49 protein-coding genes (1 of these 49 cut by a window edge) are annotated in these 57,671 nt (G+C 37.9%); 20 read left to right on the top strand and 29 right to left on the bottom strand.

All coding sequences use genetic code 11. The features are described 5' to 3' along the window. The 8 genes from F938_RS05180 to hrpA all read right to left on the bottom strand — a co-directional run. A partial coding sequence (locus F938_RS05180; RefSeq protein WP_005030013.1) for a two-partner secretion domain-containing protein occupies nucleotides 1-4,247 on the bottom strand: 4,247 nt, incomplete at its 3' end. A gap of 214 nt (nucleotides 4,248-4,461) precedes the next feature. Further along, nucleotides 4,462-9,600 carry a DUF4011 domain-containing protein gene (locus tag F938_RS05185; protein WP_322783452.1) on the bottom strand — a complete coding sequence of 1,713 codons (5,139 nt, stop codon included), beginning with the start codon at nucleotides 9,598-9,600 and terminating at the stop codon, nucleotides 4,462-4,464. 141 nt (nucleotides 9,601-9,741) lie between these two features. Next, entirely contained in the window at nucleotides 9,742-12,105 is a 2,364-nt protein-coding gene (gene blp2, locus F938_RS05190; RefSeq protein WP_005030017.1) for an Ig-like repeat protein Blp2, read from the bottom strand. 224 nt (nucleotides 12,106-12,329) lie between these two features. Continuing rightward, complete coding sequence (locus tag F938_RS05195) at nucleotides 12,330-12,728, bottom strand: GFA family protein (RefSeq protein ID WP_005030019.1); 399 nt, start codon at nucleotides 12,726-12,728, stop codon at nucleotides 12,330-12,332. Between the two features lie 30 nt (nucleotides 12,729-12,758). Then, nucleotides 12,759-13,274, bottom strand: a complete 516-nt coding sequence (locus tag F938_RS05200) for a hypothetical protein (protein WP_005030021.1) — start codon at nucleotides 13,272-13,274, stop codon at nucleotides 12,759-12,761. 9 nt (nucleotides 13,275-13,283) lie between these two features. Further along, the gene (locus F938_RS05205; protein ID WP_005030024.1) at nucleotides 13,284-14,087 is read right to left on the bottom strand and encodes a lysophospholipid acyltransferase family protein; all 804 of its coding nucleotides are present in this window, start codon (nucleotides 14,085-14,087) and stop codon (nucleotides 13,284-13,286) included. Nucleotides 14,088-14,248: 161 nt separating this feature from the next. Continuing rightward, nucleotides 14,249-15,364 carry a beta-ketoacyl-ACP synthase III gene (locus F938_RS05210; RefSeq protein ID WP_004831494.1) on the bottom strand — a complete coding sequence of 372 codons (1,116 nt, stop codon included), beginning with the start codon at nucleotides 15,362-15,364 and terminating at the stop codon, nucleotides 14,249-14,251. A 47-nt stretch (nucleotides 15,365-15,411) separates the two neighbouring features. After that, nucleotides 15,412-19,308: an ATP-dependent RNA helicase HrpA gene (gene hrpA, locus F938_RS05215; RefSeq protein ID WP_005030025.1), complete on the bottom strand. Its 3,897-nt coding sequence runs from the start codon at nucleotides 19,306-19,308 to the stop codon at nucleotides 15,412-15,414. Nucleotides 19,309-19,777: 469 nt separating this feature from the next. Between hrpA and ahpC the strand changes: the two genes are divergently transcribed. Continuing rightward, nucleotides 19,778-20,341: an alkyl hydroperoxide reductase subunit C gene (gene ahpC / locus F938_RS05220; protein ID WP_004721823.1), complete on the top strand. Its 564-nt coding sequence runs from the start codon at nucleotides 19,778-19,780 to the stop codon at nucleotides 20,339-20,341. Nucleotides 20,342-20,401: 60 nt separating this feature from the next. Here the strand turns inward: ahpC and F938_RS05225 are convergent, their stop codons facing one another. Both F938_RS05225 and F938_RS05230 read right to left on the bottom strand, forming a co-directional pair. Further along, entirely contained in the window at nucleotides 20,402-20,758 is a 357-nt protein-coding gene (locus tag F938_RS05225) for a VOC family protein (RefSeq protein WP_005030028.1), read from the bottom strand. Between the two features lie 96 nt (nucleotides 20,759-20,854). Beyond that, nucleotides 20,855-21,352: an endonuclease V gene (locus F938_RS05230; RefSeq protein ID WP_005030030.1), complete on the bottom strand. Its 498-nt coding sequence runs from the start codon at nucleotides 21,350-21,352 to the stop codon at nucleotides 20,855-20,857. A gap of 227 nt (nucleotides 21,353-21,579) precedes the next feature. On the opposite strand from F938_RS05230, the gene F938_RS23670 reads away from it, so the two are divergent. Further along, on the top strand, nucleotides 21,580-21,786 hold the full coding sequence (locus F938_RS23670) for a KTSC domain-containing protein (RefSeq protein WP_004831498.1): 207 nt from the start codon (nucleotides 21,580-21,582) through the stop codon (nucleotides 21,784-21,786). A gap of 62 nt (nucleotides 21,787-21,848) precedes the next feature. Here the strand turns inward: F938_RS23670 and F938_RS05235 are convergent, their stop codons facing one another. The 4 genes from F938_RS05235 to F938_RS05250 all read right to left on the bottom strand — a co-directional run bounded on the left by F938_RS05235 (nucleotide 21,849) and on the right by F938_RS05250 (nucleotide 24,302). Continuing rightward, nucleotides 21,849-22,442 carry an O-methyltransferase gene (locus F938_RS05235; protein WP_004831499.1) on the bottom strand — a complete coding sequence of 198 codons (594 nt, stop codon included), beginning with the start codon at nucleotides 22,440-22,442 and terminating at the stop codon, nucleotides 21,849-21,851. A gap of 143 nt (nucleotides 22,443-22,585) precedes the next feature. Continuing rightward, entirely contained in the window at nucleotides 22,586-22,801 is a 216-nt protein-coding gene (locus tag F938_RS05240; RefSeq protein WP_005030032.1) for a DUF1653 domain-containing protein, read from the bottom strand. Between the two features lie 364 nt (nucleotides 22,802-23,165). After that, nucleotides 23,166-23,522, bottom strand: coding sequence for a hypothetical protein (locus F938_RS05245; protein WP_004721834.1), 357 nt, complete (start codon nucleotides 23,520-23,522; stop codon nucleotides 23,166-23,168). 369 nt (nucleotides 23,523-23,891) lie between these two features. Next, nucleotides 23,892-24,302, bottom strand: a complete 411-nt coding sequence (locus F938_RS05250) for a roadblock/LC7 domain-containing protein (protein WP_009585049.1) — start codon at nucleotides 24,300-24,302, stop codon at nucleotides 23,892-23,894. A 549-nt stretch (nucleotides 24,303-24,851) separates the two neighbouring features. Here F938_RS05250 and F938_RS05255 point away from each other — a divergent pair. The 3 genes from F938_RS05255 to F938_RS05265 all read left to right on the top strand — a co-directional run bounded on the left by F938_RS05255 (nucleotide 24,852) and on the right by F938_RS05265 (nucleotide 27,170). After that, nucleotides 24,852-25,196, top strand: a complete 345-nt coding sequence (locus F938_RS05255; RefSeq protein ID WP_004831503.1) for a hypothetical protein — start codon at nucleotides 24,852-24,854, stop codon at nucleotides 25,194-25,196. 100 nt (nucleotides 25,197-25,296) lie between these two features. Continuing rightward, the gene (locus F938_RS05260) at nucleotides 25,297-25,998 is read left to right on the top strand and encodes a VIT1/CCC1 transporter family protein (RefSeq protein ID WP_004831504.1); all 702 of its coding nucleotides are present in this window, start codon (nucleotides 25,297-25,299) and stop codon (nucleotides 25,996-25,998) included. A 128-nt stretch (nucleotides 25,999-26,126) separates the two neighbouring features. Further along, a complete protein-coding gene (locus F938_RS05265) occupies nucleotides 26,127-27,170 on the top strand; it encodes an NAD(P)H-dependent flavin oxidoreductase (protein WP_005030035.1) in 1,044 nt (347 codons plus the stop codon). Between the two features lie 52 nt (nucleotides 27,171-27,222). Here F938_RS05265 and F938_RS05270 read toward each other — a convergent pair whose 3' ends face one another. Continuing rightward, nucleotides 27,223-27,732: a DinB family protein gene (locus F938_RS05270; protein WP_005030037.1), complete on the bottom strand. Its 510-nt coding sequence runs from the start codon at nucleotides 27,730-27,732 to the stop codon at nucleotides 27,223-27,225. Nucleotides 27,733-27,938: 206 nt separating this feature from the next. Here F938_RS05270 and F938_RS24665 point away from each other — a divergent pair, with 206 nt between their 5' ends. Further along, on the top strand, nucleotides 27,939-28,073 hold the full coding sequence (locus tag F938_RS24665; RefSeq protein WP_005030038.1) for a DUF4291 family protein: 135 nt from the start codon (nucleotides 27,939-27,941) through the stop codon (nucleotides 28,071-28,073). A 459-nt stretch (nucleotides 28,074-28,532) separates the two neighbouring features. Here the strand turns inward: F938_RS24665 and F938_RS05275 are convergent, their stop codons facing one another. After that, complete coding sequence (locus tag F938_RS05275; protein ID WP_034708777.1) at nucleotides 28,533-29,954, bottom strand: aspartate ammonia-lyase; 1,422 nt, start codon at nucleotides 29,952-29,954, stop codon at nucleotides 28,533-28,535. A 142-nt stretch (nucleotides 29,955-30,096) separates the two neighbouring features. On the opposite strand from F938_RS05275, the gene F938_RS05280 reads away from it, so the two are divergent. Then, on the top strand, nucleotides 30,097-30,972 hold the full coding sequence (locus tag F938_RS05280) for a LysR substrate-binding domain-containing protein (protein ID WP_005030042.1): 876 nt from the start codon (nucleotides 30,097-30,099) through the stop codon (nucleotides 30,970-30,972). 24 nt (nucleotides 30,973-30,996) lie between these two features. Here the strand turns inward: F938_RS05280 and dusB are convergent, their stop codons facing one another. Beyond that, nucleotides 30,997-32,019 (bottom strand): tRNA dihydrouridine synthase DusB, encoded by a 1,023-nt coding sequence (dusB, locus tag F938_RS05285; protein ID WP_005030046.1) that lies wholly within the window; start codon nucleotides 32,017-32,019, stop codon nucleotides 30,997-30,999. An 83-nt stretch (nucleotides 32,020-32,102) separates the two neighbouring features. Here dusB and F938_RS05290 point away from each other — a divergent pair, with 83 nt between their 5' ends. The 3 genes from F938_RS05290 to F938_RS05300 are packed head-to-tail and all read left to right on the top strand — an operon-like array spanning nucleotide 32,103 to nucleotide 34,475. Continuing rightward, the gene (locus F938_RS05290; protein WP_004831511.1) at nucleotides 32,103-33,311 is read left to right on the top strand and encodes a DUF1615 domain-containing protein; all 1,209 of its coding nucleotides are present in this window, start codon (nucleotides 32,103-32,105) and stop codon (nucleotides 33,309-33,311) included. Next, nucleotides 33,278-33,925: an HAD-IB family hydrolase gene (locus tag F938_RS05295; protein WP_005030050.1), complete on the top strand. Its 648-nt coding sequence runs from the start codon at nucleotides 33,278-33,280 to the stop codon at nucleotides 33,923-33,925. The genes F938_RS05290 and F938_RS05295 overlap by 34 nt, the downstream gene beginning before the upstream one ends. A 55-nt stretch (nucleotides 33,926-33,980) precedes the next feature. Further along, nucleotides 33,981-34,475 (top strand): hypothetical protein, encoded by a 495-nt coding sequence (locus F938_RS05300; protein ID WP_227567110.1) that lies wholly within the window; start codon nucleotides 33,981-33,983, stop codon nucleotides 34,473-34,475. 42 nt (nucleotides 34,476-34,517) lie between these two features. Here the strand turns inward: F938_RS05300 and proB are convergent, their stop codons facing one another. Together proB and cgtA are read right to left on the bottom strand one after the other, a co-directional pair. Continuing rightward, a complete protein-coding gene (gene proB / locus F938_RS05305) occupies nucleotides 34,518-35,651 on the bottom strand; it encodes a glutamate 5-kinase (RefSeq protein ID WP_004831515.1) in 1,134 nt (377 codons plus the stop codon). A 58-nt stretch (nucleotides 35,652-35,709) separates the two neighbouring features. Continuing rightward, nucleotides 35,710-36,924, bottom strand: coding sequence for an Obg family GTPase CgtA (gene cgtA / locus F938_RS05310; RefSeq protein WP_004831516.1), 1,215 nt, complete (start codon nucleotides 36,922-36,924; stop codon nucleotides 35,710-35,712). A 298-nt stretch (nucleotides 36,925-37,222) separates the two neighbouring features. On the opposite strand from cgtA, the gene prfH reads away from it, so the two are divergent. Next, nucleotides 37,223-37,813 carry a peptide chain release factor H gene (gene prfH, locus F938_RS05315; protein ID WP_005030055.1) on the top strand — a complete coding sequence of 197 codons (591 nt, stop codon included), beginning with the start codon at nucleotides 37,223-37,225 and terminating at the stop codon, nucleotides 37,811-37,813. Nucleotides 37,814-37,970: 157 nt separating this feature from the next. Here prfH and F938_RS05320 read toward each other — a convergent pair whose 3' ends face one another. Further along, the gene (locus F938_RS05320) at nucleotides 37,971-39,317 is read right to left on the bottom strand and encodes a dicarboxylate/amino acid:cation symporter (protein WP_005030057.1); all 1,347 of its coding nucleotides are present in this window, start codon (nucleotides 39,315-39,317) and stop codon (nucleotides 37,971-37,973) included. 421 nt (nucleotides 39,318-39,738) lie between these two features. Between F938_RS05320 and F938_RS05325 the strand changes: the two genes are divergently transcribed. Further along, nucleotides 39,739-40,734 (top strand): glycosyl transferase family protein, encoded by a 996-nt coding sequence (locus F938_RS05325; protein WP_005030059.1) that lies wholly within the window; start codon nucleotides 39,739-39,741, stop codon nucleotides 40,732-40,734. A 27-nt stretch (nucleotides 40,735-40,761) separates the two neighbouring features. Here the strand turns inward: F938_RS05325 and F938_RS05330 are convergent, their stop codons facing one another. The 3 genes from F938_RS05330 to F938_RS05340 form a co-directional block, all read right to left on the bottom strand. Then, nucleotides 40,762-41,208 carry a hypothetical protein gene (locus tag F938_RS05330; RefSeq protein ID WP_005030061.1) on the bottom strand — a complete coding sequence of 149 codons (447 nt, stop codon included), beginning with the start codon at nucleotides 41,206-41,208 and terminating at the stop codon, nucleotides 40,762-40,764. Nucleotides 41,209-41,399: 191 nt separating this feature from the next. Then, entirely contained in the window at nucleotides 41,400-41,666 is a 267-nt protein-coding gene (locus F938_RS05335; RefSeq protein WP_004831521.1) for a YeaC family protein, read from the bottom strand. A gap of 2 nt (nucleotides 41,667-41,668) precedes the next feature. Continuing rightward, a complete protein-coding gene (locus F938_RS05340) occupies nucleotides 41,669-42,607 on the bottom strand; it encodes an NAD(+) kinase (RefSeq protein WP_004831522.1) in 939 nt (312 codons plus the stop codon). A 158-nt stretch (nucleotides 42,608-42,765) separates the two neighbouring features. Here F938_RS05340 and mrcB point away from each other — a divergent pair, with 158 nt between their 5' ends. Next, nucleotides 42,766-45,159, top strand: coding sequence for a penicillin-binding protein 1B (mrcB, locus tag F938_RS05345; RefSeq protein ID WP_004831524.1), 2,394 nt, complete (start codon nucleotides 42,766-42,768; stop codon nucleotides 45,157-45,159). Nucleotides 45,160-45,212: 53 nt separating this feature from the next. Next, entirely contained in the window at nucleotides 45,213-45,797 is a 585-nt protein-coding gene (locus tag F938_RS05350; protein WP_004831525.1) for a tetratricopeptide repeat protein, read from the top strand. A 445-nt stretch (nucleotides 45,798-46,242) separates the two neighbouring features. On the opposite strand, the gene F938_RS05355 is transcribed toward F938_RS05350, so the two are convergent. After that, nucleotides 46,243-47,196: an NUDIX domain-containing protein gene (locus tag F938_RS05355; RefSeq protein WP_005030064.1), complete on the bottom strand. Its 954-nt coding sequence runs from the start codon at nucleotides 47,194-47,196 to the stop codon at nucleotides 46,243-46,245. 140 nt (nucleotides 47,197-47,336) lie between these two features. On the opposite strand from F938_RS05355, the gene hemP reads away from it, so the two are divergent. Continuing rightward, complete coding sequence (gene hemP / locus F938_RS05360) at nucleotides 47,337-47,507, top strand: hemin uptake protein HemP (protein ID WP_004721884.1); 171 nt, start codon at nucleotides 47,337-47,339, stop codon at nucleotides 47,505-47,507. A gap of 235 nt (nucleotides 47,508-47,742) precedes the next feature. Here hemP and F938_RS05365 read toward each other — a convergent pair whose 3' ends face one another. The 4 genes from F938_RS05365 to F938_RS05380 all read right to left on the bottom strand — a co-directional run bounded on the left by F938_RS05365 (nucleotide 47,743) and on the right by F938_RS05380 (nucleotide 52,156). Further along, nucleotides 47,743-49,077: a sensor histidine kinase gene (locus tag F938_RS05365; RefSeq protein WP_005030066.1), complete on the bottom strand. Its 1,335-nt coding sequence runs from the start codon at nucleotides 49,075-49,077 to the stop codon at nucleotides 47,743-47,745. A gap of 42 nt (nucleotides 49,078-49,119) precedes the next feature. After that, nucleotides 49,120-49,785 (bottom strand): response regulator transcription factor, encoded by a 666-nt coding sequence (locus F938_RS05370; protein ID WP_005030067.1) that lies wholly within the window; start codon nucleotides 49,783-49,785, stop codon nucleotides 49,120-49,122. A 145-nt stretch (nucleotides 49,786-49,930) separates the two neighbouring features. After that, nucleotides 49,931-50,290 (bottom strand): NirD/YgiW/YdeI family stress tolerance protein, encoded by a 360-nt coding sequence (locus F938_RS05375; protein WP_005030069.1) that lies wholly within the window; start codon nucleotides 50,288-50,290, stop codon nucleotides 49,931-49,933. Nucleotides 50,291-50,398: 108 nt separating this feature from the next. Next, on the bottom strand, nucleotides 50,399-52,156 hold the full coding sequence (locus F938_RS05380) for a type IV pilus assembly ATPase TfpB (RefSeq protein WP_005030071.1): 1,758 nt from the start codon (nucleotides 52,154-52,156) through the stop codon (nucleotides 50,399-50,401). A gap of 170 nt (nucleotides 52,157-52,326) precedes the next feature. On the opposite strand from F938_RS05380, the gene F938_RS05385 reads away from it, so the two are divergent. Together F938_RS05385 and F938_RS05390 are read left to right on the top strand one after the other, a co-directional pair. Next, the gene (locus F938_RS05385; protein ID WP_005030073.1) at nucleotides 52,327-53,610 is read left to right on the top strand and encodes an MgtC/SapB family protein; all 1,284 of its coding nucleotides are present in this window, start codon (nucleotides 52,327-52,329) and stop codon (nucleotides 53,608-53,610) included. A 281-nt stretch (nucleotides 53,611-53,891) separates the two neighbouring features. Beyond that, entirely contained in the window at nucleotides 53,892-54,863 is a 972-nt protein-coding gene (locus tag F938_RS05390; RefSeq protein WP_005030076.1) for a hypothetical protein, read from the top strand. Nucleotides 54,864-54,957: 94 nt separating this feature from the next. Here F938_RS05390 and F938_RS05395 read toward each other — a convergent pair whose 3' ends face one another. Further along, nucleotides 54,958-55,590, bottom strand: a complete 633-nt coding sequence (locus F938_RS05395; protein WP_005030078.1) for a hypothetical protein — start codon at nucleotides 55,588-55,590, stop codon at nucleotides 54,958-54,960. A gap of 89 nt (nucleotides 55,591-55,679) precedes the next feature. Between F938_RS05395 and F938_RS05400 the strand changes: the two genes are divergently transcribed. The 3 genes from F938_RS05400 to F938_RS05410 form a co-directional block, all read left to right on the top strand. Continuing rightward, nucleotides 55,680-56,051, top strand: coding sequence for a DUF3144 domain-containing protein (locus F938_RS05400; RefSeq protein ID WP_004831535.1), 372 nt, complete (start codon nucleotides 55,680-55,682; stop codon nucleotides 56,049-56,051). Between the two features lie 53 nt (nucleotides 56,052-56,104). Beyond that, nucleotides 56,105-56,509 (top strand): DUF3144 domain-containing protein, encoded by a 405-nt coding sequence (locus F938_RS05405; RefSeq protein WP_005030080.1) that lies wholly within the window; start codon nucleotides 56,105-56,107, stop codon nucleotides 56,507-56,509. Nucleotides 56,510-56,712: 203 nt separating this feature from the next. Then, nucleotides 56,713-57,671 carry the 5' portion of an amidohydrolase family protein gene (locus F938_RS05410; protein WP_005030082.1) on the top strand. The gene runs 106 nt beyond the window's last position, so the window shows 959 of its 1,065 coding nt (coding positions 1-959); its start codon is at nucleotides 56,713-56,715; its stop codon lies off the right edge, out of view.

Here is a 57,671-nt window from a genome sequence, read left to right on the forward strand (position 1 = left end):
CCAGTAGCGCTAAAGCCTGATGCTGTTTGGTTTTGACCGTTATAGGTCGTATTTAAACTATTCGCCATTACAGTCGCTTTGGCTTTGGCAATATCCAATGCACCATCGACAAAGGTCAGATCATAGTTTTTATCAACGCCATTGGCTTTATTCGTGTAACTGCCTGCGTCTTTAGCCGTTACGGATGCTGTTACACCTGTCAATACCGAACTATCTTCGCCATTGACCAAACCTATTGCGCTAAAGCCAGTAGCTGTTTGGTTTTGTCCGTTATACACAGTGTTTAGACTATTTGCAGTGATTGTTGCTTTGGCTTTGGCAATATCTAAAGCCCCATCGACAAAGGTTAGATCGTAGTTTTTATCGACACCATTGGCTTTATTCGTATAACTGCCTGCGTCTTTAGCCGTTACAGATGCTGTCACACCTGTCAATACCGAACTATCTTCACCATTGACCAAACCTGTTGCACTAAAGCCTGATGCTGTTTGGTTTTTGCCGTTATAGGTCGTATTTAAACTATTCGCCGTTACAGTCGCTTTAGCTTTGGCGATATTCAATGATCCATCAATAAAAGTCAGATCATAGTTTTTATCAACACCATTGGCTTTGTTCGTATAACTGCCTGCGTCTTTAGCCGTTACGGATGCTGTCACACCTGACAATACCGAACTATCTTCACCATTCACCAAACCAGTAGCACTAAAGCCAGCAGCTGTTTGGTTTTTGCCATTATAAACAGTTGATACGCTATTCGCCGTTACAGTCGCTTTGGCTTTGGCGATATTCAATGATCCATCAATAAAAGTCAGATCATAGTTTTTATCGATGCCACTGACTTTATTCGAATAACTGCCTGCATCTTTAGCGGTTACGGATGCTGTGACACCTGTCAATACTGAGCTATCTTCACCATTGACCAAACCTGTTGCAGTAAAGCCTGATGCAGTTTGGTTTTGTCCATTATAGGTCGTATTTAAACTATTTGCCTTTACAATGGCTTGCGCTTTGTGAATTGTGGCACTTAAACCTATAGGCTGAATAAAAATATAATTTCCAGCATCCAGACCTGTTAAGTTATAGCCTGTTACGATCACAGACCTAATTCCTGCATTCTTATCTGTAAATGTTCCTATACCATTACCACTCAATCCAACAAAATCTCCTGCAATTGGATTGATTGAAGCAGTGCCATTTATGGTTGCATTAGACAAACCATCATAGGTTTTATCTGCAATACTTATTCCATTAATGGTTAAAACTGCAGGCGTTATATTAGCTTTAAGATTTGTCGGCTGTAGCAATGTGTAATTTAAAGCATCTGTTCCCGACAACGTAAAACCTGAAACAGTGACATTTTTATCATTACCGACATTTTTGTCAGAAAATAATCCAATTCCAGTTCCAGACAACGAAATAGAATCACCCGATATTCCACCTACAATACTTGCATTTCCTGTTAATGACGCAGATTTTGATGCGTTATAAACTTTGTTTACTGCACTTAAACCACCGACATTTAAACTCTTTGTTGTTATTGTCAGTGTTCCTGATCCACCATTGTCTTTATATATAACATCATTACCAAATTGTGTTGTATTTGCCCCTGTAGGAACGCCACTGATCAAGATTGAACCATCATTTAAACTATAAACACCTGCATTTTTACCGGTTGTTTTATAATTTAGTCCTGAAACTAGCGTTCCTGAAGCAATCACCCCATCATAAGTTTTGTTAGCAAAATTAGCGACGACTTCTGTGACCAAAGGTTTTAGGAAATGACGTAGTAAGGGAGCAGATCTACCTTCATAAATACGCCAAATTTTACCAGTGCCTCCGGCATCATCAATATCCCAATCTGCAAAAGTTGAAATTTGTTGAAGTTCTGCTGTGGTTTTTCCTACACCACCAGCACTGCTTGTTCTTCCAGAAGTACTGGTGTTCCAGAAACTATTTGTGGTTATACCATTACCGCCACCAACAAGACCACCAACATACTGATTTCCAATGACATTACCTGAAGAATAAGTCTTATCAACATTTCCTCCATTAAAACCAACTAATCCACCAACATATTGATTTCCAATCACTGTGCCTGTGGCATAAGAATTATTGACTGGTCCCGAAGTTCCTCCAACTAATCCACCAACATAATTATTTCCTGTCACTGGACCTGTTGCAAAAGAAGAACTGATTAGCCCATCGCTATAACCAACCAGACCGCCAATATAGTTATTATTTGAATATTTCCCTTTTACAGTCACATTGGCATATGAGTTTAAAATATTGCCATAATTAAAATTCCAGCCAACCAATCCACCATACTGTTCAGTATTTCCTGTGACCAGCCCTGTATTGACATAGGCATTATTAATTGTGCCCAGATTAAGCCCAACCAAACCACCAGTTTTTCCATAACCCGAAATACCAATATTAGTCAGCCCAACATTTTGTATCAGTGCATCCTGATGCGTAATCGCAAACAAGCCGATCCCCTGATACATAGATTCAATACTGAGCCCATCAATCGCATGACCTAATCCATCAAAACGTCCCCGAAAAGACTGTTGTGATAGATCCATTGGGCTTAAATTTGCATTATAAAAGCCAATTGGGTCGAAACCTGTATAACCATTCCATAGCTCCGAACTGCTGGCATCTATGTCTGCACCCAACACATAATTACCACTTAGGTTACCGTTAATGCCTTGTAAATCTTGACTTGTAGTTGAACCTTGTGCGCCCAAAGCCGTAATGACTTGATAGTTAATCGTGGCTGCCGTTCCTTTTTGGGTACTAAAGTTCTGCCCTGCCTTTAAGTTTATTTTTGCGCCATTATTAATATAATAATTTGCGCTGGTATTGGCTGTATTTTGCCCATAAATCAAATTAAGTTTGCCACTATTATTGGTCGCTGTAATGTTGGCATTAATATTAATGTTATTTTGTGCATTTAAAGTCAGGCTAGTCGCACTCCCCCAAGTCACATCAGCATTAACATTGATATCACCCTTTTGATTACCCGTAGTGCTGGTTAGTAATATGACATTACTGGTTGCAAGACTGCTTGCTAAAGTGGTTGCACCAATGCCACTACTACTTGCTGATGCATTACCCGAATTAATACTGAAATCTGTAGGGTCGATTAACCAATTTCCTGTTTTTCCACTGTCTGATCGAGTGGACACAGCCGTAGTTTGATCGATCTTAACATCAGCTGCCGAGGTTTCAATAAATCCACCATCCTGACCATTTTTTCCTTCAGCTTTCAGTACACCGCTCACAGTGGTTGTGCCAGTTTGCATATCACCCAGTAGAATAATTTCGCCTTTGGCATTTTGACTTAATCGGTTGGCTTCGATAATGCCTGAATGATTCACAACGGCTTTACTTAAACTGTCTTTGGCTTTTGCAGTTAAATAGACTGCGCCATTATCAGCAAAAATTGCTCCTCCATTGTCCACCAAACCTTTAAGTACTCCTTGATCCACTTGGTACTGGGTCAGTGAACCATCTTGTAAAGCAAGCGTGACTTGACTAGCGGATGATAAGTGCGTAGTCCCATTCGGTGTGGTAATAGAACCTGTATTTTTAACATTCGGCGCAATCAGTGCGACTGTTCCACCTTGTGAAGTTTGAATAGCGCCATAATTTTCTATACTTGCATGACTATTGGCATCACCTTTTAAAGTGAATTGACCATTTTGAATATCATGGTCCGTGAGTGCTAACGTTGAAGCAACCAATCCCCCAACATTCACTTGAGCGGTTTTAGAGAAAACCACACCATTAGGATTGAGTAGAAACACCTGACCATTGGCATTTAAACGCCCCATGATTTGCGAAGCATTACTGTCTAATACATGGTTAATTGCGACTGAAGATGCATTATTTTGGTTAAAATTGACTGTCGCATTTTGACCAATGTTAAAGCTGTTCCAATTGGTGCTCAGTGTTTGACTACTTTGATTAATATTCAGGGTATGCCCATTTTGAGAAATCGTTGCCGAACCAGAATTAATTTGAGCGCCTGTCGGTAACTCGATATTTGAAATCGCAGCCTGTACAGATAAAGGCAACAGTGCTAATCCAAATAAAATCAAAGCGGATACTTTTTCAACAATCCCCATTGTCTTATTTTGATCAGTGACTGTACTTTGTGAAGGACGATGATTCTTGGCAAGTTCTGAAACGGCTTGCCAACATCCAAGTTGTGCATTCCAGATGACTTTGTAAATTTTATTCATGATATGCCCAAATGTAATAGATTAAATATTAACCATCTAAACATAACTTTACATAACTAGATATACCTGAAATCAGTGATTTTTAAAGATTTTTTAATAAAAACTACATAGTTTATTTAAATAAATTTACACAAAATAAGACTTAATTTACTGTAAAATCACAATACATAAATTAAGTCTCGTTTTTATAAAAATCACAATAAAAATATTTATTCTATGAAGTTTGCTGAGTTAAATTGACACATTCAATTAATTGATTGTGTAATTTTTCTAGATTTGCTTTTGGATCAAGCCACCATTCCACTGTCCACAATTGAATCACAGTCCAACCGAGCCCGATTAATACAGAAGGACGTAATTGATCTCGATCTCGTGCAGTTGCAGCTTTGGCATAATCATCCCCGTCTACCAAAATACCTGTTAAATACTGACCAGCAACATAAGGGTTTTGGATAGCAATATCTATACGGCTATCTCCGCTGCCTACTGCCAAGTCAACTTTCCAACCTAAATGCTCTAATTGAGCTTTTAAATACAGCATGAGTTCATCTTTAGCCTTTTCTTTTTCAAGTGTTTGCGAGTAATACGCCATTTGCCCAGTTTGTGCAAAACTCAAGAAATCTTTTAAATCTCGCACCCCCTCACTATTGGTTCGAGACAAATCAATCTGGTCTGGACGCAGTGTTGAGAAAACATGTAGTCCTTGACGTGCACGTGTAATCGCAACATTTAAACGGCGTTGTCCGCCTTGACGATTCAATGCACCAAAATTCATCAGTAATTTACCCAGTTGATCGGGCGCATAAGTGATGGAGAAGATAATAATATCTCGTTCATCACCTTGAACATTTTCCAAATTTTTCACAAATAATGGCTCAAAGCCATCTCGGCTAAGTTGCTCTAATTCAGGACGTTGCGCCAATTCGTTATCAAGCAAATCTTCAATTAGTTTTTGTTGAGTAATATTGAATGTCACCACACCAAGCGTTTGTTTAATCTCTGCAGTCAGTTGCTTCGTTAAATGTTGTAGAATAAACTGTACGATTGCCTGAGCCTCAGCTTTGTTGGTTCGTGTATCACCCTTGTCATATACACCTTCAACAGCGTGCAATTGAATTGCCTTATCTTTTGCAACAGGTGCAGGAAATGTCAGCAACTCACCTTTATAATATTTTTGATTACTAAACTGAATTAGGCTTTCATATCGACTACGATAATGCCAATTCAATACCAGTTCTGGTAATTGTGCAGCTAAACACTCATCTAAAATACTTTCCAAATCTTCGGTAACGTCTTCATCGACTTCTTCGGTATCTCCTTTTCCAAAGAAACTGGTGGGCGGCATTTGTTTATTGTCACCAACAACAATCGATTGTTCTCCTCGTGCAAGTGCACCAATGGCATCCCAAACAGGGATTTGCGAAGCCTCATCAAAAATCACCACATCAAATTTAGACTCAGGATCAAGATATTGGGCAACCGACAATGGACTCATTAACATACATGGCTTGAGTCCAGTAATCACATCTGGAATCTGTTTGATGAGTTCTCGTACTGGAATATGTCGACGCTTTTTGCCCAACTCTTTGTTGAGTAATGCCCATTGCTTTTTAAACTCATCAGGGTTCTCAAAAATTTTATGCAAACGTCGGGTAATTTCCTCACTGGCAAATTGTTGATGTTCACGATCCTGTTGTGAAAATTTAAGAATTTTTTGTTGATGTAATTCACCATTAAATTGGTTGAGTTCAGGATGTTTACTAAACTGTTGAACAATCCATTGACGTGCAAGATTGATATCCACCAATAACGCCACATGATCTTGGACTAATTTTGCATCAAAAGACGAAGAGGTTTGAGCTAAGCAATGTTGTTCTAAGTATGCGCTAAAACGAGCCAAACCTTGTTGTTGAAGTTGTGTTTTTAAACCTTGCCAATTTAACCAATGACGCCATTCATTGATCATATGTTGCAAGTTTTGTTGACGTAACAGTAATTCTGTAAATAAAATTTGAGGATATGCGGTTAAATTTTCTGTCTGAATTTGCTGATCTGGCAATAACAGTGCATAGCATTGCTGTAATTCTTCAATATGTTGTTCAGCTTCAAAGTGCTTCTGTTGACTTGCGAAATCCAATGCTTGTAATAATACCACTGGGCTTGAAATACGATCTGCAAGTTGGTTTTTGAATTGTGTCCAAGCCTGTGCCATATTTTCAAACTGTGCCCAATCTGTTTTTTCACCTTGCCAATATGTCTGCAGTTTTGCGCCTAAACTATTTTCAAGCGCTTTAAACTGTTGCTGATGATTTTGAATATTGATCAACAGTGGCAAATCATTTTCTACCACCATAGCAGAAGGGCGCTGTTTATCAGTGTGATAACTACGCATCAAGTTTCTTAACTGATACTTACCAAACCAAGACCATGGCCAAAACTTAGCAGAAGCTTCTCGCCATTTAAAATCTATCTGTTTTAATTCAGCTTGGTAAATCGATAAATCATATTTAAAAATTAAACGTGTCTGGCTTTGTACGATTTCTGTTGTTACCGCTTTGGCTTCAGAAATTTGACGTATGTCTAAACCATCAATAATTTTCAGCAGTTTCAAATCATATTGTTGACTGAATGCAAATATTTTTTGGTAGATCTCTAGATCAGCTTGAAGCTGCTGTAAATTTTCTGCTTGTTTGAATTGGCAAGCATCTTGCCAAACATGTAACGAACGATGTATTTGAGGAATTAATTCTGCTATACGTTGTTGGTTGTGCTGATACTGATCTTGCCACAACAGATTCCAGAAATTCGGAGAACTCCCTTCAGCAAATCCATTCAGAGTATCTCGTGCGTTGCTCGAAATTTGCTGATACTGCAACCATGCTTTGACAGCCAAATCTTTTAAGTGTGAACGTGCTTGATGGGTCAATTGTTGAATATTGAGATCAAAACGCAATGTTTCGATCTCTCTATGTAACAACTCTTCACTCATGGCATCAAATAAACTCCATCCTATTGAATGTTGTTGATGCAAAATCTGCACATGCTGATTGAGCACATCACGGCTTTCGACCAAATGCTGTGAAAGTACTTGCCACTCTTGTTGGGTTTCTTTTTGGGTGATTGCGTAAGGATTATTGTTATTTTCTGCACGTTCACGAAGCTGATCAAGCACTTCTATTTTTTGTGCTTTGGCAGAATGAAGCTGTAAACACAGATGTCCTAATCCAATTTGATTCAGTCGTCGATACACCACATCCAATGCTGCCATCTTTTCAGAGACAAATAGTACGGATTTACCATCTGCCAAGCATTGCGCTACCATATTGGTAATGGTTTGTGACTTTCCTGTTCCTGGCGGCCCAGAAAGTACAAATGTTCGCCCTAAAGCCGCAGACATTACGGCTGCAAGCTGTGAAGAATCCGATGACAATGGTGTAAATAGCTGCTTGGGTTGATATTTTTGATCAAGTTCAGCGGGATGTGGAAAAGCATCTTGTTTTTTAAATGGCTCGCGTGGCGTTTCAATCAAATGATGAACCACAGCTTGTTCTTTTAACTGCTGTATACGTAAAGAAAGATCTCGCCACATTAAGTATTTTGAAAATGAAAACTGACCAATCGCGGCTTCAGTAGTCACCTCCCAGCCTCGCATATTGACCACAGCTCGGCGAACAATTTGCAAGACGGCATTAACATCTACCCCTGATCCATCTGTCGGTAGCGGGTCCAATCCACTGATTTCAATTTCAAAGTCCTGTCTTAACAATTGCAACAGGGTTGAATTAAAACGCGGCTCATCATCATACATCCATAAACGATAACCAGACTTTGCCGACTCTCGTGTCATCCGTACAGGAATTAACAAAAGTGGTGCTTTAAACGTTTTCTGAGCTTTCTCTGACTCTTTCCACTCTAGAAAACCAACTGCCAAGAATAAAGTATTTGCCCCACCTTCTTCCAAAGCTGTGCGTGAGGCGCGATATACTTCCACCAAACGCTTATTTAAGGTGTCGCTGTCTAAGCCACTAAATAGCAATTGGCGATGTAGGTTTTCATCAATATAGTTTTGGACGTGTTGGGCTTCATTTTCACGAGTGACTTCTTTAAGAGAAATATAATCCACACTTTGAAAGAAAAACCCTTTATTCTCAGCCAAAGCATCTTCTAAAGAAGCTAAAGTTTTCTCAGAACACTGTAAGGGAATACTTAAACGGTTATCTTTAAAATTTAATAACTTATTTCTTAAACTTAAATCCAGTAAACGTCTTAACCATCGCTGAACACGCGTTGCAACATTTTCATTTGCATCCATAACCGCATATTCAGGTAAAGAAGCTGCTGTCCATGTCATCTCATCCTGATCTAAATTTTGCACGACATCCAGCTGTGTTGAAATAGGACGTACACCACGTAAACGACTTTGCCGAATATCCACAGCAACATAAAACTGTTCGATTTTTTCAGCATCATGTAAATATTGTTGTGCTGAAGTTATGGCTTGTTTCAAACTTGCTTGTGATGTTAATAAGGTGGTTTCAATAAAAGTAATTGCACCAAGCTCCATATACTTACGCAAGTTTTGAAGATCATCAATTAAAACATCAACAACAGGGGTTTCATGTAACCATACCCCGATAAAACTGTGACCTTGGGCAATCATCACGATGGGATCAAGCCCAATTTGCTCAATCAAAGAGCTCATCAACATGGTGCTATCCAAACAACATGCCATTTTTTCATCTAAAATTTGTTTGGCAAAACGAATACGCTGCCCATGTTGGATATAACTTGCAGGATTCACAATATAATGTAAATTCTGTTCATTTAATGCCTGCCAAATTGCATTCAGCTGATTTAAAACTTGTTCAGGGCTTTTATCCGAGTAACCATTTAGACTGCCTAAATTCTTTTGCACTAAGTATTCGCTAGCACGTTTAAGAATAGGTGCTAAAGAAGCTGCATTTGGTTGTGAGAAACAGGCTAAAAGTTCAAGTGGCTGTTTTTCTCCACCCCATGTATCAACTGTAAGCACTTCAATATCTTGCTGTTTCACTGCTAACAGCTGATCATCTGAATCCAACCATTTTAAATTTAAATAACCTTTTATATTTTCATTCAGATGAAGTAAAAAATTGAGATCAAAATTAAGTTTAGGATTACTGAGATAGATGTTTTGATCTTTATCACTTTTACCGATTCGAATCTCAGTGGGTTGAAAAAATGCAGGATGAGATTCAATAATAAGCTTACTTTCAGAAAGCTGCTTACTTCCAGTTAAAGAAATATGACGAATTAAAGGAATTGCGTTTTGCTGAAAAGTAAAATTTAAGCTTGAAGTCGCATCGAGAGAAATTTGAAATTGATCTTATTCCACAACATCTGACATGAAAATTGTAATCCTAGAATTTTTTTGATTATGAACTTAGTGCCTTACTCTATACTAAATCTATCTCAATAAAAAAGCACCCGTAGGTGCTTGTTGTGTATATTTCAATTAAAACAAAACTTGCTGTGAATTTAATAACTCAGCAATCGCATCTGTAGAGAATATGGTCGTACTTGGTAAATTATTCATGTATTGATCAACAGTTTCCGAGGTTGAATTCATTATATTTTCACTTGTCGTAGCACTGTGCTTCATTGCACTTTCAATCACATCCTCAATCTGTTGCTCTTTAGGCTCTAAAACAGAAGCATCCAAAAATAAATCATTTACAGAGGTCTTATGATCAGTGTCTAAATGAGTTTGAATAGAACCATCAGTTTCAGCAGCTGTTTGCAAAAGCTTTGCAATATTTTCACTGGTTAAATCAACACGATTCGTTTCTGTATGTGGCGGCATGCTTTGGAGCAAAAAGTCACGATTTGCGTAAGAATCAGGATTCAGCTCAGCATTGACAATATTACTGGATAAAGAATTACTGGCTAAAGAAGCATGAGAATCTGCCGAGTTTTGATCCATTACTGAATATTCGTCAGCCAGCGCTACCTTCACGCCCACTTCAACCACCGTAAATGAGCGCGCATCACTCATCAAACTGGTATTTCCAGCCTTATCCGTTTGTACGCTGGTAATGCTATGTGCTCCCAGACTTAAATCATAATCGAAACTGAATGACCATTTACTGTCTGCGCCAACCGTAACTTTTCCAACAGCTTTGTTATTGTCATAAATAATCAATGTTGCACCTGCTTCACCCGTCCCCGAAATCACTGGGCGTTTATCATCGGTGTTGCCATTGGCTGCAATTGAACCTTTGCTTTCACCGACATCATCTACCACATCTGTAATTTTAGGGCTTGCTGGTGGCGTGACATCTTTAGTTCCTGTTACCGATGTAACTGCTGATTGATTTCCAGCTGCATCTGTTGCATATACACTCCCTAATTTTGCCTCAGTCAAAGCGCTTGAAAGCGTGACCGTATAATTTCCATTGGCATCTGTCGTTGCCGTACCCAGCAGTTTATTCGCACTGTCATAGACGGTAATTTTAGAATTCGCTTCTGCTGTTCCTGTAATGATAGTGCCTTCAGCATTTAAACTGGCTACAGGTTTTTCAGGGGCTAAGAGGTCTTGCCCAGGTTTAATTTCAATGGCTTTAGATTGATTTCCGGCTGCATCCTCAATGATAATTTTACCTGATTGGTTGGTTCCCAAAGCAGGCGAAATTGTTATATTGAATTTCCCCTGTGCATTGACTGTACCTGTTGCAATTACAACACCTGTTGAATCTTGAATGATGACTTTGGCATTGGCTTCTGCAGTACCGAGTATGCTCGTTCCCTCTTTATTGAGTTCATATTTCGGTTGATCTGGCGCAATCGTATCTTTGCCCAATTCTATTTTGTGCTGTTCGGATTTATTCCCTGCTGCATCAACCGCTTCAACAGATCCTATTTGACCTGCGGTCAAAGCAGGTGAAATTGCAACTGAAAACACGCCTTCGGTATTGGCTTTTGCTGTTCCAATGAGTTTACCTGATGCATCATAAACATTGATGATTGCATTGGCCTCAGACTTACCTGTGACAATGTTTCCTTGATCATTTAATTGCGCCTGAGGTTCTACAGGTGCAATGGTGTCCTTTGTTCCAGTGACTTGCGTATAGCCCGATGAATTTCCAGCATCATCTTTGGCTTTAACGTAATAACTATTATTATTGACCAATGCTTCAGGCAATGTTACTGAATACTGACCATCTTTATCCACTTTGACCGTGACAATGACTTTTTCATTTTTGTCTACCACATAAATTGTGGCGCCCGCTTCGGCTGTACCACTGATTTTCGTACCCTCTGCATTGATTGTTGCAGTTGGTGTTTTCGGCGCAGTGATGTCTGGTGGTGAACTCGATTTATTATCTCCATTGTCAATCAGTGCCAAGCCTAATCCGATTGCCGAAAGGACCCCTAAACCAGCTTTAGCAGCGCTTGAGGAAAAAAGCTCAGAGATTGAAAAATCTGAAGATGATGCTGAAGTTGACTCATAAGCACTCAGTTGTTGCGCAGGAACAGTATTTGCACCTTCGTATAATAGTGAATCTAATTTTTGCAGCCCCGTGTAATGAGTGAATTTGCCCGTATCATCAAATTGTGCAAGGCTAAAAGTTCCATCCGCCTTCGGAAATGCCAAAGAGTGCACTGTGGTTGTATGGGTCTGGAAAAAACCCTCTAAAACAATCTGTTCACCATTTTTCAATGTCACAATGAGCTTATCACCAGATTGTTCTAGCGTTTTAACATCTTGTTGTGTTACCCCAATTTGAATAATTGAGGGTCGATCTAAAATTACCGATTTGGATTGAGTATCTTGCAATAAAGTTTGATCTTGTTTCGCGGCAACGACTATTCTTGTCATTTATATCCTCAATTCATTTAAAGTTTATTTTTTTGAAATTATACAGAAACCCTATATAGACACCAATGCATTTTAATCACTACTCAACCATTTATAGTGCTCTGATAAATAAGCGATAAGTAGATAGAATTCATTTGCTTAAAAAATAAATTTTAACGTTCAATAGAATAAATTGATATTAAATCCAGTGGATCATTATTTTTTAATAAAATGTCAAACTGAACTTAACATACAGCTTGTGCAAATTGGGGTGCATCATCCAAAATTTCAAACCATGCTGCTTTATTCTCAGTAAATGCATGTGACATAATTTTTGCCTTAACAGCTTCATTAATGATTCCAACACGTAATCGAACCACATCGGGTAAATCTAAACGCGCACTGAATAAGGGCGAAGCACAGTGTTTACAGAAAACTCTTTTTTTATTAGTCGTTGCATAATACTCCCCCAATAATTCTTTGCCTTGAACAATGTCCAAGTCCTTACTGTAAATTGGAGTAATTGCAACAAATGCAGAGCCTTGTGCTTTCTGACATTGTTGACAATGACAAACAAATATTTCGGCAATTTCACTACGGATTTTAAATTGAATGCCGCCACATAAACATGAAGCTGTATACATATTTTTTTCCTTGATGAATGTTTGTATTATTTATTGGTAATTAAATGGATAGTTTGAAAAAAGTGCACTATCTATTTGCTTAACTGCTTGCTCAAATTGAGCAAATTCATTATCAGTGATTGATCTATCGATATATTCTTCACATTCTTGCAACAACAAAGCAAATTGTAAAAATTGAAAAAAATTAATCTGCATTGACTGAAGTGAATGGAAATTTAAAGCATCCGTAAAGCCTAAATCATGATCATAAAAGAGTATCTCAAAACTTTGCCGATCCATAAACCATTCATCACCTTGTCCAGTTCTTCCAATCATCCATACTTGTCTTGAAAGTATTGGAAAATTTTGTGCTAAGTATTGATTTTCCTTGAGTGCTTTTTCATATCCAAACAGATGAATATCCGCTGTGATTTCAGTATCAGCACATGTTTTTAGAAATTCGACATAGTTTAGATCTTGAGGAAAAGAACTGACCTCTGGAATTATTTGCCGACAAGGGTTCAAGTGTTTAAAAATATCATCTAAATTATTTTGAAGTTCAAACATAGGGCAAACTCAACCTGAATATTTAGAGTTTGTATCTTTCAAGCCGGCATCTTGTGCCCGATACGACTTTAATGCTTCGATTTCTGTATAAATAAGCTGTTGTAATTGATCTCTAAATAGAATCATATCATCCATGGTTTCAATCTGATCAATCGCTAAACGTGGCATAAATTTAAAATAAAAAGGAATGCGTTTCGGGATAATATGTTTTGGAATTGAAGGAATCACTTCACCATGTCGAAGAAAACGGTCAATTTTGGGATTGGACAATATTTTGTTAAACCATTTCTGTTGAAGTAAGACATTGACATCAAATGCTAAATCAAAAACCTCATCTCCGCCTAAAGCCACAAAAGGTGCAATTTCATAGCCAAACTCTTGTGCCAACTTTAAAAAACCGAAACGCTGTTTCCAAATCAATTGATAAGCTTCACCTTTGCGTTTAATGACCTCTCGCCCACCGCCTGGAAAAACCAGAATTGAATAGCCCTGACGCATTGCTGCTTTAGCATATTCTTGAACACCATCAATGCCCCCAACACGCTTTACCACCTCTTTCCAAACTGGGATATGAAAGTGCATATGATCAGCTAGACTCACCACAGCAATCTTATGTTCAGTAAATAAATAGTCGATCAAAATCGGAGAATCAAGTACGCCATAAATAGTGTGATTCCCAACATACATGGCTGGTTTATGGGGTACGAGGTTTTCTGTGCCTAAAAATGTTGGACGAAAATAAAAGCGTTGTAAACTACTGATCAATCGGATCAGTTTAGCATTGTGTCGTATTTTTAAAGTTTTATCGGTCATGTTGTATCTCTACAAACTGATTTTCAACATTTTTAATCTGCCCATTATTCAATTTAGAAGCTTTTTATGGAAACTTGATTAACAATAAATTGCTTTAGACTTCAGGCAATCACTCCCCCTTTATTAAAGACGGAGTGAACAGCTATTTTTACTAGGTTGATTTAAGCAACATGCTTTTGTACAAGGATTGAACCTACAGAATAGCCAGCCCCAAATGAACAAAGTACGCCATACTCACCATCATTGACCTGATCAGCAGTACGATGCAATGCGATAATCACACCCGCAGAAGAGGTATTGGCAAACTCGTCCAAAATAATGGGTACTAATTCTGGATCAGCTTCTGCAACCTCACGCCCAACAATCAGTTTTAGAATTAATTCATTCATATTGGCATTGGCTTGATGCAACCAGAAACGTTTAACGTTTTCAGGTTGAATACTGTTTTTTTCCAATTGCGTAGAAATGATTTTTGCAACCAATGGGCAAACTTCTTTGAAAACTTTACGACCATCCTGACGAAATTGTTTATCGTCGCGAGACGTTAATTCAGAGCCATTTAAAAATCCAAAGTTATTACGAATATTATTCGAGAACTGGGTAAATAAATGGGTATCTACGATTTCAAAACCTGTTTTGGTTTCAGTTTCTTCGATAATCGAAGCTGTAGCCACATCACCAAAAATAAAATGACAGTCACGTGAACGGTAATCCGTATGCCCAGAGGTAATTTCAACATTGACCAATAACACACGGCGAGCACCCGTTTTCACAGCATCATAAGCTTGTTTTAAACCGAAAGTCGCCGCTGAACATGCTACATTCATATCATAAGCATAGCCTTGGATACCAAGTGCAGTTTGAATTTCAATCGCAACAGCAGGGTAAGCACGCTGTAAATTTGAACAAGCAAGAATCACAACATCAATATCTTCTGCTGTAACACCAGCATTTTCCATCGCTTGTTTTGCTGCGATTACGCCCCACTCTGCCTGAATAGAAAGCTCTTCATCAGAACGCTCTTCAAGACGTGGTCTTAAACGGTTAATGTCCAATACACCTGATTTCTCAATCACATAGCGGCGCTTCACACCTGATGCTTTTTCAATAAAATCTGCACTTGAACCACGACGTGCAACAACTTCACCAGCTTCAATTTTTTCAGCATTTTCAGTGTTAAATTGTTCCACATAAGCATTTAAACAATCCACCAACTCTTCATTGGTAATCACTTCTTCAGGATGGTACAAACCTGTACCAGTAATACGGATGCCCATGTAAAACTCCTTTTCTCAATTCACAAATATTTCAAATTATTTCTATTCTAACCGATTCCTAGCTTTTCCCATACCTTTTGTATTCGAGTCGAAGATATCGGCATTTTGGTTTTCATCGGTTGTGAGAATAATGAGATCCGTAGTTCCTCAACCATGAAATACACTTCTTTTACACGAACATCGGATTTAAACTTAAACAGTTTATCCATCCAAGGATCAACTTCTTTTATTGCAGCATCATCTCGATTTAGATTATTCGGCAAACGATCTAAACGCAATAACAATGCTTTTAAATAACGTGGATATTCCTGCCAAACATCGGAAGATTTTGAATAAACAAAATTGGAAAGATTCATTAAATCCAGTTGATCTTCAATATCATCTATATTTTTTCCAAATACATCTTGATCCAACATCAGTAAATTTTGACGAATTTCCTGCCATTGAATATAGATTTCACTGATCAGTTTTAATGCTTCCTGACCATGCATTAAGAAGCTTTTCTTGATCTCGGCAGTTAATTGAGCAAACTCCTCAGCATTGATCGGTAAGTCTTGAATCGCGATTTGCAAAGTTGCATAAACCAACATTTGTTCCAGCTGAGCTTTATCTCCCAATGGTGAATAAGCCAACGCCAATGGTTTTGAAATTTGCTTTTTCAGTTGGCGGATTGAGTCACCTAACTGCATATGAATCAACCGAATTACACCTTCACGATGCTGCTTAATGGCTTCATTTTGGTCATTAAAGGTCTGGATCACAATTCCAGATTCATCTTTGGTGTCTAATTGGGCAAAGTCTTTCGTCGGCACCAAGGCTTGATATTGTTTAACAACAACACCTGTGACTTTTTGCGATGCCTCAAAAACAAAATTTTCAGGGAAAACCGTAAATTCACCTTTTAACTGCTTCACAGGACTATGTGTTTCGGTACGACAACGTGCTTTGAGTTCAGCAAGATCTCGCCCTTGCTCCAACACACGACCTTTTTCATCCATAACCTTAATAAATGGAATCAGATAAGCTTCAACACGTTCAAAAGAAAAATCTTTCGCGGTAATTTGTTCGCCTCTTAACTGAAATGCCAAGAAATCGAATATATGTCCATGCAAATGTTGGGCATCCACAGCTTTCATCAACTTTTGCGCTGTGTCAGGAATCGGTACCAAATTACGACGTTTATCTTTGGGTAGTGCTCTAAGTAATGCTTCAATCAACTCTAGGCGCCAGCCTGGGATTCCCCACGACCAAATATTTTCATCGACTTGTGCTAAAGCCTGTACAGGAATTTTAACAGTAGCGCCATCTTGGTCATGGCTTGGATCAAAGCGATAACTCGCCGCCAATCGCAATTGCCCATTGTGTAAATAATCCGGGAATTGCTGTGTCGTCGGACGATCTGTCATCCATAAATCATCGTCATCTACAAATAGATAACGTGGGTTTTTAGGCTCTACAGTTGCTCGCCAATCTTCGAAACTGCGGCGACTTGCAATTTCAGCAGGGACTTTGGCTGCATAAAACTGATAAATTGTTTCTTCGTCCACCACCAAATCACGACGACGCAACTTATCTTCAACTCGTTCAACTTCCTCAAGTTTTAATAAGTTGTGTTTTAAAAATGGTGGCGCAATCCCCAAGTTTCCTGTTGTCAGTGCATCTCTCAAAAAGATTTCATGTGCAGCAGGCTGATCCACCTTTTCGTAATTGGTTGCACGCTTCGGTTCGATAATCAAACCAAATAATGAAATCTGATCATAGGCATTGACCACACCAGGTTTTTTCGCCCAATGTGGCTCGAAATAATGATGTTTTAATAAATTTGGTGCAGCCAAAAGAATCCATTCAGGCTCAATTTTTGCCAAAGTTCGCAGATAAACTTGAGAGGTTTCCACCATTTCAAATGCCATCACCCAAGGTGTATTGGTTTTATGCAATGTCGATGCAGGAAAAATTCGAGCTTTTTGCTGACGTACTGCCATGAATGTATTGCGTTCATCCGTTTTATTGGCAATAAAAGACAATAATCCGGTTAAAAGCGCACGGTGCAAATTCTCATAACTGGCTTTTTTCTCATTAAAAGACAGCTTTAAGCCTTGCGCCAAATCGAGCAATTGTTCATGGGTTTTTTTCCACTCACGCAAACGCAACCAACTGAGAAAATGCTGCTTGGCAAAATTACGACGTTTGTTCTCGCTTAAAGTCTCACGATTTTCACTCAAGGTATTCCATAATTTCAGATAAAATAAAAAGTCTGAATCAGCTTCTTTAAACAATGCATGCTTTTGATCGGCTTGCATCTGTTTATCCGCAGGACGTTCACGAGGGTCTTGTACAGCAAGAGCTGCAACGATGATTAACACTTCACGAAGTACACCAAAGTGAGCCCCACCCAAAATCATTCTCGCCAAACGTGGATCAATCGGCATTTTCGCCATTTGCAGACCAATTTTGGTCAGCTCACTGCGAGCAGAATTAACAGCTTGCTTCGCGCTCATTGATGAATTTTGCTGTTCTTGAATAGCACCTAATTCAATCAATAGCTTTCGACCATCATTGACCAAACGATGATCGGGTGGCTCAATAAAATCAAAATCTTCAACAGCCCCCAAGCCCAAACTTTGCATCTGCAAAATAACCGAGGCTAAATTGGTTCGCTTAATCTCAGGTTCTGTAAATTCAGGGCGACTTTGAAAATCATCTTCACTATAAAGACGAATACACACACCGGGCGCGATACGACCACAACGCCCTTTTCGCTGATTTGCAGCTGCTTGTGAAATCGCTTCAATCGGTAAGCGTTGTACCCGAGAACGATAGTTATACCGTGAAATACGTGCAAAACCACTATCAATCACATAACGGATATTTGGAACCGTCAAAGCCGTTTCCGCCACATTGGTCGCAATAATAATTCTTCGTCCACCACCCGATGGATTAAAGATTTTCTGCTGTTCGGCTAAAGCGAGTCGAGCATATAACGGTAAAATTTGCGTATGTTTTGGACCAAACTTTTGCAAGGTTTCCTGTAGTTCACGAATCTCTTGTTCAGTACTGGAAAAAATCAGAATATCAGCATGTTCTGGATGCCCTTTAGCTTCAGCATCTTTTAAACACTCTTCAACAGCTTGTACCACCGCACGTGGTAAGTTTTCTTCGAAATCATCAAAATCATCGTCATCACTACCGCCAATCGTCATTTCTGAAATCGGACGATAACGTAATTCTACAGGGAAGCTACGCCCTTCTACTTCAAAAATAGGTGCGCCATTGAAGTAGTCACTAAATCGATTGACGTCTAAAGTTGCCGAAGTAATGATGATTTTTAAATCAGGGCGCTTTTTCACCAACTGTTTTAAATAACCCATGATGAAATCAATATTCAATGAACGCTCGTGCGCTTCATCGATAATGATCGTGTCATATTTATTTAAGTAACGATCATTTGACAGTTCAGCCAACAAAATACCATCCGTCATCAAACGAACAATGGAATCATTGGAACCCTGTTCATTAAAACGGACTTTAAAGCTGATGGACTCACCCAGTTTTTCGCCGACTTCTTCTGCAATCCGTTGAGATACACTTCGTGCTGCGAGACGTCGAGGCTGGGTATGACCAATCATCCCTGTCAAACCACGACCTGCAAGCATCGCTATTTGTGGTAACTGAGTAGTCTTACCAGAACCCGTTTCCCCCGCAACAATAATCACCTGATGTTTTTGAATCGCATCTATCAATTGATCAGCATATTGTGTGACAGGTAAGTCTTGATTAAGTTTAATCGTGGGTAGACTGGAAAATCTTTTTTTTACTTGCTGATTCGATTTTTCAAAAAGTTCTTTAAATTTTTCTGGATCGGCATCTTTTCCTTTTTTCAGTCGGCTTAAACGATGGCGATCGCGTACCATAACCCATTGATCGACATTTAACTGATTTGGCACAGATGCTTTATCCTAATATTTAAAATTGAACAAAATATTTTACGCTGTAAAGCGCAACAGAGATAGTGTCTTGAAAATGAAATCATAATTGTCTGATCTAAATCAGACTGAAAATAAAAAATATTGAATTAAAAATGTGACGTATTTAAGCTTCAAAGGATATTAGCAGAACAATTTCTATACATTGAAATATTTTTTATATCTTTTTTAAAAATTCACCCTTGAAATATAAGCTCAGAAGCATCATGTTTGTTACAGATTTAAAAAGGATGGTTTTGTCATTCAAACATCATCTTTATTTGCTTTAGTTGATGCAACAATGACGGACACTTGTCTTTGGTGAAAAGTATCTGGAGCTTGCTAATTTGATTTTCCGATCTTAGCTATAAAAAAATACTATTTCACCAATAACTTAAAATTCATTATTCTAGTTATATATTAGATAAACACCTCAATCATGGAGATAATGATGAGCTTAATTAATACTGAAGTTAAACCTTTTAAAGCACAAGCTTTCCAAAACGGTCAATTCATCGAAGTTACAGAAGCTGATCTTAAAGGTAAATGGTCTGTAGTTTTCTTCTATCCAGCTGACTTCACATTCGTTTGCCCAACTGAACTTGGTGATCTTGCTGATAACTATGCTGAATTCAAAAAATTAGGTGTTGAAATCTATTCTGTTTCTACAGACACTCACTTCACACACAAAGCTTGGCACGATTCTTCTGAAGAAATCAAAAAAATTGAATACGTAATGGTTGGCGACCCAACTTGGGTACTTGCTAAAAACTTTGAAGTTTTAATCGAATCTGCTGGTCTTGCTGACCGTGGTACTTTCGTAATTGATCCTGAAGGTAAAATCCAAATCATCGAAATCAATGCGGGTGGTATTGGTCGTGATGCTTCTGAACTTCTTCGTAAAGTTAAAGCAGCTCAATATGTTCACGGTCATCCTGGCGAAGTTTGCCCTGCTAAATGGAAAGAAGGTGATGCAACACTTGCTCCTTCTATCGACTTAGTGGGTAAAATCTAATATCAAATTAGATTAGATTTTAAAAACCACGCTTGATTAGCGTGGTTTTTTATTTATTTTCTAATGCGACCATATGGCGAGTTCATAGCCATCTAAATCTCTAAAGTGAAAACGGCGCCCGCCTGGAAAACTAAAAATCTCTTGTACGATGGTCGCACCTGCATCTGTTACACGCTGCAAACTCTGTTCAAGATTATCACTGTACAAAATAATCAACGCGCCACCTGCACTTTGAATGTGGTCAGCTTGGGCAAAACCACCTTTAATCACGCCAGAATCAAATTCACAATAAGCTGGACCAAAGTCAGTAAAAGTCCAACCCAAATGTTGATAAAATGCTTTGGATTGCTGAATATCCTTGACATTAAATTCAATATAATTAATTGCAATTTTTTGCTCACCTGACGGCTGGTTCATTTTTATTTCTCCTGTTTTTTCATCATACTACATCTAACTTTATGTCAAAATTCTACAAACAAAGCTGTAATGATTTATAAAATAATTCAATTATTGCTACGGCATTTTGCTTAAACGATCAACATCTTTTAACAACTTAGGGATTCGATATTTCCCATACATACTTTTCACATATTGCTTGGCAAGCTCAAGCTCAATACCGATCGCAGAAATATAAAGCGGTTGGAGGCTTTGTCCTCGCAAAATTTCGCAATCTTTTGGTGTGCCTGTAAACTGATTTTTAGCCACCCCAATCACAGGAACTTTTAGCATTAACGCTTCATACAAATACTGTCCCAAACCCGCTTTTTGCTCATTCCCAAGATGTACATATCCATCGATAATAATCATATTGATATGCTCTGTAATTTGTGCCAATAAAGCCTGAATACAAGGCAATTCACGCTTATAAAATTGCCCAGATTCATAGTCCATGATGTGATCTAGAGAAATCCTGTATTGCTTGAATAAATCAGTTGCTTCCCACGCATCAAATATGCCTCCAGCAACTTGCGCACTCGTCCCACTATAGGCAACATCTATCGCAAGTATCATTGCATCCCCTTTGTTTCCAAGATAAAACAAACATTCTTTTTGAGTCTTTTATTCATGATATTTGCTCTGTTTTAAAATTTTAGATTTTCATATGTGGTATAAGCTTATCAGAAAAATCCTCAGCATTTTTACAAAACCACAATACTTTTCTAAAGATGAATGGACTAATTTCAAATCATACAGAACACTTTTTTCTGTAGAACAATCAGAAGTTTAAGGGGTTGCTTATGGGATCAATGATTACCGTGACTTCTTGGAAGTACAATGCTTCTTCACGGTATTTAAAAATTTTTTATAACAATGGTTCTGGAGAACTTTATCATCCTGTACCAGAATTTATATATGACAATTTATTGCGATGTAGTGATAAAACGGCTTTTGTGCACAAGTATTTAGAATATGACGTACATTTTAAACGACTTTCAATTTTATAATTTACAAAACATCCTTCTCAGCACAAAGTCAGGGAGAAATCTCCCTGATACAACACTGAAAATTAATTTTTGAATGTCACAATAAAAAGCCCAGCGCCCACAGATAGTGTCGTTGTCATAAATCGAGTATCTCGCTTGACTTCATCAGTAAAACTTTTAACCTCAGCAGCATGCGAAATTACATTATCTACCACCAACACCCCCCCTTGATTTTCAATCATATTTTGTAAGAAAACCCAATAATTCAAATAGGCATCACGCTCTGCATCAAGTAATATAAAATCGTATTTTCCATGACATTTTTCTAAATAATGTTGTGCATCACCTACCCAAAAATCAATAACATGATCTAGCTCCAACTCTTTGGCATAATGCTTTGCTTGTAGTGTTCGCTGTTCATCAATCTCAAGTGTTGTAACCCGCGCACCGGTGACTTGGGCGGCATCAGCCAGCCATAAAGTGGAATAGCCCGTAGAGGTTCCAATTTCCAAAATCGTTTTTGCCTGCTGAATTCTTACTTGCATAGCCAGAAATAATGCGGATTCAGGTTCGATGTTACGATATCGTTTGATTCGATCACATTGTGTCGCATCAAACTTGATAAAAGACTGATATAGTTCATTCAATCGTTGCAAAAATGGGTGACTTAAACTCATATTCAGCACTTCCTCTTTACTATCATTGTTATTATTTCAATTATTTACGTCATTGCTATGACAATCTATCAGCTTTGTAGCGCAAATTCTTTATCATACAAATCATGTTTAGCCATATACTGTAAATCAATGACTAGGCTAAATTAGATGGTGTGTAAAAACTCAAATCTTGCTCGTGATTTACCATCTTCCAAACTGACATGTTCTATAAACATTTCATATGGGCGAACCCAAATTGAATAATCACCATATAAACATTGATAGACCACCAATTTTTCTCGTGTTTCACTATGCGTTGCAATATGTAAAACTTGATACAAATTACCTTTATAATGTCTATAAATTCCGACTTTCAACATAAGTATAAAACCACCAATACGATTATTATGTTATACATGATCTTAATGTAAAAAACTCGTCCGAAGACGAGTTTTTATTTACTTTTCAATAGGGTCTGTGGACAATTCGTCTATGTTTGCGACTAGGTGTGTTTTTTAGGCGATTCTAGGCGCGAAATACGAAATTTAGTCATTCTAAATGAGTAGTTCGTAACGACGAAGCGCCAAAAAACACGCTAGTCTCGAAGGGTTGTGGCTAAAATTATCTCAGGCTACGTTATGAAACTTAAAAATAGTCTCGCTATTCTCTTCATTTCATGCCTTACCTGCTCAATTTTAACCTACAACGCAAGCCATTTATGAAATGTCCACAGCCCCTAACAAATCAAGAAAAGTCTAAACCTTTTTCAAATGCTTTTAACTCGTGACGAGCCATAGCCAAGTTTGATTTAGAGCGATCTAAAACAAGATAAAGGAATAAATTTTCATTTGAATCTAATGGACGGATCAAATGATATTGCTTACCTAAAGTAATCAAAATATCTTCAATTACATCATCAAGTTTTAATGCTTTGGCAACTTTACGCTTAGCACGAACAACTTCAGTATTACCTGCTGCTGCCAATTCCAAGTCCAAACCTGCGCCTGCTGTCGCTAATGAAAGACCGCTTTCGCTGTCTACTAAAGCAGCGCAGACGAAACCATCGATATCTGTTAATTGATCTAGTGTGATACGAGCCATGAGCATCCCCGTTTCTATTTGACATTGTTGTTTGCTTTAGTAATTCAATTTTTATTTTGCTTTACTAAAACACTTTACTATTTAACTAAAGATTAATACCCCTAGCTAACATGGATAAAATTAGTATTCTTCTTGAATACCTATTTTAATTTTATTCGATAATCAATTTTAATTAATTATTTCCTATGCTTATTTTAATAGCATAAAAAATATTAATTATTCAAGCGTAATTTAAAAATAAATTAGGCTTTTAATCATTTAAAACTTGCTACAACTTTCAACAATTATCAATAGATTATTTCAGTTATTGATAAACATCTCGTTTTATATAAAAAATATAAGCCGCTTAACAATTTTCATAAGTAGACCTTAGATATTTTTCATCAGCAATTCTGTAGTCGACTTTAGCTCATATAGCATTTGCCCTAACAAAATATCTTTATTGGTCATGGCAACCAAAACTAAAGGATGCGTCGGATGCGGAATTGCTGTAAGCAATGCCTTTCCATTCTCTGCATCTAAAGTAATTGTTTGACATCCAACAAGATTAATCTCTGATACAAAAGCAGTCACCATCGCTAAAATTGAGCTACTTACAGCAGCAATTTTTCCTGAATTATTAATGTTTTTCTTATTGACCAGCGCAATTTCAAAACCATCTGAAGTACATAACATCACAAACTCAACACCACTCACAGCGTTCAGTAAATGCCTTATTTGTTTTTCAGCATATTCCACAAAATCATCTGGCACTTTTCGAGATTTGTTTAAATCCAACATATTTAAGAAAACCCCATAAATTTCCATTTTACCCGCGTTTAAAGCACCATTTTGGGGCTTTTTGGGGCGAGTGAATTATTTGATATATTTCACACTTTCTTCTTAATTCTATCTTTTTTTATTTGCTTGTAAATATGTTTTTTTACTTTAACTCAGTTTTATTTTAAGAACTGTTTAAATAGTATTCTAAACATATAAATGTCAGATTTCCCTCAATAATGTCATTCTTGCTCATATATGGTGCATCGGCACAAAATACCCATTTTGCACATTACATTTTACTTTACATCTCCACTATGTTGTTGCACGACTATATTTTCTTGTTGCTTATAATTTTTGAATAAAAAAAGACCACACATATACTATTTTATGAATAATATATTAAGATTTGATGAAAATAATATTGTTTGAAGGATTCGGGTTGTTAATTCAAAGCATAAGGCTTATAAAAACGTTACATTTTATTTTTTGATTTGGTTTTTTTTTGTGTTTATATTTATTTCATCCAGCTGCTGGATGCCAAATATTAATTTAAAAAAGGTATACAAGATGAATAAAATTTTACTCGCTTTGGGTCTGATTGCTACGATTGCACTCGTAGGCTGTAATAAGGATAAAGCACCTGAGACAGGAGCGACTACGGGTGAACATGTTGAAAATGCTGTTGATCAAGCTAAACATGATGTAGAAAATGCCACTAAAGATGCTGCTAGTGCAACAGCACAAGCAGCTGATCATGCTGCCAATGCAACGGCTACAGCTGTAGATCATGCCGCTGATGCAACCGCTCATGCCGCTGACGCAACTGTAGATGCGGCTAAAAATGCAACCGCAACTGCAGCGGGCGCCGTTGAAAAAGGTGCAGCCGATGTCAAAGAAAAAGCTCAACAATAATTTGAATTGAAATAAAAGCTCCTGACATAGGAGCTTTTTTATATTTGTCATATACTTAAATTATAAGTGATTTAACTTCCCTGAATATGGAGTCACCTTTATGTCTCATTCACATCACCCAGAACAACATTTTATACAACGTACAGGCTGGTTAAGAGCAGCTGTTCTGGGTGCCAATGACGGTATTATTTCAGTGACCAGTTTAGTGATGGGGATGGCAGCAAGTGGAGCATCGAGTCACACACTACTTATTACCTGTATTGCTGGCTTAATTTCAGGTGCAACTTCAATGGCAGCAGGTGAATATATTTCTGTCAAATCACAATCGGATATAGAAGAGGCGGATTTAAAAGTTGAAGCACGCGAATTAGAAAAAAATCCGCATTTAGAACTTAAAGAACTGACACATATTTATATACAGCGTGGACTAGACCCAGAACTAGCCCATCAGGTTGCTATTCAACTGACTGAAAAAGATGCATTGGAAGCCCATGCCCGTGATGAAATTGGAATCAATGACATAACTGCTGCCAAACCGATCCAAGCTGCTGGTTCTTCTGCGTTATCTTTCTCGATCGGAGCGTTATTGCCTACGCTATCAATTCTATTCAGCCCTGAAATTTATTTAGAAAAAGTGGTTTTGGTGGTCGGAATTTTATCTTTGGTTATTTTGGGTGCGTTATCAAGCTATTTTGCCGGAACCTCTATGCTTAAAGGCAGCCTTCGAGTTGCTATTTGGGGCATTATCGCGATGGCTTTCTCCAGTTGGATTGGCTCTCTTTTCCATGTCGCTCCGATTTAATATCAACCTGTTTCACCTCAGCTCCACATAAACATGTATTTAAATTATATTTTTAAAATAAATACTGAACATAATTTGCTTATTGCCCTCAGCTTGGGCAAAGTAAATGAAAATTGAGGAGCTAGGAAATGTCTTTATTAGAACAGTTAGGAATAAAACTTCCAATATTGCTTGCACCTATGGCAGGAGTTTCAACTCCCCTATTAGCAGCTGAAGTATCTAATCAAGGTGCTCTTGGGTCATTGGGGCTTGGGGCAAATACTGTTGAAACAGCACGTCAACAAATCAAAGAAACGCAAAACTTAACACCACATCCTTTTCAACTTAACTTTTTTTGTCATGAATCATCAAGCACAAATATAGATTCCAATACGCTTTGGATAGCACATTTAGCCACTGAATTTGAAAAATTTGGTGCAGTTCCACCCACTGAATTAAAATGTATTTATCCAAGCTTTAAAGACAACGATGATTTTTTAGATCTATGCTTAGAAACACAGCCCAAAGCGGTGAGTTTTCACTTTGGTATTCCACATGAATATCAAATCCAAAAACTAAAAGATGCTGGTATTTTAACGCTTGTTTCAGCAACCAATCTGACTGAAGCCTTTGCGATCGAAGCAGCAGGGATTGATATTATCATTGCTCAAGGAATTGAAGCAGGTGGACATCGTGGTATTTTTAATGCACAGATCGATGGTGCAATTAAAACCTCCGACCTTGTTCAACTGATCAAAAAACACTGTTCACTCCCTGTGGTTGCAGCTGGAGGAATTATGAATGGTCAACAGGCAAAAGCCATGCTCAATCTCGGTGCAGATGCAGTGCAAATGGGAACCGCCTTTGTACAATGTAAATCGTCAAATGCCAATACTGCTTACCGCAAAGCTTTATTTGATCATCCTTTGACCCAAATTACCTCAAGTATTTCAGGTCGCCCAGCACGTGGCATCATCAATCATTGGCAAACTCGAATTGATCAAGCTGATCGTCCAGATGTTGCAGCCTATCCATACGCATATGATTTGGCAAAACAGCTCAATGCAGTGGCAACACAAAATGGCGATGTTGGCTTTGGTGCATTTTGGGCAGGTAGTAATGTTGCTCTAATTCGTGAACTCGAGGCTCAAGATCTACTGAATCAATTGGTTGTAGAAATGAATCACACTTGATTTCAAAGTAATTACAGAAGTGACGATGTGTCATTTCTGTAATTTATTCTGGTCAATCTTGTAAATTTTCTTCAACCAACATATATACCCAATCAAGCTCAGGGCATTGATAACCCAATATCGTCATAGCAGCAGTTACTTGCCCTCGATGATGTGTACCATGATTAAAAACATGAATCAGCGTATCTGCATAAGGCAAGCTTTGCGCTTCCCCATTCGATCTAAAATAGTTCAAGTTTCCCGTTAAAATTGTTTCATCTAAATCATCAATAAAGCTCAACCAATTTAGGCTTTTATCGCTTAATTCATTCAAAAGCTGCGTTTTATCCTGATGAATGACGGTGTTTAATGCCATAGTTGGAGAGTGATTTTCTTTAAAACGTGAATACCAGAGATAATGTTCGCCCAGCAGTAAATGGTTAAGCGTTCCTGCAATACTCTTAAAATACAGTCCAATATCTTGATTAAAATCTGCATCAGATACGGCTTTTAAACATTCACAAAGACGTTGTGTCGCCCAAATATTATATTGAGCAAATCGTCTTAAATCATCCTTATTCATTTACTCAACGACCTATGCATAGCGTGTACAGTGATCAACTTAATCAGCTTGATAAAAATTCTATTTTGAATAAAATGACAACAAAATCAATATAAATTGCTTTTATCATGATCAATCACTTTGTTGCCAATCGGTCGATCATGTTCCACTTGTTTAGATAAGTTTTCTTTTCTTTTACTTATTCAAAAATACAAGTGAGATTTATCATGCATGCATATCACCAAATCCATGCTGTATATGACCGTGACAGCATTACGGTTTATCAAGCTTATAACCCACATATTGCACAGCTCGCTATACAACATCAAAAGTTTGTCTCCCCTTCTCTTTTCAAAGAATGACATGGATCAAACCGTCTTTTTATGGTTGATGGGGCGTAGTCATTGGGCAAGCAAACCAATCAAAATCATATTTTAGCGATCTGTATACAGCGTGATTTTTTGGGAATATTGATTGCAATAAAGCACTCATACTGACCCAACACTTGCTACTCATCAAAATGCCACAATTTTGATGCTCAGGAGTATAAATATGCTGAAAAATTATTTTCGAAAAGAGCGGATCTACCCTTGAAATGATCTGCTAAAACAACATTTGCGGATTGCCTAATTGAATGGGTGTTTTAATTTTTTAAGGTTCGATTACGCTTAGAACTTAATGAGTGATGTCTCAAATAACCCAAACCTAGAAATAATCTAACTATCTACAAATAACACAGCCTCCATTTGGAGGCTGTGTTATTTTAATCAGAAAAGAAACGGAAAGTATTTCCTTGAGAATCAACTAGATTTATAAGGTAATTAAGCCGCATCTTTCTGCTTTGGGTGAACCATATTTTGCACAGCAAGCACAGAAGCTAAAACTTCATCAGAAAGCAATTGTTCTGCTCGAATCAACTCTAAAATACTTGCCCCAGTTTCATTGGCTTGCTTAGCGATACGCGTTGTCGTTTCATAACCCAAGTAAGGATTCAACACCGTAATAATACCAATCGAGTTATCGACCAAAGCTTGGCAATGTTCTGCATTTGCACGAATATTTTGAATACATTTCTGCTCAAACATACGCATTGCTCTGCCTAACAAATCAATTGATTCAAACAATTTGAAAGCAATCAAAGGTTCCATCGCATTGAGCTGCAATTGACCTGCTTCAGCAGCGAGTGTAATTGCCAAATCATTTGCCATAATTTGATAACAAGCAAGGTTCATTGCTTCTGGTATTACAGGGTTCACTTTACCTGGCATAATTGAACTGCCCGGTTGACGTGGCTCTAAATGAATTTCATTTAAACCGGCACGCGGACCACTCGACAACAAACGTAAATCATTTGAGATTTTTGAAAGTTTCGTAGCGGTACGTTTTAATAAGCTTGATAACAGAACAAAATCGCCCATATCCGAAGTCGCTTCAATTAAATCAGGCGCACTTGAAATGGTTTTATTGGTAATTTTAGATAAAGCTTGAATAGCAAGAATACGGTACTCAACTTCAGTATTAATACCAGTACCAATCGCAGTTCCGCCAAGATTCACCACACTTAAAGCGTCTGGCATAATTTGATTGATTTTTTTCAAATCGTTTTGCAATGTATGCGCAAATGCTGCAAATTCTTGACCTAAAGTCATCGGTACTGCATCTTGTAACTGAGTACGTCCCATTTTTAAGATATGAGAAAACTCATTTGATTTGTTTTCAAAGCTTTGAATTAAACTTTGGAACGGCAGATTCAGTTGGTCTAAAGCAAATAATAAGCCGATTTTTATTGCACTAGGATAAACATCATTGGTTGATTGAGACATATTTACATCATTATTTGGATGCAAATATTGGTATTCCCCTTTTGCATGCCCTAAATACTCTAATCCAATGTTCGCGACCACTTCATTGATATTCATATTGGTCGATGTACCCGCACCGCCTTGAATCATATCAATCGGAAACTGTTCATGATACAGGTCATTGTTCAGTTGCTGGCAAGCATGTTGAATTGCTTTATATTTATTTTCTTCGAGCTTATTGAGTTTGAAATTGGCATCTGCACACGCAGCCTTAACCATTGCAAGTGCTTTAATAAAAACAGGAAAGTGACTTAATTTAGTTGAACTTAAGTTAAAGTTTTCTAATGCTCTTAGGGTTTGTACACCATAATAACAATGAAATGGCACTTCTTTAAGTCCTAATAAATCCTTCTCAACTCGCGTTTTAATTTCAATGTTCATCTGCATTACAGCTCAATAAAAGAATAAATTTATCTTAGGAAATGCATTGAAAATTGGCTAATGTAAAAAAATATTTATGTATGCATTTTTTGCATATCACTTGTTATAATGCTGAGAGTGCAATGTAGAACGGCTAATCAATATGACCCTAGAAATTCGATGGATAGAAGATCTTTTGGCTTTAGATCAAGAAAAATCGATCTCTAAAGCTGCTGCGCTACGTCATGTTACCCAATCTGCTTTCACACGCAGAATACAGAATATTGAAGAAGCGCTTGGCTTTCAGATTTTAAAACGCTATAGCAAAAGCATTGATTTCACCGATGCAGGGCAAGTCTTGCTCTCGACATCTAAAAATATCAAAAATCAAATGAATACCACCATCAACTATTTAGAGAAAAATATTAAAGACAATGAGTTATCGATTAAGTTTGCAGTATCCCACTCACTCATAACTCAATTTTTCCCTAAGTTTATTCAAAAACTATATAGCAATTATGATGATTTAAAATTAGAAATTATCGCCTCCAATTTACAGCAAGGGCTTTATTTATTAAAAGAAGGCTCTTGTGACTTTTTAATTTGTTATTGTGATCAAATCACTTTACAACAGTTGGACCCCAGTATTTTTAAATATCATAAAATTGTCAAAATGGAAGTCTTACCTGTCACAGCAACAATCAATCACCAACCCAAGTATTCATTTAGCCAAAACTTCCCTCTTTTGGCTTACAGCAAAAAAGCCTATTTGGGTAAATGTGTCGATAAAGTGATCGAAGGTAAATTAAATTACCGTACCTTGTATGAAACAGACAACGCCAGTGACTTAAAAGCTTTGGCTTTACAAGGCTTAGGTGTCGCATGGCTGCCAAGATTATTGATTGAAGAAGAGTTGAATGACAATAAGTTAAAGGTTTTGGAGGGTTATAGCTTCTTTCAGGATGTGTATATCGTCCGTAGCCATTTGATTTACTCAGAAAAAGTAAATTTTGTTTGGAATGCCTTGGTGTTAAATTAAGGCTTCCATTTCAAAAGCTTATAATTATACATCCAATAAATTAACGGATTCTACTTGTACATCACTCATCAGGTTGCCTTGATCCAGTAAGTGGTCAAAATACTGTTCTACAACTTTGGCTTGCTCAAGTGTACTTTCCAACTTATACATATTTTGACGAAACTCATTGCTTGAATGTAAGCCTTTGGTGTACCAAGCAATATGTTTTCGTGCAATACGGCAACCTGAATATTCCCCATAAAACTGATAAAGCTCAGACAAATGTCCAAGTAAAACATCTTTCACTTCTTGGATATTGGGCGCCGCTAAATACTCAGCTGTTTTTAAATAATGGGCAATTTCGCGAAAAATCCAAGGTCGCCCCTGTGCCGCACGACCAATCATCACCGCATCCGCACCGGTATAATCCAACACATATTTGGCTTTTTCAGGGCTATCAATATCACCATTGGCAATCACGGGTATTGAAATCAACTGTTTAACTTCTTTGATCAAGTGATATCGTGCGGTATTTAAATACATATCTTCACGGGTACGACCATGTAAAGCCAAAGCTGCTATTCCTGCTTCTTCAGCACGTTTTGCCACTCGCAGAATATTTTCCTGACCATTTAAATAGCCCAAACGGGTCTTCAAGGTCACAGGAACATCCACAGCATTGACCACTGCATCTAAAATTCGGGCAACTAAATCTTCATCTTGTAGCAATGCTGAGCCTGCTAACTTATTGCAGACTTTTTTCGCAGGACAGCCCATATTGATATCGACAATTTGAGCGCCATTTGAAACTTGGTAACGTGCAGCTTCAGCCAATTGTTCAGGTTCAGAACCTGCAATTTGGGCGGAAATGGGTGCTAATTCCCCATCAAAATTGGCACGATATAAACTTTTTTTGGTCATCCTTAAAGTCTGATCAGATGTCATCATTTCGCTGACCGCATGCCCGGCACCAAAGTACTTACATAGTGTTCTAAACGGACGATCAGTCACCCCTGCCATAGGGGCAACAATTAAATTATTTGACAGTTGATAGGGACCAATATACATATATATTCATACATTTTTAGACCTTCATAGTATACTGCATCTGCCATAGTGGCTCATCATTTTCTGAGTATGTTTTCTGCGATATGAAAAAATTAGTTCGACATCACGCTTTTATTAAATCTTTCAGCGTGTTAGCTCTTTCTTTAAGTCTAATTGCTTGTGGTAAAGGTTCATGGTTTGCCAATGAAGATGATGAGCAGTTAAAACAGGAACAAATTAAAAAGCTGATTCCAAATCGTGTTAGCCAACGTGACTCTTGGGCAAAAGATATTTTTGATATTTCAAACGAATTAAAAATTCCGACCAACAAAGAAAATGTCTGCACCATTATCGCTGTCGTCGATCAAGAGTCGAACTTCGTTGCCAACCCTGTAGTTCCAGGTCTAGGTGATAAAGCAGTCAAAGAAGTGACCACTCGACTCAATGAAAAATTTGAAGATAAATTAGGTTCAACCATTGGTGGTACAGTCGCATCTTACTTTGAAAATGTTTTAAAAAATCAGCCATCACCTGATGATAATTATTTAAAACAAATGAGTCGTGTGCGTACAGAAAAAGATTTGGATGTGCTTTATCGTGAAATATTTGACTATATGGCAAAGCATTATCATGTCAGTGCACTTACTGGTGCTGCCAAATTCGTGGGTCAAGATATTGCCGAAAAAATGAACCCGATCACTACACTAGGATCTATGCAAGTACATATCAATTATGCCAAAGCACACAAGCGCAGCAGCATGAATGTTAATGAGTTACGTGACGATCTTTATACGGAATTTGGTGGTTTGTATTACGGGATTCACCGCTTGATGATGTATCCTGCAAACTATGACAAGCCTATCTATCGTTTTGCAGACTACAATTCAGGGATGTACTCTAGTCGTAATGCTGCCTTTCAAAAAATGATTGATAAGTTGACTAAAGCCGATTTGGCACTGGATGGTGACCTTTTATCTTATGATAAAAATGGTGATCCTCGCCCTGCCATCACAGATACAGAAAAAGCACTGACTGCATTATTTGCTCAAAATAATATTCTAGTGACACCAAGACAGCTTCGTAATGACCTCAAGCAAGAGAAAGAACAAGATTTTGAAAAAACCCAAACCTATATCGCTGTTTCTAAACTATATAAAAATCAAACAGGCAAAGAACCAATATATGCCATAATGCCTGAAGTCATTATTTCTGGACCAAAATTGAGTCGTGACTACAACACAAATTGGTATGCGAGCCGCGTAAACGGACGATATGAAACATGTATGCACCGAGCAAAACGTATAAAAATTTAGCTTTATTTGATTTTGATGGAACCCTGTGTAAAAAAGACAGTTTTACAGGGTTCATTTTCTATGCTCTATCCAAAAGACATATTGTCAAACAAGGCATCAAAATCTTGCCGTGGATTCAAGCCTATTATTTAAATATCTACCCAGCTCATGCGATGCGTATAAAGTTGTTTAACGCCATGTTTAAGCATGCTGATGCCAATGAGATTTTAGATATCGCCGATGAATATGCTTATCGTCTCATGGGACAATTAGATCCCACCCTTTATCAACAATTGCTCAAACACCAAAACAATGGTGATGATGTCGTTTTAGTCTCTGCTTCTGTCGACATTTATTTAGAGGTCATTTGCCAATTATTAAAAATTGATTTGATTTGTACTGAGACTGAGATTCTTGAGGGAAAATTTACAGGTCATTATGCGACACCAGATTGTAGTTGTGAACAAAAACGTTTGAGAGTTTTAGAAAAATACAATTTAGCGCATTATCAAAAAGTCTTTGCTTATGGAAATAGTGAAGAGGATCTCGACATGCTCAATTTAGCTGATTTTAAATATATGGTTGGTAAAGATCAGTTGCTCCCAAACATTGAAGATGAAAAGAAATTAGCTTGAAAGCTAATATTTTAAATGTGAGCTCATTATGTCGTATATTTATGTCATCACATCATTGACGCAATTCTATCGCTACATTCAGCCTGAATTAGAAAAATATAACATTGAAATGATGATGGAGTACTTTGATTCCAATCAGCAAATTCAAATCAAAGTGATCACAACTGAAAATCTAAAAATACAACTTTTGGAGTATGATCATCAAAATCTGGGCTTCTATTTTTTAGATAAAGAACAAAAAATCAATAAACACCAAATCTATGATGATGAATATTGTATTTACGCTATTGAAGGACAAGGTGGAAGAGAAACTGAGAATGCTCTAGAAAAAATAACCTTAAGAGTAATTTCAAAAACACCTGATAAAAATATAAAACGCTTTTTTAGTGCGATTAAACGCAAATTAAATCAAGATGAGAATTTTGCCCAAGGCATACAAGGTGGTTCTCGCTTACACCAACAGCATTATTATTTAAAATCGTATGTAGGGGAAAAAGTATTTAAATCAGATTTTTATAATGATAAAGCTCCAGCATTAATACCCAAATAAAAACCCCGCCTTAGCGAGGTCTTATCTGTAAAACTTTAGAAATCAATAAATCGACATATGGTTACGATGTATCATTTCCAACGAACGTGCTTCACCTAATACTTGGTAAACCTTGTCAGAAGCCAGACCTTTGACAATTTCAGCAGAACGAGAACTGAAATTTACTCGCCCAACCGCAACTCGATGACCATGTTGGTCGACACACTCAACCACATCACCACGCTCAAAATGCCCTTCAACCGCTTTTACACCAACAGGCAATAAACTACGGTGATTTTCTTTAATGGCTTTAACAGCACCATCATCTAGCACCAAACGCCCTGCTGTTTGTAAATGCGCAGCAAGCCACTGTTGATGAGCTGTTAGGCGATCATCATCGGTGATAAACAGTGTACCCAGTAATTCACCCGCCATTAAACGCGCCAATACATGGTCACTCTCACCACTTGCGATCAGCGTTGGACAGCCTGACTTCGCTGCCAAACGAGCAGCACGAACTTTGGTCAACATACCACCACGACCAAACTTACCGCCACCGCCAGCCATATCAAATAAAGTTTCATCCATTGCGCGAACGGTATGGAACAATTTTGCATTGGGATTGGAACGAGGGTCTGAATCAAACATACCTTGCTGATCAGTCAAAATAATCAGTAAATCTGCATGCACTTGACCCGCAACCATAGCAGCAAGCGTGTCATTGTCACCAAAACGAATTTCGTCGGTGGATACCGTATCATTTTCATTAATGACAGGAATTACCTTCCAATCAATTAGATTCTGCAAGGCATCACATGAGTTTAAGTAACGGCGACGATCTGCAAGATCATCGTGTGTTAACAAGACTTGTGCTGTTTGAATCGAATGTTTCTCTAATACACTTGACCAAGTATGGATTAAGCCCATTTGCCCAATGGCAGCACAAGCTTGTAGACTGGGTAGATCGGTGGGTCGATTCTCTAGCTTCATGCGAACCATCCCTTCAGCCACAGCACCAGAAGACACCAGAATAATCTCATGTCCGGCATTGTGTAGATCTGCAATTTGTTTCGCCCAATGCGAAATTGCATCCAAATCTAAACCTTGCCCATTTGCTGTGAGTAAAGATGATCCGATTTTAACAACGATACGTTTTAAAGCCTTGAGCTGACGTTGCCCATCTACTACTTCTATCATCTTATCCTCGGTCTTTCTTTTCTAAGCGGATACCCGAATATTTGGATATCTTTAGAAATTAGCGTACGTAGTACACTTCCATTTCGCCATCGTCACCATCGTCGTCTTCATCATCATCACCCAAAATACCAGCAAGACGTTGTTGACGGCGCATTTCACGATAAGCTTCTTTTGCAGCAATCGTTTGTTCACGTGTTTCAGCTTCAAGCTGATCACGGAATGCTTTCATTTTCGCTGCATACTCTGGATCTTCTTCTTCCAACTCACGTTGTTGTTCGATTTGATCCATGAGGTAATACACAACAGGTTTTGTTCCCTCTTCAAGCAAGCCTGAAGTTTTAAATACAGGACCATCCCATTGTAATTCTTCAAGAATATGATTACACCATTCTTCTTGAGTATCATCATTTAATTGATCAAGTTTGTTTAAAACAAGCACAATCGGTAATTGAGCCAAAGTTGGCGAGAATTTTTTCAATTCTTCCATAATGGCTTTGGCATTGTATGCCGGGTCTGAACCATCAATCGGTTGCACATCAACAATATGCAAAAGAATACGCGTTCGCGCCAAATGTTTAAGGAAACGAATACCGAGACCCGCACCTTCAGCAGCGCCTTCAATCAGCCCAGGAATATCCGCCATTACAAATGAACGATGACGATCCGCATCAACCACACCTAAGTTGGGAACCATCGTGGTAAATGGGTAATCCGCTACTTTAGGTTTTGCTGCGGAAACAGCACGAATAAAGGTTGATTTACCTGCATTCGGCATCCCCAATAAACCGACATCAGCGAGAACTTTAAGCTCAAGGCGAATCTCACGATACTCACCTTTGATCCCATGTGTACATTTACGTGGAGAACGGTTGGTCGATGATTTAAAATGGGTATTGCCCAAACCACCATCACCACCGTGTGCAACTAAAACTTTTTGACCATCTTCAACAAGGTCACCAATAATATCGCCAGACTCTGTATCTACAATGGTGGTTCCCACAGGAACTTTCAGAACAACTGATTCACCACCACGACCAGCACAGTTTGCGCCAGCACCGTTTTTACCACGTTCAGCGCGAAATTTACGGGTATAACGATAATCGACTAAGGTACTGGTATCGTCGTCAGCTTGAATATATACGCTGCCACCACGACCACCATCCCCACCATCTGGACCACCAAATGGTACAAATTTTTCACGGCGAAAACTGGCTACGCCATTGCCACCGTCGCCAGCCTCTACGGTAATGACTGCTTCATCAACAAAGCGCATGCTGCCAATCCTCTAAAATCTTTAAAACCGCATATTCTGCCATATTTTGAAAAATTTCTCGAATAGTATTATTCAACTGAGCATGAATTTTGTTAAACATTTTTTATAATTCATCCAATAAAACTGCCTTTGCTGATATTTTGATTGTTTTTCAGTCAGATATTTTTTTATAATAGACAAGCTAAAAAATGTCTATGTCTCACTATCAAAAAAACATAGGTGTAAATTTATAAATTTACTTTTTTTAAATCAATACTTTTTATTTTGATCAAATGTTTGATCTAAAGGATGCTCTATATTGTCTATTGTCCAAATCAGTGCTGCGCTTGGACCCGCAGAATGTGAACTTGCAGTTAAATACACTTTGCAAGAAATGCAAAAAGAAGCTCAAAAGCAAAAAATTCAATTCGAAGTGATAGAAAGTAATACTACTCCGCACGGCTATTCATCCGTGATCTGTAATATTAATGACAGCCACCAAAATTGGCTCAACTCTTGGTTAGGAACCATTCAATGGACGTTTCAAAGTCCAATTCGTCCACATCACAAACGTAAAAATTGGTTTGTTGGCATTAGCCAATTTCAAAGCCCTACGCAACTTCCTGCGGATGATACGATTATTTTCCAAGCCTGTCGGGCATCTGGTGCTGGCGGGCAACATGTCAACACCACTGACTCCGCTATTCATGCAACCCATACTGCCACAGGAATCAGCGTTAAAGTTATGTCTGAACGCAGTCAACATGCCAATAAGCGTTTAGCAAAAGAGTTAATTGCACTCAAATTACAACAACAGATAGAGAGCCAACAAGCCCATCAGAAACACGCTCAACATTTACAACACACGTTGATTGAGCGAGGTAATGCAGTAAAAAGCTTTAAAAGATAAATCAGATATACGCATGTTGTCGTTAAATCTGAGTAGCGTGAATGTCTAACATCAGTTTGAATTTAAATTTTATAAGAAATGAAGGATGCTTCAACACAGACATTAAAAAAGGAAGCCTCAGCTTCCTTTAATACTTTCATTGAATACTTTTAAAAACTCAAGCATGTACTTCAGTTTTTTCCTCAAGCATCTTACGATCAACTTCTTCAGGATTGTTCAAAGCATCATTGAGTTTTTCAACATCAAGCTTACCCACCCATTTTGCAACGACGATGGTTGCCAGAGAGTTACCCACCAAGTTAGTCAATGCACGTGCTTCAGACATGAAACGGTCAATACCTAAAATCAAAGCCAAACCAGCGACTGGGATATTGCCTACAGCAGCCAAAGTTGCTGCCATTACAATAAAGCCTGAACCAGTTACACCTGCTGCACCCTTTGATGAAATTAACAAGACCGCAAGCAAGGTAATTTCATGCCAAATATCCAGTTGAGTATTGGTTGCTTGTGCAATAAAGATTGCCGCCATAGTCAAATAAATAGAGGTACCATCAAGGTTAAATGAATAACCTGTTGGAATGACCAAGCCAACCACAGACTTTTCACAGCCAGCAATTTCAAGCTTTTTCAGCATACGTGGTAATACAGATTCTGAAGACGATGTACCCAATACAATCAATAACTCTTCACGAATCATACGGATCATTTTTAAAATACTAAATCCGCAGAAACGACTGATCGAACCTAAAATAATGAAAATGAACAACAAACAGGTGATATAGAAACAAAGAATTAGCTGTGCAAGTTGCGCTAAGCTACCAATGCCATACTTACCGATGGTAAATGCCATCGCACCAAAGGCACCGATTGGCGCAAGTTTCATAATCATATTCACGATGTTAAAGAACACATGCGAAATTTGATCAATCAATCTTAGAACAGGTTTACCTGCATCTCCTAACTTATGTAAAGCAAAGCCAAACAGTAATGCAAATAAAAGAACTTGTAGAATTTCGCCTTCAGCAAATGCACCGACAACCGTATTAGGAATAATGTGCATAAAGAAATCAACGGTGGATTGTGATGCACCCGATTCCACATATTTGCTGATACCCGAAGTATCCAATGTAGCAGGATCAATATTCATCCCTACACCAGGTTTAGCAATATTGATCACCACCAAACCAATGATTAAGGCAATCGTGGACACAATCTCAAAATACAACAGCGCAATACCACCCGTCTTACCGACCGATTTCATGCTTTCCATACCAGCAATACCACTGACCACGGTACAGAAAATCACAGGTGCGATAATCATTTTAATGAGCTTAATAAAAGCATCACCTAAGGGTTTAAGTTGCTCACCCAAACCTGGAATATTCTTTTCAACACCATTGATCAATTGTGTACCACTTGGGAAGTAGTGACCGACGATCACACCCAAAATAATGGCAACAATCACTTGAAAATAGAGTGATTTATACAGCGGTTTCTTAGCCATGATAATTACTTCTTTCTATATTTCTGTTCGAAGAAATATCCAATATTAATGCGACCATTTGCTGACACAGGCAAAAATCCTGATGAAAACATCAAGAAAATAGATTTTTAGAAAATAAAAATCCGTTCAGAAAACAGCCGTTTTCCAAAACAAAGACAACAAATGACGATGTTTAAGATTTACTCTGTATTGCCCATATGCAAATCAGAATAAATGTAGAACAGGAGATGAAAAATAAAACACTATTCAAGCTTATTTTAATTAATTTTTGAGCATCAATCTCTATGTAAATGTGAATTTTGGCTAACATCTGTCCATTTTTTGCTTAGACCTTAGTCTAATACCACTTGGATCTATACCCTTTCAATTCATTTATGGCATAGTGTACTGCACTGTTTCTTCGGCTTATGACTGCATCCATATGAATACCAAACGCAATCTTTATAAAGACTTTGAACATCCTTTTGCGCAGTTTGTGCGAATCATTGGTAAAGGAAAAAATGGTGCACGATCATTAACTTATGATGAAGCTTATCAAGCTTTTTCGATGATTTTAAAAAATGAAGTGCTTGATGTACAACTAGGTGCATTCTTGATGCTACTTCGTGTAAAAGAAGAATCTGTAGATGAACTCACTGGCTTTGTCCAAGCGACCAAAGACCAATTGAACTTCCAAGCACTTTCTGTGGATTTAGACTGGTCATCTTATGCAGGGAAACGCAAACATTATCCATGGTTTTTGCTGGCAGCTCTGACACTGGCTAAACACGGTTATAAGATCGTCATGCACGGCGCTGCTGGGCATACCATGAATCGTGTTTATACCGAACAAGTTTTAGCGTATTTAGGATTTCCAATTTGCCAAAATGAAACTGAAGTCAAACAACAGTTAGAGACTCAAAATTTTGCTTATTTGCCTTTGGATGTAATCTCGCCAATTTTAGCAGATTTGATCAATCTCAGAAATGTCATGGGATTACGCTCTCCAATACATACTCTTGCTCGCCTGATTAACCCGTTCAATGCCAAAGCCACCATGCAAGCTATTTTTCACCCTGCTTATCGTAGCTCGCATCAACAGGCAGCTTTTCAACTGGGTTATCAAAATAGCGCAGTGATTAAAGGTGAAGGTGGCGAGTTTGAGCGAAACCCTGACGCGAAAACGCTGATTTGTGGTATCCAAGATGGTGAACTCTATGAATATGAATTACCAAAATTAACGGATAATCGTAGTCCAATAGAAGAACAACTGGATCTGTCTGTGTTTAAAGCTGTCTGGGAAGGTCAACAAACACATGACTATGGCGAGATTGCCGTTACCGAAACGATGGGGATTGCTTTATATACCATGGGTATTGTAAATAACTACCCTGAAGCCATGAGTAAAGCTCAACATCTTTGGAACACACGTTTCTAAATTGAAGTTTCTACTAAAGCGTGATGATCAATGATCACGCTTTTGTATAAAATAAAAATCAGACCAAAAAGGATAACTTTTCCCTGAAGAATGAATATTGAGGAGTTGCAACTGATCACCGATTTGGATCACGTTTTTATTCTGTATATGTGGTCCAGATAAATATGCATCTTTTTGCTGACCAATCAGCTTTGAACAATATAAATGGTGCGTTTTTATTTTTTTTGAAGAGTCAGCTGTATAAGCATTATCAATTTTTATACCAATTAATAGCATCGGATAACCATCATTTTTAATTGATGTATATTGTGTGACTGGCGTTTGGAAATTTTGACTTGCAATCACAGTCACATCTAATAAGCATTGAATAGGACTTGCGCCACTTGTTCGTTCAGCGAATGAGCTGGTGGAAATTGCAGAGATGAAGATTAGACTGAGATGAACAAGCTTTATTGTTTTGAGCAGCTGTAGCACTTTAACCTCTATATTTTTAAGAATTTTTATCTTCCTGAATATCTTTGTCGCCTTTTTACATATTTCTGATTTTTAACGTATAGACCGTTTTATACCATCATCATTGTAGCAGCTTAAATATTATTGTTTTTTTATTGAGTATTTGAACCATAAAGTAAGGCTACTTTACGGTTCAAATGTTTTTTACACAGTTAGATAAAACGAATTGGTTTAAATTCTGGTTCAGGAACATGTGAGTCACACTCCTCACCCTCTTCTTTATGACCTTTATCAATATAACCCGTACGTTCTTTTTCAGGAACATTTTGATGTTCCCAAGCGATTACCGCTTGCATACAAGTTTGACGCTGCTCAGCAGTCAGTGCCACACCATTTGGCCATTTCCCAATTTCTACTGCTGTTTTTAATCGTTCAACGATATCAGCATCTAAAATAGAAAGCATCTGTTCAATATTCATGGTCAATCCCGCTGAAAAGAATCAAAATCTTGATTCCAACCAAGTTTAGTACGACAAGCCATATAGAAGTCATAACCTGGCGGATGTAAAAGTATTAGTTTGAATGGATGTTTGCGAATATGCAAACTATCGCCAACATTTAATGAAACACTGTGTTGTCCATCGGCACTCACCATCGGCAATACACGGTTTTCACGGATCAGTATCTTAATTTCACTCTGCCCACCCACAACGATTGGGCGCGAAGACAAGGTATGTGGATGCATCGGAACCAAAGCAATCGCATCCATACTTGGATGGAGAATCGGTCCCCCACCCGATAATGCATATGCTGTCGAACCTGTGGGCGTAGACACAATTAAACCATCACTGTGCTGACGATAAACATATTGCCCATCAATATTCAGTTCGAAATCGATCATATGTACAGACTTACCTGAATGTAGCACCACATCATTCAAAGCAATTGCATCGTAAATCGTTTCATTTTTACTGCGAATTTCAATTTCAAGTAAGAAACGGCGATCAAGTTGAAATTCACCTTTTAAGACTTGGTCGAGCTTAAAAATCACTTCAGTTGGTTTAATATCCGTTAAAAAGCCCAGTCGACCACGGTTGACACCTAATACGGGAATATTATATTTCACCAATGCACGTGCTGCATGTAATAAGGAGCCATCGCCACCAACAACAATGACTAAATCTACAACCTCACCGAGTAAATTCTTACTGACAGTTTGAGTATTGGTATAGGGAACAAGTTCTGCTGTTGCGGTGTCAAAAACGGGATGTAAACCTAAACTCAATAAATGATCGTGTATAAGGCAAAGCGTATCAACCACAGAAGATTTATCTGGTCTTCCAATCAAACCAATGTTACGAAAGGTCTTTGGTGAAATCTGCACAGGTGCTTTAGCTCCACTGAAATTCTGAGATATCATAGCACTTTCAGAATATGTTTATAAAATCATTCATCAACGAAAAATAACAAGAATACCCAAAAAGGCTTTAAATTTGTGTATTTCACAGATTTATTATTGCAAATTTAAGAAAAGCTTCGCATGATTAGCGAAAATAAATTGGGTTTTATTATCTGTATATGAAGAACGAACGTGGTATAGGCTTGATTGCACTGATTTTTTGTGTATTGGTCATTGCAGCATTTTTTGCATTTAGTATCTACTTAATTCGACTCGACAATGTTATTCGGGACAAGTTCGAAGGAAACCGCTGGGACATTCCTGCGAAAGTATTTGCGCGACCATTAGAAATATATGCAACTGCGCCTATTGCACAAACAGAATTTGAACAAGAGCTTAAACTGTTGGGTTATAAAAACAGTGACAGTTATACCAAGTCTGGAACATATATCAGCCAACCCAATTCTGTCTATGTTCATACACGAGGCTTCGACTTTGGCGATAGTGTTGACCCAGAACAAGTTTTACAAGTGACTTTTGCAGGAGATACTGTTTCTGATGTTAAAGCCACTAAGCCAACCAATACTGGAATTGCACGTTTAGAACCGATGTTGATTGGTGGAATCTATCCGCAACATAATGAAGACCGTGTGCTGATTAAACTTAACAAGGTTCCAAAACCTTTGATCGAAGCATTAATTGCAACCGAAGATCGTAACTTTTATCGTCATCACGGGATATCTTTCCGTGGTACCGCACGTGCGCTGGTCAGTAACGTAACAGGCGGAAAGCGTCAAGGTGGTTCAACACTCACTCAACAATTGGTGAAGAACTTTTTCTTAACCCCTGAAAAAACCTTGAAACGTAAAGTCAATGAAGCACTCATGTCTCTTTTATTAGAGCTTCATTATAGTAAAGATGAAATTCTTGAAGCCTATTTAAATGAAGTAAACTTGGGGCAAAGCGGGAATTATTCAGTCAATGGTTATGGTTTAGCTTCACAGTTCTATTTTGGATTACCACTCAGTGAACTAAATATTTCACAGCAAGCTTATTTAGTTGGTTTGGTACAAGGACCTACCCTGTTTAATCCTTGGAAAAATCCTGAAGGGGCAAAAAAGCGTCGAGATATTGTCTTGAACAATATGTTGGTGATGGGCTACTTAGATCAAGCACAATATGAAAAAGAAATTTCGCGTCCATTGAATGTTGTACGTAAACCAACGCTAGGAACCGCGAAGTTCCCAGACTTTCTCGATATTGTACGTCGTCAACTTAAAACAGAGTATCAAGAGTCTGACCTAACCAATCAAGGTTTAAGAATTTTTACAACGCTTGACCCAATTGCACAAACCAAAGTTCAAAATAGCTTTAGAGATACTGTGACTCGATTAGCCAATGCCAATCCATCACGTTTAAAAGACTTACAGGGTGCTGTTTTAGTCACGCGCCCTGAGAATGGTGAATTGATTGCTGCTGTAGGTTCTACACAAGACTTTACTGGTTTTAACCGTACAGTTGATGCCAAGCGTCAAGTAGGTTCTTTGCTCAAACCTGTAATCTATTTAAGTGCTTTGGAGTCAGGGCGATACAATTGGGCGTCTCAAATCGAAGATGCGCCGATTAGTTTACCTGTCAATGGCAACCAATCGTGGACACCGAAAAACTATAGTGGCTCTGGTCATGGTTATGTTCCTTTAGCACAAGCACTTGCTAACTCATATAACCTGTCAGCTGTTCGTCTGGGTAATGAATTTGGTATCTCAACATTTAGCAATAATCTGACTAAATTTGGCGTGACCTCTAAAATCCCGAATTATCCATCGATTTTCCTCGGTGCAGTTGATATGTCACCGATGGAAGTAATGAGTATTTATGGCAACTTTGCAACGGGTGGATTTAAATATCCTACCAAAGCTATTCGTACTGTGGTTGATTCAAATGGTCGTCTTCTAGAGCGTTTCGGCTTAAACGTTCAGCAAACCATAGATCCTTCTGCTGCATTCTTATTGAACTATGGTTTACAGCAAGTCATGTCATCGGGTACAGGTAAAGCGGCTTACAATAGCTTACCAGCTGATCTTAAACTTGCGGGTAAATCAGGGACAACCAATGATACTCGTGATTCATGGTTCGCAGGATACTCGGGTAACAACTTAGCTGTCGTGTGGCTCGGATTAGACAATAATAAAATCACTGGGTTGACAGGTTCATCAGGCGCATTGCCTGTCTGGATTAATGTGATGAAACAGTTACGTCAAAAACCTGTGAATTTGCGACAAACAGATGATATTGCATGGCAATGGATTGATTCACGTACTGGCGAATTGTCTGCCCAAGGCTGTGAAGGTGCAATGTATATTCCACTATTACGTCATACTGTGCCAAATCGTGCGACTGAATGCGGTATGCCACATTACCAAGTGGACCCACAATACGTACCCGATACACAACAAAACGCTTCGCAAACACAGTCTGGTGATAGTATTGACAACTACATTCGTGAGAGTGAAGACAGTATGGAACAGGACTCAAGAGGTCGTATGATTTCAAGTGGGAGTTACAACAACTAAATCCTCTCACTTTGTAGGTAAAGATGGAATGGCTTTTTGAATAGGAATGAATGATGAATCGTAATGTGACCAAGACCACTTATCTAATAAGTTTAATGGGAATATTGGCTTTAGCTGGTTGTCAAACAACACCACAACACACCAAGCCACCAACAAAACCTGTCGAAAAGCCAGATACATCACAGCAAAAAAATAATGTTCCAACGCCTGATGGTGTAAAGATTACACCTTATGAGCGACCTGAAATCAAACGTGAAAAAGTCCCTACTGTCATCGTGCCTCAACAAAAAGCCCAAACTCAAAAATTTGAGGATGGGCAAAATATTCCCGCCTTTAAGCAATTGATGCAACAAGCCCAAACTGCTTATCAAAAACAACAATGGGATGAAGCAGAACGCTTTGCCTTACATGCACAACGTTTAGCCCCACAATCCGCAGAAGTTTTTTCTTATTTGGCAAGAATCGCCCAACAAAAAAAGCAATATGCAAACGCTGAGTCCTTAGCACGCCGTGGCTTAAGTTATGCTCAAACAACTGCACAAAAGAAAGTGTTTTGGAATACGATTTTACAGTCAGCACAACAATTGAAAAATCAAAAGACTGTTGCAGAAGCATCTAAGCAACTGCAAAGCCTCTAAGTTCAAAGTTGAAAAGTGTAGTTTATGTGAGTTAGACGCAACTACACCTTTAGCTCATTAAACAAACAATGTTCTTAGCGGAGTCTTGCCTCAAACAGTTGGAGATGAGATTTCCGAGTATCTTATTTCACCAAAAGTTTTATATAAGATTCAGGTTAAAAATAGAATAGATTTTGCTTTTTCACGAGCCAATTTCACCCAATATTTCTATTGTAGCTGGGAGCATGGTTGCCACCGTTGGTCAAGGGTGATATGAATATCCCCTTTGATCAACGAAAGATTTTTGTTACTTTTCATCTCTAAAAAGTCAGGCATCGACTACGCAAATCAATCAAAACTTTTATCAAAATATGAGGCTATGAAAATGCCTTATTTATACGATACAAACTCTCAATAATGGTATGGATTGGTTTAACTTACTTTCGATGTTTGGTATGAGTTCAAGTTAAAACTGGCTAATCCCTGCAATACCATAAGCACCATACTGTTGTGCAATGCTTAAATCAGTAGGGCTTAACCCTCCCAATGCGAATACAGGTAAATCACTGCTTTTGGCATATTGCGCAAACTGTTCCCATCCCAAAGTATGTGCATCTGGGTGTGTTGCAGTTGGTAGAACAGGGCTAAGAATCACCGCATCGAATCCCAAGCTGTGCGCACGTTGTAAAGACACTAAATCATGACATGCTGCGATACAACGCACGCCTAAGGGCAATTGCCCCATTTGCAAATCCATCACCTGTTGTTGTTTATAATGCACAGCAGCCACAGCTTTCTGCAAAGATTCTGGCAATTGTGTCCAAATATCAACATTGATGATCAACCGTGACAGATCATGCAGGTTTAACTGCTGGACTTGTTCTACTGCTGATGTGAGTAATTCAGTGCGATAATAAAACAGTGGTTGTGCTGAAGCTTCATTCAGATTACTTTCATTCAACGCATTAGCATTCACTACACTTTGTTTGTTTCGACATAATTCGCTCAAATCCTCAGAAATTTTAATGTGATGATTCCAAAATAAACGCTGAATGATCGAATGATTGGCTTTAGGGAAATTCAGCCCTAAAAGTTGATCACGGCTGTACCATGTCCATGGTTTTTGAATATCTGCTAAATATTGCTCATTCACAGTGGCATGGAATAAGTGCAAAAATACTTCGACATCATCATATTCATGATGAATCACATCAAAAGCATGCCACTGCTGAATGCCAATCCCCACTTCTTCAAAAATTTCTCGACGACATGCTTCAACAGGTGTTTCCCCTGCTTCAATCTTCCCTCCTGGAAACTCATATTTATTGCCTTGATGTTGGTCAGCATTGCGCCATCCTACAAGGACTTTCCCTCGATACAGTAATAAAGCAATCGCCACATGAACACTGGGTTTAGACATAGAAATAGAGCCCTGAAGTTTTAATCAATTGTAAGCAAATATAGATTTTTTATAAATGATAAAAATTATCGTTGACAGATCTATTCGATAATGATTATCATTTAAATCACTTAGACAACACCCCACTCGGAGTCAGAATAATGAACGCACCATTTAGCCTATTTACACGTAACACCGAAGCTCACCAATCTCTTCCAATGTTACACTCAAACAACTTATTTGCATTAGGACGCGAAATTCGCATTATGCATGCTGGTGAAGAATATCGTTTACGCTTAACCCGTAATAATCGTCTAATTTTGACTAAATAACGATAAAAACAACTGATTTAAAACAAAAAACGTGGGAACAAGCAGTATGAATCAGCGCATACTGCTTTTTAAGTTTTGGCTGAACAATTTATAAAAGATTATAAAAGATCATGTAAATAGAGTTATTTGATACACAACTGGATGAGCAAATAATGTCATTCATCATTTCTCTATCACTACTCAATTTCATATCTAATATTGTTATGTCCAATATTGTTGTCGTTTCTTTCTGAATCTAAGGTAAATATAAGCGAATTTTTAAGCCACCGTATTTGGAAGCACTAAAATCAATTTTCCCCTGATGCAGATCGATTACAGTTTTACAAATGGATAAGCCTAGACCTGAACCTTGTGTTTGAGTTCCTAAAGCACGAAAGAAACGCTCCCCTAAACGAGCAATAACCTCTTCTGAAACTCCCTCACCATCATTTTGAATTTCAAATAATTTCCAACCTTCAAAATGACCAAGATCAATATAAATATTGCCCTGCTGAGGTGTGTATCGAATTGCATTATCAATTAAATTGCGGATGCAAATAAACATTAATTCTTCATTTACATCGACATTTGCATCTTCACTTTGAATATGAAGTTGGACTTGTTTCTCATCTATAAATGTCTCTAAGGCAGATAAAACACCATGAGTCATCTTTTCCAAACTGACCCAAGTTTTAGGTAAATCACTTTTATCTGTAGGATCTAATCTGGCGAGTAACAATAAATTTTCAAGTACTTGTGTACCTCGAAATACATCATTTTGGATTAGGCTTAACTGATGACGAATTTCAGGCACTTCAGCATATTTACGTTGCAGCAACTGTAACCGCATATGTATTGCTGATAATGGTGAACGCAGCTCATGTGATGCATCTGCGGTAAACCTTTGTTCTGCGACTAATGCCTGTTCCAGTCGAATAAACATCTGATTAAGCTGATTAACCATCGGTTGTAGTTCTTTAAATTCAGGTTGAGGCTGTTGAATCAAGCTTAAGTCATTTACATTTTTCTCAGCAATTTCTGTTGAAAGCGATTGAATTGATCTAAATTGTTTTTTGACTGAAAAATGTAAAATCAGCCATTGGATCGCCCATAAACTCAGTAAAATTAAAAAATAGCTGATTAAGCTTTGCGACAGGTCTTTAAAGCGCTCACTCAACGGTTGGATCACATAGACACTTAACCCTGAATCGGGATTTTTTGCATGATAGCTTCGCCAAAGTTGATGATTTGACCAAATAAAATCATAAGTACTGTCTTGATCAGTTATCTTGGCGTGACTGCTTATGTCTAACTTAAATTCTGGGGATTGTGTTAAAAGTTTATCTCCATTCATCAATTGATATTGAATATCAAATTCATCACTGAGCTCATCCAATTGAAAACCCGATGTAGTACTCAAATCTGAAATCAGCAGCATATCTGAAATTTCATCCATGATTTGATCTTGAACATCCATGTTGTGGTAAATAGACAATGCGATGAGTAATAGCAAAGCAAATAGACCCGCCACAATTGAACTCAACATGGATGTTTTAATCAATTTATGTTGTAGCGAGATGGCTTGGCTCATAGATACCCTATTGAAATCATTTAAAATAGATCAACACACTGCTTATTCTTGCGGTGTATTCATTCGATAACCTAATCCTCGTATGGTTTTTATCAAATGATTGCCAATCTTTTTTCGTAGCTGATAGATATAAACTTCAATCGCATTGCTTTCAATTTCATCCCCCCATGCATATAAAGAAGCTTCTAATTGTTCACGAGTCACAATATGTTCAGGCTTTTGCATCAGTTTATATAAAATTTGAAATTCTTTTGCTGTTAATGCAATGGCTTGTTGGTCTTGAAAAACTGTTTTTGCATGAGTGTCTAAAATCAAATTGGCATATTTGATTTCATGTAAATTTGTGGTTTGTGTTTGTCTAAGCTGAGCACGTATTCGTGCTGATAGTTCTTCAAGACTAAAAGGTTTGACCAGATAATCATTTGCACCTAAATCCAAACCTTGTACACGATCTTGAATAGTATCTCGTGCTGTTAGAAAAATTACTGGTGTGTCAGGATATTGCTTTTTTAATCGCTGCAAAATCTCATCTCCTGTCGCCTTTGGTAAACCTCGATCAAGCAAAATGCAATCATATTCATGCTGTTCTATGGCTAAAATGGCGTGATCACCTCGCTCAACCCAATCGACATTATATCCATCCATTTCCAACCAAGATTGGATACTTTCAGCTTGTGAGCGGTCATCTTCTGCAAGCAATATTCGCATTATCTACCCTCTTTCATCCATATCTAAAAATCATCACTATTGGGTTGATGGCAATATAATGACCACAAAGATGAGATGCCAATGCATCTCATCTTTGTCGCAAATTCAATTTTGAATCAAAAATAAGTGATTTTGAACGAAAGCATTAAAAATTCACTGCATCAACATCAATTTCGACTCGCTTGGTTGGCTTGTAGTCGATATCAACTTCACCGATTAAAGTAACTGTAGTATTTGGGGCAATCGGTTTACCTTGCCATAATTCATCATCAATATCGACCGTAATGGTTCCAGTGTTATCACGGAATTGATATTTTTCATCACCAATCGCTTTTACCACATTGCCACGTAACTGTACTTTTGTATCATCTTTTAAGGTTAATGCATGTTTCACAGTGGTTAAATTGGGTGTTAAAGCAGACTGATTCACTGCTGTATTTGCTGAAGCAAAAGAAGTTGCACCAATTAAGCTGATTGCAAGCAATGTTTTAGAAATTAGTTTCATCGTTGACCTCATCAATGTTGATCGTTTCAATAAAGCCATTAAAACAAATCAACATGAGGTGAATCTTAGGATGTCTTTATTTCCAATTTTTTGATGCAAAGCTAAAAATTAATTCAAAGGTACCACTCTTAACACTTCCTCTAAAGTCGTTACACCCTCTAAAACTTTACGCGCGCCTGCTATTCTTAAGGGTTCAATCCCTTCTTTCTTGGCTTGCATTCTAAGATCATCTAAGGTTGCATTGGCGCTGATACGCTGTTTTGCCTCTAAGCTGATCGGCATAAACTCATAAATACCAACACGACCTTTATACCCCGTTTGGCGACATTCTTCACAACCAACCGCTTTAAAAATAAAATCAGGTGTTTTGGTTTGATAACCAAAGGTTAAATGTTTCCATTCTTGCTCATTGATAAAGGTTTCTTGTTTACAATGTGGACAGAGCTTTCGCACCAAACGTTGAGCAAGCACGCCCAGAATTGTTGCGGCTGTTAAGAATGGCTGTATACCGAGATCATGCAAACGGGTCAAACTTGATGGTGCATCGTTGGTATGCAAAGTTGAAAGCACCAAATGACCAGTCAAAGCAGCTTGAATTGCCATATTTGCAGTGTCTTGGTCACGGATTTCCCCGACCATAATAATGTCTGGGTCTTGTCGCATCAACGCTCGAATACCATCTGCAAATCCTAATTCAATTCCTTGATTCACTTGCATCTGGTTAAAGCTTGGCTCCAACATTTCAATCGGGTCTTCAATGGTACAGACATTGACCTCTTCAGTAGCCAATTGCTTTAACGATGAATACAGTGTGGTTGTTTTACCCGAACCTGTGGGTCCAGTGACCAAAATAATCCCATGACTATGTTGGGTTAAACCCTGCCATTGTGACAATAGATGTTCATCAAATCCCAATTGTTGAAAACTACGCACCAAAACTTCTGGGTCAAAAATACGCATCACCAACTTTTCACCAAATGCAGTGGGTAATGTTGAGAGGCGTAATTCAGTTTCTTGTCCTTTCGGAGTACGAGTTTTTAGACGACCATCTTGTGGTTTTCGCTTTTCTGCAACATTCATCCGTCCTAAGATTTTAATTCGTGAAATAACTGCGGTTAAGGTATTGGCAGGCATGTTATAAATGGTATGTAAAACACCATCGATGCGAAAACGAATTTTACCCTTTTCCTTACGTGGTTCTAAATGAATATCACTGGCACCTTGTTCAAAGGCAAACTGTAAAACCCAATCTACCAATTTAACAATGTGTTGATCATTAGCATCCGGATTTTGCGTATCTCCCAATTGTAACAGTGCTTCTACGCCTTTATTTTCCTTATCATAAGCACTCGATTTTTGTGAATTACTCACAGCTCTGCTGACTTGGTAATACACAGTAAGATAACGTTGTAATTGTTCTGGATTTAACACCACTTTTTCAATTTTTTTAGGGCTAAGGCTGCGTTCTAAATTATGAACCCAATCGGTCATAAAAGGCTGTGCCGTACCAATCAAAATTCGATCTGCATGGACTTCTACAGCCAAAATTTTATTTCTCAATGCAAACTCTTGAGACATGACACTGGTCAAAGACGTAACATCTGCTTTTAACGGATCAATGGTAAATAAATTCAATTGGGCCTTTTCAGCCAACCATTCTGTCAATACAGTTAGTGTCAGTCTTTTTACTGAGTCTTGAGCATCAACTAATTTAAAATTTGCGATCCACTGTAAGGGATGCCATTTTAATTGATCACGTTGCCGATGCGTCGTCTGTACCAATAATTTTTCACGTTCAGTAATTCGACCGTCTTTTAATAATTGTTCTAAACACCAAGCTGTATCGATTTCGAAATTAAATTGCATTGTTATATCCCCAAAACACAGTTTACTATAACAAAATTAACTTTTGTATTTGCTGAATTTTTTCAATTGACCGGTATATTATAGATAAGCCAAAAATAAGCTTTTGATTTAGGAATACTTTACGCTACATTGAAATTAGACAATCTATTCATGGTTCTAGGGGGAGCGCTATGAATTTAATTCCAACAATGTCATTCGATTTCAATTCTTATCATGATTTATTTACGATTATTGCGGCTGCTTTAGGTTGCGGTTTATTGATCGGATTAGAACGTGAACGCAGCAAACAACGTGAAAATCAACGTAGTTTTGCAGGTTTAAGATCATTTGCGATTTGTTCAATCTTTGGCGCTGTATGCTTTTTATTTGGTCCCTATTTTGGCATCGTGGGAGCGTTAATCACAGGTGCAGTTGTAGCATACTCAATTAAAAATCAGACCGATGATCCTGGGGTTACGACTGAAATCGCCTTTATTCTGACCTACTTTATTGGTGGAATGTGTCTGTGGAATATACCATTTGCTGCGGGTTTATCTGTCATTTTGACAATCTTATTGATGACCAAACATTCTATGCATGGTATTGCAGGAAAATGGATCACCGAATCTGAATTTAGAGATGGAATCTTTCTGCTGGCATTACTACTGATTGCACTTCCTCTTACCCCGAATAAACCATTGTGGGGTTCAGTTCTTAATCCCTATGTAATTTTAAAGTTACTTACTTTAATTCTGGCTGTGCAAGCACTGGCACATATTGCCAAACGATTATTGTCCACAAAAAATGCTTTGCTTCTGTCTTCTCTAGCATCGGGCTTTGTATCCAGTACGGCAACGGTTGCCAGTTTAGGATTAGAAGTCCGTAACGGACGTGCTGATGCAAAAGCCAATGCTGGTGCTGCACTCATGTCATGTGTAGCGACACTATTGCAATTAATGATTATTGTTATTGGTGTAAGTATTTCTTGGTTTAAAGTGATTGTTTTACCCAGCCTCCTTGCAATCACCGTTTTGGTTATTTTTGCATTATGGCTCATGCGTAATACGCAACCGATCGAAGCGAACAAATCTACTGATAGCCGCATGTTTAGTCTTAAAGAGGCTGCGATTATTGCAGGGTCTTTAACCTTGATCCAAGCAGGTGTTTATGGCTTAAACTTGTTATTGGGTGATGCAGGGCTTATTGCAGGTACACTTCTTGCGTCACTTTTTGAAATTCATGGCGCATTAGCAACCATTGTCATTCAAGGTGAGCCTAGTAACGCTGTGTTATCGCTTGCATTCCTGTTAGGTTTAGCTGCACATGCAGTAGCGAAATCAATAAATGCTTTGATCAGTGGTGGTGGTCGCTATGCACTTGTTTTTGCTCCAATTCAAATTTTACACATGCTGATCTTTATTGTGATTTTTATTTGGGCTCTTCAAAATTCAACTGCTTTTATAAATCCCTTTTAAAATAATGATTCAACATCAATAACGCCCCTTTCTCTTTTCTCTTATAAAGTAAGTTATAACTTTAAATATCAATATAAATCATACATCATGGTCATGTTGATTCATCTAAAAACCTACACACTGAAATGATCGATTAAAAAAATGACACGACTAAAATTGATAAACGACCGATAAAATACTGGGCTTAAAATAAGTATTGAAAAAATAATAGGTTTCAATATCATGACAACGTGAACTTTTATACACATAAATTTTTAATATCTTATAATTTGGAATAATACATGAAAATTAAATTACTTTCTTTTGCCATTATTTCTTCATTATTTTTGACTGCATGTGGAGGAGATTCAGATGCTGGGGATTATATCAGCAACAATGATTCGGAGTGGTTTAGCTATGAAACTGGCGGTTCGCTTGACGATGCTTATCTGTTTAACAAAGTAAAATTTAGCTTTAGAAATAAACAAATGTATATCGATGGTGAATATAAGGTAGATGGCTCAACCCAGTTCACTGCATCCGATCTTTTAAGCCAATATTTAGCATCTGATGGATTGTATGATGCAACTAAGAGTAAAACGGATTTGGGCTATCAAAATGCCACGCTTAAATCGAAATCAGCAAATGTTTGGACATTTACACCCTATTCAACACGTAACTACAAGCAATTGGAATTAACTGAAAAATTTGAAACTGTTAATCTAACGGGTAAATTAATTAGCCCATATATCAATGGTTTTGATCATTTTGCTGGTTCAAACAGTGCATTAAGCGATGCAATGGGACCATATCCTGCTTATTACGTCAAAAAGCTACAAGGCAAAACTTTTCCAACAGGTTCAACGTGTTTAAGATCAATATCTTCTTCAACCAATACTACTTTTGCTGATCTTTATTCTAATGATCCTATCATAGGTTATAACCCGTCAAAATATTTTCAAAATGGTTATATTCAAGCGAAACTGGGCAATTTTAGCTTAGATTTATCTCGTGATATTCAACCGAACAGACATATCGCTGCTGTCGCTAAAATTGGCTCAGACTATTATCAAGCCGCTTATTATACTGTTGGTGACTATGAAGTCCTGACAGATAAAATTCAGCAGTATGAGCAAGATTATCAAGATGCTGTGAACCAGTTTGGGAAATACAGTATCAATGCTCAAATACAACAAGCTTATCTCAATGGTTTAAAATCTGAATGTACTTTGTTTAATACTACAGCAAGCCAAGCAATTGATGCTGTAAAATAAAACAAAGTTGTAAAAGAATAGTCCTGATTAAACAATGATTTCGTCAGGGCTTAATTTTTACTTAATTTAAAAAATCGAAACGTCTTATCATTAATTAACGATATTTTCCAAAAACTTTCCAGACTTGATTATCCGCCAAAGGATCGGCATAGCTGTCATTGCGTTGTTTACGTGGTTTTTCACGGGCATCAACCAACTCAAAATTTTTCTCAGTACCAAGCACCAACCCATTCACATAAAATCGAGTTCTGGTGTATTCGCTTTGCCCATGTTGAAAAATATAAGTACGCAAATCAATAAACTCACGATGCGCAACTAAGGCAGCCGTATCATCACTGTCCAGCCATTGGGTCATTTTACTGATTTGACTTGGCTCAAATTGCCCGCATTTTTCAATCAAAGCAGCAATACCACGAAAGGTTTTAGACTCTTTAGCACGAGTTTTATTGATACGAATTCGATCCACATGAAAGAAGAACAGGGGTAAGTTTAAATGACTCGGTAAATGAATCGCATCTAAAATCTCATCTTCCATAAAGGGTTGATAGAGTGCCTGTGCCCGTTCAATCAATCCAAGCCATTGTTTATAGTAATGCTCTACTTGTGTTTGTGGTGCATAATAAATTGGTAATCCTTCAACATGTGCAAGCTCCGTCGGCGGCCAAATATTTTGGCGTAATAATGCAATATCACTTTTTAAACTTTGTACAGCAATCGCATCTTGCATGACCTACTCCTGAAGTATTTATTATGCTTAGGCTATTTTGAGTATGCTATAGTTATCGCAATGAAACAAGCTTGTGAATAGGAAAGCTTATGTCTGAAAATAATGATTTTTTTGAAGAAACTGAACAAGTTGACTCAGATGAAAGTTTTTACGAACGTGCTGATGAGTTTATAGCACTTGCCAATCAATTCGCTGATGCTGATCATCAAGTCTCTCATCTCAGCGCAAATCCAGGCAGTGTCAGTGCCTCTTTTATGTATGCTAATGCTCGCTATAGTGTTTGGCATGCAGCTTGCTCTTATCAAAATGCACCAGACTTTAAAGCTGATCGACAAGTGATCCTAGACTATTACACCGAACAATTTAAATTGATGCTTGAAGACCATCTTGACGAGTATCAGGAAAATTTCGAAAGTTATTTTCCCCAATCTGATACGGATGAAGTAAAGCGTTTCGTTTGAACACTGGATTGCCTATAATAGCTCACCAATGAAATACCTAATGTGGAAAAACCATGTCTCAAAAAATCAACGCGACTGATATCACTGAAGAAGAAGCTTTAAATGCTGTTTTTTTTGAGCGTGCAGATGAGTTTATCAAACAAGCCAATGAATTCTGTCGCCCAGTCAAGGGAAAACAAGCAAAGCCTGAAGAGCTTCGTGGTCAAGTCAGTGCTGCGATGTTGTTTGCGACTGCTCGTTTTAACACTTGGGTTGCTGCCAATAATTTCAAAGATGGCAATGAAATGCGTGATGCAAAAGAACAAGTTATGTCTTATGTATTACAGCAATTTCAAATGATGCTTGAAGACAATTATGATGAATATTGTGAGCAATTTGAAAACTATCTGCGTTTCCGAAAAGATGAAAATTTTCATACGCACAAACATGATCACGATGGGCATGATCATCAGCATTGATGGTTTTAGTTGATCACTTGTTTCAGAAAAATATGACGCTAGCCTCTGTATATTAGAGGCTAAATCCTTCTTCTTGATAAAATTAATACGTCAAAATCGCTAATCATCTATATTTCTAATGCAATATTTACGAACAAATAATATTCATGTTTTATAAAAATATTGTATGGTATGTGCATAATAAATAACAATTTGGACGTTATATGCATACACTTAATTTTCCACTCATTGATCCACATATTCATCAGTGGGATCCGTATAGCACGCCTCATGCAGCTGCTTTTGCTGTGAAGCTTTTAGGTCAGCGCCCTTTTCTGTTAGATAAAATGGTTCGTTTGGTTAAACCCAAAGATTTGATTGAGACTGTTGGGTTGACCGAGCATATTACACGCCCTTATTTGCCACAGGATTATAAAAATGATCTACAGCACTATGCCGTTGAACAGGTTGTTCATATCGAAGCAAGTTGGGCAAAACATAAAGGTAAAGGTGTAGTTGGTGAAACAGAATTTATTGAGTCCTTACCATTTAATGAAGATACAGTGAAACTGGGTGGTATTGTTGCTACCGCTGACCCTTGTGATAGCAATTTTAAGAAAATTTTAAAACTGCATCAAAAAGCATCTAAACGATTACGTGGTATACGGCGTATGGCTGCCTTCCATGAAGATAAAGGTGTGCATAATTGGACAGACACACCACACTTGTATACCCAAAAGAAATTTTTAAAAGGCTTTGAACAACTGGCTCAACATAACCTTAGTTTTGATGCGTGGGTATATTCTCAGCAAATTGCAGATGTGATTGAACTTGCAAAAATTTTTCCTGAAACCTCCATCGTTTTAGATCATTTGGGAACACCAGCAGGATTATTTGGCAAGGTGGGTCAAAATACCGGATTGTCTAAAACAGCACGGGAAAACATCTTTTATCAATGGCAGGAAGATATTGCAGAATTATCTACTCTTCCAAATGTCTATACAAAAATGTCGGGGCTATTTATGCCTGTCCTCGGGCATCAATTTTATAAAAACAAACAATTGGCATCGAAACAGCAAATTATTGATCTTGTTGCCCCACTTATTCTGCATGCTTTAGAAAGTTTTGGGACATATCGAGTCATGTTTGCTTCCAACTTTCCAATGGATCGAGTGAATACCAG

The sequence above is a fragment of the Acinetobacter bereziniae LMG 1003 = CIP 70.12 genome (genome assembly GCF_000368925.1).
Taxonomy (GTDB): Bacteria; Pseudomonadota; Gammaproteobacteria; order Pseudomonadales; family Moraxellaceae; genus Acinetobacter; species Acinetobacter bereziniae.

Coding starts and splice junctions, on each gene's coding strand:
- F938_RS05210 (WP_004831494.1), bottom strand. CDS start 15,364: ATGGGCATCCGTATTACTGGTACAGGTTTGTACCATCCTGAAGAAGTG.
- F938_RS05260 (WP_004831504.1), top strand. CDS start 25,297: ATGTCTCATTCACATCACCCAGAACAACATTTTATACAACGTACAGGC.
- F938_RS05270 (WP_005030037.1), bottom strand. CDS start 27,732: ATGAATAAGGATGATTTAAGACGATTTGCTCAATATAATATTTGGGCG.
- F938_RS05365 (WP_005030066.1), bottom strand. CDS start 49,077: ATGAGCCAAGCCATCTCGCTACAACATAAATTGATTAAAACATCCATG.
- F938_RS05320 (WP_005030057.1), bottom strand. CDS start 39,317: ATGGCTAAGAAACCGCTGTATAAATCACTCTATTTTCAAGTGATTGTT.
- F938_RS05225 (WP_005030028.1), bottom strand. CDS start 20,758: ATGAACCAGCCGTCAGGTGAGCAAAAAATTGCAATTAATTATATTGAA.
- blp2 (WP_005030017.1), bottom strand. CDS start 12,105: ATGACAAGAATAGTCGTTGCCGCGAAACAAGATCAAACTTTATTGCAA.
- cgtA (WP_004831516.1), bottom strand. CDS start 36,924: ATGCGCTTTGTTGATGAAGCAGTCATTACCGTAGAGGCTGGCGACGGT.
- dusB (WP_005030046.1), bottom strand. CDS start 32,019: ATGTATATTGGTCCCTATCAACTGTCAAATAATTTAATTGTTGCCCCT.
- F938_RS05235 (WP_004831499.1), bottom strand. CDS start 22,442: ATGAGTTTAAGTCACCCATTTTTGCAACGATTGAATGAACTATATCAG.
- F938_RS05370 (WP_005030067.1), bottom strand. CDS start 49,785: ATGCGAATATTGCTTGCAGAAGATGACCGCTCACAAGCTGAAAGTATC.
- F938_RS23670 (WP_004831498.1), top strand. CDS start 21,580: ATGGGATCAATGATTACCGTGACTTCTTGGAAGTACAATGCTTCTTCA.
- F938_RS05340 (WP_004831522.1), bottom strand. CDS start 42,607: ATGATATCTCAGAATTTCAGTGGAGCTAAAGCACCTGTGCAGATTTCA.
- F938_RS05395 (WP_005030078.1), bottom strand. CDS start 55,590: ATGCAAGATGCGATTGCTGTACAAAGTTTAAAAAGTGATATTGCATTA.
- F938_RS05290 (WP_004831511.1), top strand. CDS start 32,103: ATGAAAAAATTAGTTCGACATCACGCTTTTATTAAATCTTTCAGCGTG.
- F938_RS05375 (WP_005030069.1), bottom strand. CDS start 50,290: ATGAAACTAATTTCTAAAACATTGCTTGCAATCAGCTTAATTGGTGCA.
- F938_RS05380 (WP_005030071.1), bottom strand. CDS start 52,156: ATGCAATTTAATTTCGAAATCGATACAGCTTGGTGTTTAGAACAATTA.
- F938_RS05275 (WP_034708777.1), bottom strand. CDS start 29,954: ATGAACATTGAAATTAAAACGCGAGTTGAGAAGGATTTATTAGGACTT.
- F938_RS05255 (WP_004831503.1), top strand. CDS start 24,852: ATGAATAAAATTTTACTCGCTTTGGGTCTGATTGCTACGATTGCACTC.
- F938_RS05205 (WP_005030024.1), bottom strand. CDS start 14,087: ATGACCGATAAAACTTTAAAAATACGACACAATGCTAAACTGATCCGA.
- F938_RS05335 (WP_004831521.1), bottom strand. CDS start 41,666: ATGAATATTGAACAGATGCTTTCTATTTTAGATGCTGATATCGTTGAA.
- F938_RS05195 (WP_005030019.1), bottom strand. CDS start 12,728: ATGTATACAGCTTCATGTTTATGTGGCGGCATTCAATTTAAAATCCGT.
- F938_RS05245 (WP_004721834.1), bottom strand. CDS start 23,522: ATGGCTCGTATCACACTAGATCAATTAACAGATATCGATGGTTTCGTC.
- F938_RS05400 (WP_004831535.1), top strand. CDS start 55,680: ATGTCTGAAAATAATGATTTTTTTGAAGAAACTGAACAAGTTGACTCA.
- F938_RS05390 (WP_005030076.1), top strand. CDS start 53,892: ATGAAAATTAAATTACTTTCTTTTGCCATTATTTCTTCATTATTTTTG.
- F938_RS05325 (WP_005030059.1), top strand. CDS start 39,739: ATGAATACCAAACGCAATCTTTATAAAGACTTTGAACATCCTTTTGCG.
- F938_RS05250 (WP_009585049.1), bottom strand. CDS start 24,302: ATGTTGGATTTAAACAAATCTCGAAAAGTGCCAGATGATTTTGTGGAA.
- F938_RS05350 (WP_004831525.1), top strand. CDS start 45,213: ATGAATCGTAATGTGACCAAGACCACTTATCTAATAAGTTTAATGGGA.
- mrcB (WP_004831524.1), top strand. CDS start 42,766: ATGAAGAACGAACGTGGTATAGGCTTGATTGCACTGATTTTTTGTGTA.
- hemP (WP_004721884.1), top strand. CDS start 47,337: ATGAACGCACCATTTAGCCTATTTACACGTAACACCGAAGCTCACCAA.
- F938_RS05240 (WP_005030032.1), bottom strand. CDS start 22,801: ATGTTGAAAGTCGGAATTTATAGACATTATAAAGGTAATTTGTATCAA.
- ahpC (WP_004721823.1), top strand. CDS start 19,778: ATGAGCTTAATTAATACTGAAGTTAAACCTTTTAAAGCACAAGCTTTC.
- F938_RS05280 (WP_005030042.1), top strand. CDS start 30,097: ATGACCCTAGAAATTCGATGGATAGAAGATCTTTTGGCTTTAGATCAA.
- F938_RS05200 (WP_005030021.1), bottom strand. CDS start 13,274: ATGTTTGAACTTCAAAATAATTTAGATGATATTTTTAAACACTTGAAC.
- F938_RS05230 (WP_005030030.1), bottom strand. CDS start 21,352: ATGATACTTGCGATAGATGTTGCCTATAGTGGGACGAGTGCGCAAGTT.
- proB (WP_004831515.1), bottom strand. CDS start 35,651: ATGATAGAAGTAGTAGATGGGCAACGTCAGCTCAAGGCTTTAAAACGT.
- F938_RS24665 (WP_005030038.1), top strand. CDS start 27,939: ATGCATGCATATCACCAAATCCATGCTGTATATGACCGTGACAGCATT.
- F938_RS05295 (WP_005030050.1), top strand. CDS start 33,278: ATGTATGCACCGAGCAAAACGTATAAAAATTTAGCTTTATTTGATTTT.
- F938_RS05405 (WP_005030080.1), top strand. CDS start 56,105: ATGTCTCAAAAAATCAACGCGACTGATATCACTGAAGAAGAAGCTTTA.
- F938_RS05355 (WP_005030064.1), bottom strand. CDS start 47,196: ATGTCTAAACCCAGTGTTCATGTGGCGATTGCTTTATTACTGTATCGA.
- F938_RS05385 (WP_005030073.1), top strand. CDS start 52,327: ATGAATTTAATTCCAACAATGTCATTCGATTTCAATTCTTATCATGAT.
- F938_RS05265 (WP_005030035.1), top strand. CDS start 26,127: ATGTCTTTATTAGAACAGTTAGGAATAAAACTTCCAATATTGCTTGCA.